Here is a 57364-nt window from a genome sequence, read left to right as displayed (position 1 = left end):
GATCCGCGCGATCGGCTCCGCGAGGACCGCGGGCGCGGTGGGATCGCCCGGGGCGGTGAGGGGCTCGTCCCCGAGTACGGCCTCCGCGACGGCGTCGAAGCCGCGGGCGGGGGTGGGCTTGGGGTCGGGGTCGGCGGCGATCAGGGCGTCTTCGGGGACCGGCGCGGGTCGCGGAGCCGGTGGGGCCTCGGGGACGGGGAGCGGCCTCGCGTCCATGGGCGGGGGCGGGCCGAACTCGCCGGTGGGCGGCGCGACGGTGCCGGGCGGCATCGCCGTACCCGGGCCAGGTGGCGCGTCTTCCGGCGCGGGCTGCGCCGACTCCGGTACGGCTCGCAGCTCGAACGTCGGGACGCGTTCATCGGCCGGCTGCGGCTCGGGCACGGCCCGCAGCGGGAACGTCGGGGCCGCGCCGCGGCCGGACTCCGGGGCGGGACGCAGCACGTGCGTGGCGCTGTCGCCGCGCGGATACTGCGGCTCGGGTGCTGCCACGGCGTCGCTCGGGGCGTGAAGTGGCTCCGGCGGGGTCGTGGCGTTGGCGTTGGAGTTCAGGGCATGCCGCGGCTCAGGCGGGGTCGGGGCACTGGCGTCGCGGGCATGCGGCGGCACAGGCGGGGTCGCGGCACCGGCGTCTCGGACGTGCTGCCGCTCGGGCGGCGTCATGGCGCCGTCGTGTCGGGCATGCTGCCGCTCCGGCGGGGGCATGGCGCCGGCGTCTCGGGCATGCTGCCGCTCCGGCGGGGGCGTGGCGACCGGTTCGGACGTGAAGTGGCTGGAGCCGTCCGGGTCTACCTGGAGCGGGACGACGTAGCCGATGCGCTCGTCGCGGATGGTGGCGAGGACGGGGTGGCCGGTGGCCAGGGCGATGTGGTGGAGGCGGTTCAGGACGGCCCGCTGGATCTCCTCGCCGGGGGCCGCGAAAACCGGGACCCCGCCGACGGAGGCACCGTCGGACACCCCACCGGCTCCCCCTCCGACGTCCGTGCCGGCCCCGGGGACATGGACGTCGATCGGCGCCGCCGGGGTCGCCGCGCGTGCGGCCTGCTTCTGTTCCCGCTTCTTCTCGCGGCTGAGTCGCGACATCGTCCCCTCACTGGGCGTCGTACATCTACTGTCGAGTGTGTCCGCTCGCCCCCGTTTCTCACGTCACCACGGTGTCACAGGCTCGTCCCAAGGGCCGCCGACCCCGGCCCGGTCGTTATCGAGGGCATGAAGACCAGGCGCTCGAGGGAGGAGAGGGGCATGCACACAGGCATGCGACAGGGGCCGGAGATCTGGCTGCGCGGTCCGGTGACCACCCCGGAACCGGGGCCGCCGGAGCCCGCGCACGCCCATGCCGGCGCACGGCGTTTCTCCTGGGTCGGCACGCACGGCGGCGCGGGCGTCTCCACGCTCGCCGCGGTCTACGGCGGCCATGACAGCGGCCGGTCCTGGCCCGGGCCCGGCGATCCCCCGTCGGTGCTGCTGGTCGCCCGGACGCATGCGGCGGGCCTGGACACGGTCGCCGGGGCGGTGGAGATCTTCCGACGTGGCCAGGCTCCGCCCGGGCTCGACCTGGACGCGATCGTCCTCGTGGCGGACGCCCCGGGCCGGCTGCCGCGTCCGCTCGCCCAGCGGGTCAAGTCGCTGGAGTCGGTCATCGACGTGTACCGCGTGCCGTGGATGCCGTCCTGGCGGCTGGGTGAACTGGGCCGTCCGCCGCGCGAGACGGAGCCCCTGGCCCGGCTGACGGGAGCGGCACGCTGACGGCCGTGCCCCTGTCGGCCCGGGAGATCGCGGCGGGCGTACGGGCCCGGGAGCTGCGCGCGACGGACGTCGTCGCGGCGGCCCTGGCCCGGATCGAGCGGGCCGATCCGCAGTTGTGCGCGTTCGTCGAGGTGTGGGGCGAGGAGGCGTTGCGGCGGGCGGGTGAGGTGGACGCGCGGCTCGACGGGCGGGGCGCGGATCCGCCCCTGCCGCTGGCGGGTGTGCCGGTCGCCGTGAAGGGCCGGCACGGGCTGCGCGGGGCGGGTCCGCTGCTCGCGGCCGGTTGTGTGGCCGTGGGGGCGACTTCCGTGCCCGGGCCGGGGACGCCCTGGCAGACGTGGGGGCTCGGGGCCCGGGGGCGGACCGTCAACCCGTGGCGGGCCGACCGTACGCCGGGCGGCTCGTCGGCCGGGGCCGCGGCGGCCGTGGCGGCCGGGCTGGTGCCGCTGGCGACGGGTGGCGACGGGGCCGGTTCGGTGCGGATCCCGGCGGCGTGGTGCGGGGTGGTCGGTCTGAAGACGACGAGTGGACGGCTGCCGTCGGGCGACCGTACGGGACTCGCCGTTCCCGGGGTGCTCGCCCGCTCCGCGGCGGACGCCGGGCTGTGGTGGGCGGTGGTGTCCGAGGAGCCGGCGCCGGCCGGGGCGGCTCTCCCCGTCACCGCGGTCTGGTCTCCCGATCTCGGTTTCGCCGGACCCGACCCGGAGCCCGTCGCGCTGGCCCGGGCGGCCGTGGAGCGGCTCGTGGCGGCGGGGGTCGTACGGCTCGTACGGCCTCGGAGGCCGTTGCGGCTGGCGGACCCCGGGCCGGCCTGGCTCGCCCTGCGTGCTCCCGGTGCCGACCTGGCCGGGGCCGGGCGCGTCCGGGCGGCGAACGACCGGCGGCTCGCCGGGCTGTTCGCCGACGCCGAGCTGCTGCTGACCCCCACGGCACCCACCGCCCCACACGGCCACGAGGGACCCGGGGCCCGCTACTCCACCTCTCTGACCTGGGCGTTCAACCTCAGTGGACACCCTGCGCTGAGCCTGCCCGCGGGCTTCGACGGCGACGGCTGCCCGGCCGGTCTGCAGCTGGTGGCGCCGCCGGGCCGGGAGGCGCTGCTGCTGGCCGTGGCGCGGGAGGCGGAGCAACGCGCGGGGGGCTGACGGCCCCGGCGGAACCACTGATGCGCACCCCCTGAGGAAACCCCTGGCACATTTACTTGCGTACGCATAAGATGCACACGCGTGTAATTGATGTACGCCGAGTTTCTGGAGGGGTATCCATGACCCGTCGTTTCCTTTTCGTCCTGGGCAGCGCTCGCGCCGAGGGCAACTCCGAACTGCTGGCCCGACGGGCCGCCGAGCAACTGCCCCGGGACTTCGAACAGGAGTGGATCGATCTCACCGAGCTCCCCGTACCGGACTTCGAGGACCTGCGGCACGACAGCGACCACGTCCGCCCGACCGAGGGCAACGTGGCCCGGCTGCTCGACGCCACGCTCGCGGCGACGGACATCGTGATCGTCTCGCCCCTGTACTGGTACTCGGTCTCCGCGCAGACCAAGCGCTACCTCGACTACTGGTCGGGCTGGCTGCGCACGCCGGGCCTCGACTTCAAGACGACCCTGGCCGGCCGCACCCTGTGGGGCGTCACCGCCCTCGCGCACACGCAGGAGGTGGTGGCCGACCCGCTCGTCGGGACGCTCCACAACTCGGCCGCGTACATGGGGATGCGCTTCGGCGGGGTGCTGCTCGGCAACGGCAGCAAGCCCGGTGACGTGCTGACCGACGACGCGGCACTGACCCGCGCCAAGACCTTCTTCGAGCAGGAGGCACCGCTCGCCCGGTTCCTGTACGAGGACGGGGCGCGCTAGGCCGTGATGTCCTTCGCCGTGAAGCGCGCCCACGCCGCCGACCCGAACACCGCCGCGTACAGGGCCTGGAGGCCGAGGTTCTTCGCCAGGTCGTCCCAGTACACCGGCTCGCGCATGAGATCGGCGAAGGAGAGCCAGTAGTGGGAGAAGAAGTACAGCTGGAGGGCGTGCAGTTGCGGGATCTGGTCGAGGATCTGGACCGTGATCAGCAGGCCGACGGTCGTCGCCATCGCCGCGATGCCGCTGCCCGTCAGGGTCGAGACGAACAGGCCGAGCGCGGCGACGCCGATCAGTGACGCGGCGACGGCCAGAGCGATCAGCAGGGCTCTGCCCAGGCCCTCGGCGAAGCCGATCCGCGTCCCGGAGATGGTCGTCAGGTCCCCCAGCGGGAAGAGCAGCGCGCCGACCGTCAGCGCCGAGACGGTGACCACGAGCGTGGCGGCCAGGCAGAAGAGGACGACCGTCGCGTACTTGGTGAGCAGCAGGCGGCCGCGGCCGGCCGGGGCGACCAGGAGATAGCGGAGTGTGCCGGAGCCGGCCTCCCCGGCGATCGCGTCGCCCGCGACGACACCGACCGCCATCGGCAGGAAGAACGGGAGCGTGGCGGCCAGGGCGGTGAAGACGAGGAACAGGCCGTTGTTGGTGATCTGCGAGATGAAGGCCGGTCCTCCGCCGCCCCCGCCGCCGGGCGACGAGCCGTCGCCCGTCTCGATCCTGACGGCGATGCCGATGAGGATCGGCACGCCCGCCAGCACGGCCAGCAGCGCGAGCGTGCGCCAGCGCCGGAAGGTGGTGACGAGCTCGTTGCGCAGCAGCCCGAAGGTCCACAGCGGGCTCACCGGCCGTACGGACTCCACGACTTCAGCCCGCGACATCGAAGCCCTCCCCCGTCAGCGCCACGAACGCGTCCTCCAGCGAGGCGCGTTCGACCGTGAAGCCGCGCACCCGGACCCCGGCCGTCACCAGCGCGGCGTTCACCTCGGCGAGGTCGCGGTCCGGTGGTTCGCCGGTCACCCGGCCGTCGGACACGACCAGGTCGCCGACGCCCTGCTCCTTCAGCACCCGGGCCGCCTCGGCCGGGTCCGGCGTGCTCACCACCAGCCGGCCGCGCGCCCCGGCGGACAGCTCGGCGACCGGGCCCTGCGTGATCAGCCGGCCCTGCGCCATCACGGCCGCGTGCGTGCAGACCTGCTCGATCTCGTCGAGGAGGTGGGAGGAGAGGAAGACGGTCGTGCCGTCCGAGGCCAGTTCCCTCACGAGGGTGCGGATCTCGCGCATACCCTGCGGGTCGAGGCCGTTGGTCGGCTCGTCCAGCACGAGCAGCCGGCGCGGCCGGAGCAGGGCGGCCGCGAGGCCGAGGCGCTGTTTCATGCCCAGGGAGTACGCCTTGGCCTTCTTGCCCGCGGCGGCCGTCAGGCCCACCCGGTCCAGGGCCGAGGCGACCCGGGTCCGCCGGGTGCGCGGGTCGGCGGCCGGGTCGGCGCTGTCGTAGCGGATCAGGTTGTCGCGGCCGGAGAGGAAGCCGTAGAGGGCCGGGCCCTCGATGAGGGCGCCGACGTGCGGCAGCACGGCGCGGGTGGCCCGGGGCATGGGCTGCCCGAGCACCCGGGCCGTGCCGGAGGTGGGCTCGATGAGACCCATCAGCATGCGGATGGTGGTGGTCTTGCCGGAGCCGTTGGGGCCGAGGAAGCCGAAGACGCTGCCCGCCGGGACGGTCAGGTCGAGACCGTCGACGGCGAGCTGTCCGCCGCGGTAGCGCTTGGTGAGCGCGCGGGTGGCGATGACCGGTTCCCCGGCTTCGGCCCGCGTGTCCCGCTGCTCCGGTTCCGTGGCGGACACATCGCCCATCGGCTTCCTCGTTCTGTCGACGCCCCGTAGGCCTACGGGACTTACTTCCCGGCGTCGGCCGCCTTCACGAGCGCGTCCTTGGTGACCAGGCCGGCGTAGACCTTGCCGTCGTCCGTGATGAGGGCGTTGACCAGGCGGGTCGAGAAGACCGTGCCCGAGCCGAACGTGCCGTGGACCTTGTCGCCGAGCGAGTCCATGAAGCCGCCGAGGTCGCCGCCGGTCCCGCCGGAGGGCACGCCCTCGCCGCCGGTGTCGAAGGTGGCTATGGCGTTCCAGCCCTCGCCGATGGTCTTCATTCCGTCGAGGCCGGCGAGGCCCTTGCCGAAGTCCTCCCCGTCCTTCGGAGCGTGGCCCGGCGCCTCACCCAGGTCGAAGGCCTTGCCGGGTGCCTTGCGCGGAGTCTCGTCCGAGGCCTTGTGGGCGTCCTTCTCCTCGGTGACCTTCGCGCCCTTGGGCGGGGTGAAGTCGAAGGTCGAGGCGGCCGGCTCGGCGAAGCTCACCTTCGTGAAGCCCGCGTCGACGACGGCCGCGCCGCCGCTCGCCGGGGTCAGCGTGAACTTCAGCGGCATGCCGGTCTTCGCGTCCACGGCCACGGTGATCGCGCCGACCGTCGAGCCGGACTGCTTCGGCTTGACGACCAGCTTGTAGGCGTCCCGGCCGGCGACCTGGGCCGTGCCGTCCACGGTCACGGACGTCGTGCCGTCGACCGCCTTCAGGGCCTCCTCGGCGAAGTCCTTGGGCATGGCCGGCGGCTGCCGGTCCTTCCCGCGCTCCGGGCTTTCGGAGGAGGTGCCGTGGTAGACCTCGTTGGACTTGCTGTCGTAGCCCCAGACGTCCTTGCCGTTGTGGATGACGCTGTACTCGGCCGCGTTCTCCAGCAGCGACAGCTTCTGCCGGTCCGGGCCGTCGGCGGCGACGCGCAGGGTGTGCGTGCCGGAGGCCAGTTCGGCCAGCTTGGCCGTCGGGTCGGCGGAGGAGTCGCCCTCGCCCTGGCCCGCGGCACCGGACAGCAGGCCGGACTCCAGGCCGCCGAGGTTCGGCAGGCCGAGGTCGGTGCTGATCTTCACCGTGCCGGACACCTGCTGCACGTCCGACTTGGCGATCTTCTCGATGAGCTGCTGGGCGGTGATCTTCGGGAGGTCGGGGTCGCCGGAGTCGGCGAGTGCGGGGACCAGCCCGATCGTGGCGGCCGCCACCCCGATCACCGTGACCGGGACGATGTACCGCGCGGCTTTGCGCCGCCCGGAGCGCTGCTCGTCGACCTCCCCGGCGGTCGTGCTGTCGTCGGATCCGTACGGTGCCATGTGTGCCCTACCTCCATGGTCGGCGGCGGCTGCCGTGTCGTCCACGCACTCGTCCCTGAGCCGCCATTCTCACCCGAACAGGTGAGGAGTGGTGTTTTCCGTGGTGTCCATCTGACCAAATCTGCCAGGCAGATACGTCAGACCCCGGGCTCAACTCCGTGTACTGCTGGGGTATGACATGGAAGGGCGGCTTCTCCCCCGACCCGTAGGGGTCGTGCGGGGAAGAGGTGCTAGCCGGCCCGGTGCACCACCGCGTCGCACAGCTCCAGGAGCGCCGTCTTCGCGGTGCACTCCGGCAGGGGCGCCAGCGACGAGCGGGCGTCCTGGGCGTAGCGGACGGTGTCCTGCCGGGCCTGCTCCAGAGCCGGGTGGGCCCGCAGCAGGCGCAGGGCCTCGGCGTGCCGTTCGTCGTCGGCGAGGTCGGAGTCGAGCAGCTCGCACAGGGCGATGTCCTCGGCGCGCCCGAGCCGGGCCGCCCGCTCGCGCAGCCGCAGCACCGGCAGCGTGGGGATGCCCTCGCGCAGGTCGGTGCCGGGGGTCTTGCCGGACTCGTGGGAGTCGGAGGCGATGTCCAGGACGTCGTCCGCGAGCTGGAAGGCGACGCCGAGCCGCTCGCCGTACTGGGTCAGGACGTGCACGACCGTCTCGTCGGCGCCGGACATCATCGCGCCGAACCGGCACGACACGGCGACCAGCGAGCCGGTCTTGCCGCCCAGCACGTCCAGGTAGTGCTCGACGGGGTCCCGGCCGTCCTGCGGTCCGGCCGTCTCCAGGATCTGGCCGGTCACCAGGCGCTCGAACGCCTCGGCCTGCACCCGCACGGCCTCCGGGCCGAGGTCGGCCAGGATGTGCGAGGCGCGGGCGAAGAGGAAGTCGCCGGTGAGGACCGCGACGGAGTTGCCCCAGCGGGTGTTCGCGCTCGCGACGCCGCGGCGCACGGCGGCCTCGTCCATCACGTCGTCGTGGTACAGCGTGGCGAGGTGGGTCAGCTCCACGACGACGGCCGACGGCACGATCCCGGGTGCGTACCGGTCACCGAACTGGGCGGAGAGCATCACGAGCAGCGGGCGGAACCGCTTGCCGCCGGCCCGTACCAGGTGCTGGGCGGCCTCCGTGATGAAGGGCACCTCGCTCTTGGTGGCCTCGAGCAAGCCTTCCTCGACAGCCACCAGTCCGGCCTGGACATCGGCTTCCAGAGCCTGGTCCCGCACGCTCAGCCCGAACGGCCCGACGTCGGTCACGAGGGGTCTCCTGTCTGCTGTGTCTGCCGGTGATTACGCGGATTGTCGATAGGTCGCTGCCCTCACTCGAGTCAGCGTATCCGGTCACGTTTCGATCACCGCCAGCGCCCGTGGTTACAGGCCGGGCGGTATCCGATCACGACCGTTATGTTTTCGATCAACCCATAAGAACAGATATTTATCGACTTACCCAAAGGTAGCGGACTATGCACGATTTGCCGTGATAGGTAGGTGAATTCCCCTTGGCGGAAATTGCCCTATCGATTCGTGATCAGTGAGTTGAATCACTTGTCCCCCTTTTCCGCCTCACCTCCACTCCGGCCCCTACCGCCTTCCCGCTGACGCCAGTTGAGCCTTGGCTGCCGCAAAGGATCAAGCGGCCCAAACACCCCCGACCAAGGTCAACCGCGCGATATGTGACTGAGGTGCTTGTTCCCGACATGTGCTCTCGCATACGTTCCGGGCCTGTCCGGCGGACGCCTAATCCTGCCGCCGCCCGGACTCCCCACCGGAACCGACTCACTCACGCAGGGCAGGAGCGGGGGACCCAGGTAAGTCGCCGGTCCGCACAGCGGCACGGCTCGGGGTGAAGCCGCGCACGGCACACAGCGCCGTACGCGGCCGGGCACCTCCCGGCCCGAACCCGACAGCTCACCTCGTAGGCGCCGGAGAGGAACAAAGCCATGGCCGGACGAGGCAAGCACCGTCGCCCCAGAACCAACCCGCTGACCCGAGGCTTCATCGCCGCCGGAACCGGCGGAGCCGCACTCACCCTTCCGCTCCTCGGCGCCACCCACGCGAGCGCCGCCGAGCCCCAGAGCGCACCCGCCGCCGCACAGTCCGTACCGCAGGCGGCCCAGCCCGCCAAGTCCCTCACGTACACCGTGACCAAGGGCGACTCGCTCTACCGCATCGCGGACAAGTACGACGTCCCGGGCGGCTGGAAGCAGCTCTACAAGGACAACCGCGCCACCGTCGGCGACGACCCGAAGCTGATCCACCCGGGTCTGAAGCTGACGGTGAAGACCACCAAGACGGGTGTCGCGAAGAAGACGGCGACCCAGTCGTCCGCCCCCGCCAAGCCGGCCGCGAAGCCCGCCGGCGGTGTCGCCCAGGCCACCCAGGCCTCCGCGAAGACCTACGCGGACAACCTGGACGGGTGGATCCGCGAGGCGCTGGACATCATGGCGCAGAAGGGGATCCCCGGGTCCTACGACGGCATCTACCGCAACGTCATGCGCGAGTCGTCCGGCAACCCCCAGGCGATCAACAACTGGGACTCCAACGCCGCCAAGGGCACCCCGTCCAAGGGCCTGCTCCAGACCATCGACCCGACCTTCCAGGCCTACCACGTGGACGGCACGTCGTGGGACCCGTACGACCCGGTCGCGAACATCACGGCGGCCTGCAACTACGCGGCCGACCGCTACGGCTCGATCGACAACGTCAACGGCCCGTACTGAGCCGACCCGCCCAGCAGTCGCTCGAGGACGACGGCGATGCCGTCGTCCTCGTTCGACAGGGTGACCTCGTCGGCCACGGCCTTGAGTTCGGGATGGGCGTTGGCCATCGCGACGCCGTGGCCGGCCCAGTCGAACATCGGGATGTCGTTGGGCATGTCGCCGAAGGCGATGGTGTCCGCCGGCCGCAGCCCCAGATGCTCGGCGGCCAGCGCCAGGCCCGTCGCCTTGGTGATCCCGCACGGCTGGAGCTCGACCGTGCCGGGCCCCGACATCGTCACCGTCGCCAGTGAGCCGACCACCGAGCGGGCCGTGGCCGCCAACTCGTCGTCCGACAGATGGGGATGCCGCAGCAGCACCTTGCTGATGGCCTCGCCCCACAGCTCGTCGCGCCGGTCGACCCGTACGGCGGGCAGGGTCGGGTGCGGCATCAGATAGCCCGGCTCGATCAGCGTGAGCCCGTCGACCCCGTCCTGGTCGACCGCCGCGTACACCTGCCCCACCTCGGCCTCGATCTTGCCGAGGGCGGTCTCGGCCAGCTCCCTGTCCAACGTGATGGACCACAGCAGCCGGTCCGCGCCGGCGTCGTACACCTGCGCGCCCTGCCCGCACACCGCGAGCCCCGTGCATCCGAGGTCGTCCAGGAGCGGCCGCACTCTCGGCGCCGGCCGGCCCGTCACCACGAGGTGCTGGGCACCGGCGTCCGCCACCCGCGCGAGCGCGGCGAGAGACCGGTCGGAGAGGGTGTCGTCGCCGCGCAGCAGCGTCCCGTCCAGATCGGTGGCGATGAGTGAATATGCGATGGGTGCGGCCATGATCAGAGAATACGGACAGCGCGCCCCTTCGTTTCATCGCACGACGGATGCCGATTGCCCGGTTGAAGGCCTCTGCACCGGTTGGCAACAACATGCTCCGCTACCTACCCGTGGGGGCGCATCGAGCGGTACCTTCCAAGTGTCCAGGGGGGACTTGATCGGGGGGTCAGGTTGAGCAGTGGGCGCATTCGCGTGGCGGGGCCCGGGGAGCTCGGCGAAGGGGAGAGGGAGTGCTGGCGTGCGCTGCGCGCGGCCTGCGGAGCACCGCGCAATCCCTTCATGGAGCCGGAGTTCACCCAAGCCGTCGGCCGGGTCAGGCCGGGGGCCCGGGTCGCCGTGGTGTACGAGGGGACGGAACCGGCCGGCTTCCTGCCTTATGAGCGGGGCCCGTTGGGGCAGGGCTGGGCGATCGGGCTCGGCGTCTCGGACGCGCAGGGCGCGATCCTGCGGTCGGGCCTGGACCTGGAGACGGGCCGGCTGCTGAGGGCCTGCTCGGTGTCGAGCTTCGCCTTCGACAACCTGGAGGCCGAGCAACGGCTGTTCGTCCGGTACGCGTCCGAGGAGCACGCCACCTACGTCATCGACGTGGAGAAGGGCTACGAGACGTACGAGTCGGTGCTGCGGGCGCAGTCGCCGAAGTTTTTGAAGACCACCCTGGCCAAGGAGCGCAAGCTGGGCCGGCAGGCCGGCGAGCTGCGGTTCGTGTTCGACGAACGCGACCCGGCCGCGCTGCGCACGCTCATGGAGTGGAAGTCCGCGCAGTACCGCAGGACCGGCCGCCGGGACCGGTTCGCCCAGGAGTGGATCACCCGGCTCGTCGGGCAGCTGGCCCGCACCCGGGCGCCGGAGTGCAGCGGCACGCTGTCCGTGCTGTACGCCGGTCAGCGGCCCGTCGCCGCGCACTTCGGGCTGCGTTCGGCCTCCGTGCTGGCCTGCTGGTTTCCTGCCTACGCCCCGGAGTTCGCGAAGTTCTCGCCGGGTCTGGTGCTGCACCTGCGCATGGCCGAGGCGGCGGCCGCAGACGGCATCGGCATGCTCGACCTGGGGCGGGGCGCGGCCGAGTACAAGGACGCGCTGAAGACGGGCGAACTGCCCGTGTACGAGGGCGCGGTGACCCGGCCGGGTGCCGGCGCGGCGCTGCACTGGCTGAGCCGCGAGCCGGCGCGCCGCGCGCACAGCTTCGTCCGCAGCAGGCCTCGGCTCGCGTCGCTGGCCGCGCGGACGCTGAAGGGCGCGGCTCGGCTGCGCCGTACCTGACACACAAGGGGGGTGGGCGCATGGCCCGTTCGGCGCGTGCGCAGGAGGAGATACGGCGGTTCCTGGACATCGGGGCGGTGCAGGTCGCCGAACTGGACCTCGACGGTGACGCGGCGGTGCTCAGACCCGGTCCGGGGAGCCCGCCGGTGACGCACGGAGAGGTGTTCGTGCTGGTCAGGAGGGGTGGCCGACCCGTGGGCACGCTGCTCGGGCGGGTGCCGCGGGGAGCGGATCCCAGAGCCGTGCTGGCGGAGCGGGCGCGGGCGGAGTGCGGGCCGGCCGTCTTCGGCGAACCCTCGGTGGCGCCGTTCACGAGTGTCGTCGTCGCGACCCGGGAGCGGGCCGGGCAGCTGGCCCGGGCGCTGGACTCGCTGCTGGCGCAGGACCATCCGCGGTTCGAGATCGTCGTCGTGGACAACGCGCCCGTCACGAGCGAGACGCGGGAGCTGATCGAGCGGAAGTACGCCGAGCGCGTGCGGTACGTCTGTGAGCCTGTTCCGGGGCTCGCAGGCGCGCACAACGCGGGGCTGGACGCCGTGCGCGGCGAGGTGGTCGCCTTCACCGACGACGACGTGGTCGCCGATCCACGCTGGCTGACCGAGCTGAGCGCGCCCTTCGCCGCCGACGCCGGGCTCGGGTGCAGCACCGGGCTGATCCTGCCCGCGCGGCTGACCACTCCGGCCCAGGTACTGCTGGAGAGCCACGGCGGCTTCGCGAAGGGCTTCACTCCAAGGACGTACGACCCGGCGTGTCCGCCGGGCGACGAGCCGCTGTTCCCGTTCACCGCCGGGCGGTTCGGGTCGGGCGCGAACATGGCGTTCCGGACGGTGGTGCTGCGTTCCGTCGGCGGTTTCGACCCGGCCACCGGCGCCGGGACGGCCGCCCGGGGCGGTGACGACCTCTACGGCTTCGTGCGCGTCCTGGCCCAGGGCCACCGGCTGCGCTACACGCCGTACGCCCTGGTGTGGCACCACCACCGGGAGACCTGGCGGGACCTGGAGACCCAGGCGTACGGCTACGGCGCCGGACTCACCGCCTACCTCACCGCGGTGCTCGTGAACCGGCCCGCGCTGCTGCCGGCGTTCCTCGCGAGGCTGCCCCGCGGTCTCGCCCACGCCCGCACGCTGACGGCCGTACGCGAGACGGAGGGCGGCGGCACGCCGGGCGATCACGACGTGCGGACGCATCCCTGGCCGCGGCGGCTGTCGCGGTTGCAGCGCAGGGGGATGCTGTACGGCCCGGTCGGCTATCTGAAGGCGCGGCGGACGCTGCGCGCGACTGTTCGGGGGGCGAGATGAGGACGTCGACGAGCGCCCGGGGCGAAGGCGAGGGACAGGGCGACGGCAGAGACCGGACGGGCCGGGGCGCGCAGGCGCAGGACGGCGAGGGCCGGATAGTCGCGGGGGGTGGGAGCGGTGCCGCGAGGCCGGGCGGAAGCCCGGACAGGGCGGCCGGGGCCACGACGGGGGGTGGGAGCGGTGCCTCGAGGCCGGGCAGAAGCCCGGACAGGGTGGCCGGGGCCACGACGGGGGTGGCCAGGGTCCCCGCGAGGCCGGACGGTGTGGCCGGGGCCTCCGCTGGGGCGGGTGGGGGGCCGGGGGGTGGCGGTGCTCCCGCCATCCCCGTCTTCCTGTACCACTCCGTCATGGACGATCCGCCGGACTGGATCGCCGAGTTCACGGTCTCGCCGAAGCAGTTCGCCGCGCATCTCGATGCCGTGGTCCGCAGTGGGCGTACGCCCGTCACCATCAGCGCGATCGCCGATCAGCTGGCCGGGCGGGCTCCGTTGCCGCCCCGGCCCGTGCTGCTCACCTTCGACGACGGGTTCGCCGATCTGCCCGGCCCCACCGCCGAGGCCCTGGCCGAACGCGGGCTGCCCGCCACCGCCTACCTCACCACCGGCGCCATCGCCCCGGGCGGCCGCAGTCTGCTGCCGCCCGCTGCGATGATGACCCTGGACCGGGCGGCGGAGCTGGAACGTTCCGGCATGGAGATCGGCAGCCACACCGTCACACACGCACAGCTCGACACCCTGTCCGCCAAGGCTCTGGCGTACGAACTGCGCACCTCCAAGGCCGTACTGGAGGACGCCCTCGGGCACGAGATCCGCCACCTCGCCTACCCGCACGGCTACAACAGCCCCCGGGTGCGGGCCATGTCGGCCCGGGCCGGCTACGAGACGGCGACCGCCGTACGGCACGCACTCAGCTCCGACCGCGACGAGCGGTACCGCATCGCCCGGCTCATCGTCCGGCGCACCCACACCGTCGCCGACATCGAGGGCTGGCTGGCGGGGGCGGGCGCACGGGTGGCGCCGTACCGCGACGGGCCGAAGACGATCGCGTGGCGCTGGTACCGGCGGGCCCGTGCGGTGGTGCACGGGCCCGAGTTCGCGGGCTGACCCCGACTGAGCGGGCTGACCCCGGCCGAGCGGACCGGCCCCTGCCTGAGCTACTTCAGCGGCTGGTTGAGGTACGGGTCGGCGACCGCCTTGCGCAGGCTGTCCCAGGCCGCGTCGTTGGCCAAGGCCAGGTTGCAGTGCGGTCCGGGGTCGCGGTAGTTCCACTGGAGGGCGGCCTTGACGCCCTCCAGGCCCTTCAGCACCCCGGGCACCTGCGCGTACCACTCGGCCTGGCGCTGCGGACGGGCCGTGTCCGCAGCGGTGCCGAACTCGGAGAGCATCAGCGGCTTGTCGTCGGAGATGTTCGCGCGGATCCAGTCGTGCGTGGAGTTCTGGGTCTGCGCGAAGGTCAGCCAGCCCGCGTCGTGACAGCGGTAGTAGTTGTACTGGTTGTAGCCGATCCAGTCGACGTAGTCGTCGCCCGGGTACATCTTCTTGATCTCGTCGGCGTGGTCGAGGTAGCCGGTGGTGATCCACGTCCACACCACGTTGTCCACGCCGAGTTCGCGGAACCGGTCGTGGATGTGCCGGTAGGCCTTCACGAAGTCGGCCGGCGTGCCGTTGGCCGGGGTGCGGGTGTCCATCTCCAGGTCGAAGGAGAGGAACACCTTCTTGCCGTAGTCCTTGATGCGCCGGGCCTGGACGTCGATGACCTTGTCGTCCAGCTCGCCGGCCGCGATCTGCCTCCAGGTCGGCTGCTGCTTCTTCGTGCCGCCCCACCACTTGCTCTCCCAGGAGAGCAGCAGCAGGTGGTCCTCACCGACGCGCTGCTCCTCCGGGGTGAGCAGCGCGCCCTCGCGGCGGGTGCCCTCGGGCAGGGACATGTCGTGGTACGTGTACACGATGTCGAGTTCGCGGCCGACCCGCTTCTCGTAGGCGCGCACCTTCTCCGGCAGGTCGTCCCGCTCGTGCGGCACGAACGCCCCGAACCAGGCGCCACAGGGCGGTTCCAGGAGGGCCGTGGGGCGGCAGTCGGCGTCGGAACCGGCGGCTCCCGAATCCGGCCCGGAGGCGTCCCGGAGGGCGAGTACGGCGACCAGGACCGCGCTGACCACCGTGGCGGACGTGATCAGCAGCCGACGCCGGCTCGACGCGAACGGGCCGCGGGCCGGCTGTCCTCCGGGTGGTTTGCGGTGCTGTCCGGCCGTGTCGGGGTCGCGGCGAAAGGGACGGTGGGGGCGGTTGAACCTCACTGAGCGGAACCCTTCGGTGTCCTCGGCGTCGTCCTCGCCGGCGGGGAGGCGCGCAGCTGCGGACAGAACGCGGCGAGTGTGGTCAGCAGCGTCAGCGTCAGCAGCACCCGCTGCGCGCTGAAGGTGTGCGTGGCGATCAGCACGGTCGCGACGAGCATCACGGCGCCCATGCTCAGGAACAGCGTCAGCATCAGCCGCTCCAGCAGGTCGGAGTGGCGGGCGAAGTCCGGATCCCGGCGCTCCACGGGCCCTTCGGCGGCCCGCACCCCCAGGGCGGGGGCGCAGACTCTGACCACGGCCGCGCCCGGGCCCGCCGCCAGGAAGAGCACGACCGCGGCGCCCCGCAGCGGCGATCCGCCGGGCAGGGCGAGCGCGGCCAGGGCCAGCCAGCCGCCGAACGGGGGCAGCATCCGGACCACGAGTTCCTGCGGTGTCATCGCTCCGCTCCCCCTGACTGCTTCAGTACGTAGAGCCATCCGGCGCCGTTCTCCGCTACGAGTTCGAACCGCGGCGAGGCGGCGACGGACCGCTGGATGCGGTCCAGCTGCGCCCGCGTGAGCTGTCCGTTCATCTCCGAGTTGGCCAGCTGCCCCTGGGTGAGCAGGAAGTAGGCACGGGCCGGTCGCTCCACTCCGGCCATGTCGCTGGCGAGGGTGGCGGCGGGTCTGCTGACGATCCGGTCGACGTGGCTGCGGGCGTCGTCGAGGAACCAGTAGTGGTCGACGCTCCAGTAGGAGGCGTACGCGTCCGGGTAGTTGCGGTTGGCGGCCACGACCAGTGAGCCGTCGGGTGCCTGGTCGAAGAGCTGCCGTACGAGGGCCACTTCCTGCGGCGGGAAGTAGTTGATCCGGTCCTTGCCTGAGTAGGCGGGGACGAACGCCAGGGTTCCGCCGAGCAGCGCGGCCAGCGGCACCCAGGTGCCGAGGCCCCACCGGCGGACCTTGGCGAGACCGGTGGCCTGCCGGTTGCCGGCCGCCTGCGCGGCGGCGTCGGCGGCCAGTGTGCGGACCTTGGGCAGGATCGCGGCGGCGGCGAAGAACGCGGCGCCGGGCAGCATGAACAGCAGCACCCGGAAGATCATCTCGCTGCCGTAGCTGCTCGCCGCGAACATCGGCAGCGGGGCCGCCGCGACCAGCAGCAGCGGCCGAGCACGGTGGCGCAGTACCCGCTGGCGCAGCACGCCGACGGCCGCGAGCAGCAGGACGGACCCGGACAGCAGCCGGGCCGCCCAGGAGGTCGCGATGGCTCCGGTGCCGGTCGGGGTGGCGCCGTAGCCCGTCTCGACGTTGGCGCCGACGTCACCGATGGAGCGGATCATGTCCGGCATCGCCGCGGACAGGAAGGGCAGCGCGGCCGTGAGGCACCAGGCCAGGAAGATCACGACGGTCGTGACCAGCGGGACCCAGTCGCGGTAGCGGCGGCTCAGGCACAGGGCGAGCAGGCAGACGGCCAGCATGCCCGGGGTGAGCTGGTGGGAGATGACGATCGCCACGATCATGACGGTGATCACCACCGTCCACACGGCCTGCCGGGGCCGCCCGCGCCGCACCGCGGACCGGCCGAAGCGGCGCAGGACGACGGCCAGGACGCCGACATGCAGCGCGTACGCCACCGACTGGGGCGAGAAGTAGTCCTGCCCGACCCAGTTGCCGACGTAGAAGAGCCAGACCGCGGACCAGATCAGCCGCCGGTCCTCGGTGAAGGTGCGGTAGATCAGCAGCAGCGGGAGCAGCAGCATCAGGCTGGAGACCAGGGGCCACCAGGCCATGAACATCGCCGCCGAGTCCACGCCCAGCAGCCGTTGCAGGGCCGCCTGCGCGGCGAAGAAGCCGGGCCACTGGTCGTACACCGCCATGTCGCCGACCTGATCGGCCGTCTGCAGACCGCCGGCCGTCAGCAGGTGGTCGATGACCGCCTCGTGCTTCCACGCCCAGGCGTACAGCGGCGTCGGATAGAGCACGGCCTGCGTGGCCCGCTCCATCACCAGCAGACCGAGCACGTACGCCGCCGACCAGGCGCCCGGCCGGCGCGCGTCGCGGACCGTGAACCAGAAGCCGGTGGTGAGCACCACGAGCCCGGCCCAGAAGGTCGGGGGCAGCGTGCTGACCAGCCCGTAGTCGTCGAGCCGCGAGACGTCGGTGTGCCGCATGGCGTACGCCCAGAGCGCGAGCGCGACGAGCAGGGGAACACCGGGCCAGGCGAGCGCGCGGCGCCCGGGCCGGGCGGGGGGCGGGTCGGACCGATCCGTCACGGGCTCATGGGCGGGGCTCGACGACTCCGAGGAGGAGGGGCTGGAGGCCTGGCTGGCCGTCTCGGGGCCGCTGCCGGGGGTGTTGGCGCCGTCCCGTGCGGGTGTGGGTTCTGGCGTGGATCTCTCCTTCGGTGTGACTGGCGGACGCACGGTGGTTCCCCCCTGGCGGTTGCTCTCTTCGGCTCTGGTCGGCTCTGTTCGGCCTCTGTTCGGCCCTGCGCTCGGATCGGTCTCGGCTTCGGGTCTGACTAGTCGCGGGGTGGGCCGCTCGGTGGGCCGTCGGCCGTTGGGTCGGCGGTGGAGGCGGTGGAGGCGGTGGAGGCGGTGGAGGCGGTGGAGGCGGTGGAGGCTATGGAAGCGGTGGAGCGGGAGCGCGTCCACGCCGACGCGGCGCGGTGGAGCAGCAGGAGCAGCGTGAGGGCGACGAGCAGGGGCGGCGCGACCGGTGCGAGCGCATCGCGCCACACCCAGCCGCCGACCGCGACGAGATACAGAACCCCCCAGCGCCCCGGCCACGTCAGCCGGCCGCCCGCGCTCGCGAGCAGCAGCCCCAGCGGTACGAGACACAGCAGCTGGCAGACCGGCGGTGCCCAGCGCAGCAGCGGCTCGGGCCCGTCGAGCCCCACCGCGTCCGCCAGGAAGCCGGCCGTCTTCTCATACAACGCCCCGTCCACCGGCCGCGGTTCCCGTCCGAGGGCGGCCGGTGCGGCGTACAGGGCGAGCAGGGCGGCGCCCAGCGCCGTGCCGGGCAGCCACGGGTCGCGCCGGGTGCTCAGCGTGACGGCGGCGGTGAACACCACGAGCAGCAGGCCGCCCGCGGTGAGCGACGGCAGGGGCAGGCCCTCCAGCAGCCGGCGCCCGGTCAGGTCCGCTGCGGAGGCGCCGTCGAGCCACGGCAGGTCCCGCAGCGGCGCCCAGAAGAACACGACGGCGACCCCGAGCAGGCTCCACAGGGCGCCTCTCAGCCGCCGCTCCTGCGGCTCCCGGTCCGGTGCCCCGGGCTCGTGGGGCGGTGGTTCCCTGGTCGGCCCCTCCGGCCGCACGATCAGCGCCAGCGTGTCCGCCTGCAGTGCCTCGCGCTCGTAGCCGGGACGCCCTATGAAGAGCGTGACCGTGTCCTGGTCGCCGTCCTTGGGCTGGTAGGCGGCCCGGCGGGCCCAGGTCGTGCCGTATCCGGCGGTGGCGTTGAGTTTCGCCCAGCGGGTGCCGTAGGAGGGGGCGGCGGGCGTCCGGGCGGCGGGCGCGCCGTCGTCGTGGCGCAGGGCCGCGCGCAGCCCTGCCATGGAGACGACGGAGATCAGGGTCATGCTCAGCAGCACCGCCCAGCCGGCGCCCGCGATCCCGGACGGGGTGAACAGCACCGCCGCGCTGCCCAGCACCAGGGCGCACATGGCACCTTGGAGCACGGCCAGCACACCTGTGCGCCCCTGGACGCGCAGTACGCCGATGTAGAGCTCCACCACGACTCGCGGCAGTGCGCCGAGGGCGAGCAGCCGCAGCACGGTCGAGCCGTGCTCGGCGTAGTCCGGGCTGAAGGGCGTGAGGATCTGTGGGGCGAAGACGACCAGCACCAGCACGACCGGGACCAGCAGCAGCGTCATGCGCCGCAGGGCGCCCCGGACACCGTCGGCGAGCTGGCGGGGGTCGTGCGAGGCGTGCGCGGTGAGCGACGAGGCCATGTTGATGGCCATGAACTCCATCGTGCCGCCGACGGTGTAGGCCACGTAGAAGTAGCCGTTCTCGGCGGCGCTGAAGCGGACCGCGACCATCACCGGCAGCAGGTTGATCATCGCCAGGCTGAACAGGGCGCCCAGCGAGTCCCCGGCCAGGAAGCGGCCCATGTCCTTGATGTTCGGGGGCTCTTTGTCGCCGTCGGCCTCCGCCTGGCGCGGGATGAGCCGGCGGAAGATCAGCCAGCCCAGCGGCAGGGTGGAGAAGGCGATCGCCACCGCCCAGGAGACGAAGATGCCCAGGACGGGCAGCGTGCCGGCGAAGACGGCCAGGAGGATCAGTTTCCCGCCCGAGAACACCGCGTTCCCGGCGGGCACCCACTCCGCCTTGCGCAGTCCGGTGAGCACCCCGTCCTGGAGGGTGAGCAGCGCCCAGGCCACGCACGCCGCGACGAACACCGCCCCCGCCATGGGTGTGCCCAGCGGGGCGTACGACGCTCCCCACGCGTCGAGCGTGAGCAGGAAGACGGCGGCGGCGAGCGCCACGACCAGCGAACTGGCCACGTACGTGCCCCACACCAGGCGCCCGGTCTCCCGTCCCGCCCGCGGGACGAAGCGGACGACGGCGCCGATCATCGTCGTCGCCGTGATGCTGGCGAGCAGCCGCATCGCGGCGATCGCGGCCGAGCCCTGGCCGACGGCCTCCTCCGTGTAGTAGCGGGCGGCCACCAGCCAGAATCCCAGGCCCAGTACGGCGGAGACGCCGGTGCTGAGCATGAGGAAGTAGGCGTTCTTGAACAGCGAGTCGTGGGTGTGGTCGCTGCCGGCAGGCTTCGGTCCGCCGCCGTCGGTGCGCGCGGCGGCGGGCTCGTGCACCTGGATCTCAGTCACGGGACCGTCCCAGCCCTCCCGGTGTCGGCCTGCTCCCGGGCAGCTCTCCCGGCGCCCGGACCGGGCGCGCCCCGGACCGCTCCAGCACCTCGACGACCGTCCGCGCCCGCAGCGGGTCCACGGGCAGCGCGTGCCGCGCGAACCAGCGGGCCGCCTCGGGGGTCGGCGAGGGGTCGGTGAACTCCGCACCGGCGTAGTCGTCCAGGGGCGGGTCGTAGAGGTAGCCGACGACGATGCCCTGTCGCGCCAGGGCGGCGGCGGCCGCGTCCCGGTCGGCCACGAACAGCGGCACACGGAACAACGGCTGCGTGCCGTAGGCGTCGCGCGGCTTGGCCCAGGGCGTGGACAGCAGCAGCTGAGTGCCCGCCCGGCAGGCGTCCAGGACGTCGTCCAGCCGGTCGAGCTTGTGCCCGATGCGCCGCAGCCGCAGCCGGCCGGGCTCCAGGCGGTAGTCGTGCATGTCGACGCGCAGCCACGGGTGGTGGGCGTCGAGCCCGGGCGTCTCGCGGGCGGCGAGGGCGAGTTCGTCCGGGCGCAGCGGCATCCGGATCTCCTCGCGGTCCGCGAGACCCAGCAGCCGGACCGTGGCCCAGGCGGCGCGCCGCAGCCGCAGCCCGCGCACCGCCGCCTCCGCGTACGGGCGGACCAGGTAGGCGAGTTCGGCGCTCGTCCGGCGCGGCGCGAGCAGCCCGGCGCAGGTCTTCTCCACCGCCTCCCGCAGCCCGGGATCGGCGAGCGAGAGCATGCCTCCGGCCTTGGCCCCGACGTGCTTGGACAGGCTGAACACTGAGGCCTCGCCCCACGCCCCGACCGGCCGGTCCCCCACCCGGCTGCCGATCGCGTGCGCCGCGTCCTCGAACAGCGGGATCCCCAGCGCGTCGCACTTCTGTCTCAGGCGCGGCGCCGGGTCCGGATTGCCGTACAGGTTCGTCGTGAGCACGGCGGACACCGAGCCCCACATCTCGTCCGGCACGGCATCGATGTCGATGGACGCGTCGAGCGGGTTCAACGGCGCCTGCACCGGCCGCAGTCCGGCCGCGAGCACGACGAAGAAGATCACGTCGTCGTTGACCGGCGACATCAGCACCCGTCCGCCGGGCGGGCACCAGTGGCGCAGCGCCACGTACAGCCCGAAACGGCACGACGGCACGTACACGCATTCCCGGCCGAGCCGGACACGCATGGTCTCTTCCAGCCGCTTCGGCTGTGCACCATGCCGCACCGAACCCGGACCGGCCTCCCCTATGGCCATCCGCCCCCCAGATGTGCCGTGGGAAAGCCCCCTCCCCGAGGCCTTCCGGCACCCGCCCAGAGTCGCCCCGTTCGCACCGCTCCGTCAAGATTGCGTCGCGTCCTGTGGATAACTTCCGGCACGTACGAATGTGCCGTCCCGTCCGGTACGCCGGAGCCGCCCCGTCCGGTCCCAACCGGGCCCACCTGCCCCGTTCGCCCCTGTGCGCCTCCTCGGACTCTGCCCAGGACAGGCGCGTCACCCGTAACGTGTGGCACGACCACGAACACGTGGCGACGACATGGCGCACCCGAAAGCGAGGCAGCACCCGATGCCCCCCTTCGATGTCCCCGAGGGCGACCCCTTCGGCCCGCACAACCTGCCGTACGGCGTGTTCTCCCTCCCCGGCTCGTCCCACCGGGCCGTGGGCGTCCGGCTCGGCGATCACGTGCTGGACGCGGGCGCGGCGGCCCACGCGCTCGGTTCGCCGTACGCCTCCCTGCTCGCGCGGCCGAACCTCAACCCGCTGCTGGCCGCGGGCCGCACGGCCTGGTCCGACGTGCGCCGGGCGCTGACCGCCTGGGTGACCGTGCCGTCCCACCGCGAGACCGTCGCACCGCTGTTCCACCCCCTGTCGTCGGTGACCCTGCACCTCCCGTTCGAGGTCGCGGACTACGTCGACTTCTACGCATCCGAGAACCACGCCCGCAACGTCGGCCAGATCTTCCGCCCCGACGCCGAGGACTCCCTCACCCCCAACTGGAAGCACCTGCCGATCGGCTACCACGGCCGTTCCGGCACGGTCGTGGTCTCCGGCACGGAGGTCCCGCGGCCGTCCGGCCAGCGCAAGGCGCCCACGGACGCCGCTCCCGTCTTCGGCCCGTCCGTCCGGCTGGACATCGAGGCCGAGGTCGGTTTCGTCGTCGGCGTGCCCTCCCGGATGGGCGCGCCGGTGGCCCTCGGCGACTTCCGCGAGCACGTGTTCGGGCTGTGCCTCCTCAACGACTGGTCCGCCCGCGACATCCAGGCCTGGGAGTACGTGCCCCTCGGCCCGTTCCTCGGCAAGTCCTTCGCCACGTCCGTGTCGGCCTGGATCACCCCGCTGGACGCCCTGGAGGAGGCCCTCGTGGCGCCCCCGGCCCGGACGCACGAGCTGCTGCCGTACCTCGACGACAGCGACGAGGAACCCGGCGGTTACGACCTGCGGATCAGCGTCGCCGTCAATGGCCACGTCGTCTCCGAGCCCCCCTTCTCCACCATGTACTGGACGGCCGCCCAGCAGCTGGCCCACATGACCGTCAACGGCGCCTCCCTGCGCACCGGCGACCTGTACGGCTCCGGCACGGTCAGCGGCCCGGCGGAACGGGAGCGCGGCTCCCTGCTGGAACTGACCTGGAACGGCCGCGAGCCGCTCGAACTCCCGGACGGCAAGCGGACCTTCCTGGAGGACGGCGACGAGGTCACCCTTTCGGCCTGGGCCCCGGGACCGAACGGCGTACGGGTGGGGCTGGGCCAGGTGACGGGGCGCGTGGTCCAGGGCTGACGCCGGCCGACCGGCCGGCCGACGGTGCCCCTTCCGGCTCTTTCGCCGCCGTTCGGCCCCTGACGCACCGCCCGGCCCGTCATACTGGGCGCGGGGCGGTGCGCCCGCACGTCCGTCACGCTCATCGTGGCCACCGGTGCGCACGGCGGCCGCCCTCCCCCGCACGACCCGTAGCCGCCCCTCTTCCGACGAGGAACCGGAGCCCGTGGCCATGACCGTCTGCCTGCTCCTGCTGAGCGTCGTCGCCGTGACGGCCGCCGTCCCCGTTCCCCGCGCGCTGACCCGGGCCGCGTGGCCCGAACGGGAACCGGTGGTCGCACTGTGGGTCTGGCAGTGCCTGGTGGCCACCGTCCTGCTGGCGTGCGTGACGGCGCTCTCGCTGGGCGCGGCGGCCGTCTTCGGTACCGTCCGCGCCCAGCTCTTCGCCCCGGCACCCCCCGCGGTGACCGCGGCGTACGACCTGTCCACCGCCCCGCCGTGGGCCGCCGCCCTCACCCTGCTGCTGGCCTGCGGTGCCGCCTGGACGACCGCGATGCTCGCGCGGGAACTCGTCGAGGCGCGCCGGCGCCGCGGCCAGGCCCGCGCCCATCTGCGCGAGCGCGCCCCCGACCTGCCGGCCGGCCTGCCCGCGGCGCGCGGTCCGCTGCTGGTCCTGGAGGACGAGTACCCGGACGCCTGGTGGATGCCCGGCAGCCCGCCCCAGTTGATCGTCACCACGGGCGCCCTGCACCGCCTCACCGACCACCAGCTCGACGCCGTCCTCACCCACGAGCGGGGCCATGCCCGGGCCCGCCACGACTGGCTGCTGCACCTGTCCACCGCCCTGGCCACCGGCTTCCCCCGCATCCCGCTGTTCGCCCACTTCTGCGACCAGACCCACCGCCTGGTCGAACTGGCCGCCGACGACACGGCCTCCCGCCGCTGCGGCCACCTGACCACGGCCCTGGCCCTGATCGAGCTCAACCAGCACCGCGGCGTGCTGTCCTGCGCTTCCAGCCACCGCCTGCTGGGCGAGCGGGTCGACCGGCTCCTGGAACCGCCGCCCCGGCTGGGCCGCCGGCACCGGGCCCTGACCACCACGACGGCCGCGCTCGTACCGCTGCTGCCCCTGCTGATCGCCTTCGCCCCGGGCCTGACGGCGCTGTCGTAGCCGAGCCGGCCCGACGGGCGGGGGCTCTCGCAGGCGTACCGACCCCGGCGGGCGGCGGCTGCCGTGGGCGTACCGGCGCGGGCGGCGGGGTCTCTCGTGGGCGTACCGGCCCGGCGGGCGGGGGTCTCGCATGCAGACCGGCCCGGCGGGCGGCGGCTGCCGTGGGCGTACCGGCGCGGGCGGCGGGGTCTCTCGTGGGCGTACCGGCCCGGCCGGCGGGGGTCTCGCATGCAGACCGGCCCGGCGGGCGGCGGCTGCCGTGGGCGTACCGGCGCGGGCGGCGGGGTCTCTCGCAGGCGTACCGGCCCGGCGGGCGGCGGCTGTCGTAGCCGAGCCGGCCCGGCGGGCGGGGGTTCTCGCATGCAGACCGGCCCGGCGGTCGGTGGCGGATCTCCTCGCGGAGCGGCCGAAATGCCAGCTCACCCGTCGAACTGGTCACACTTCCGGTGGCGCAACATTCCCGCAACACCACTTTTCCTATCGGATAGGTATGGTCCGAGCATGCCCAGTGACCGCATCCGAGACCACGCCGGACAGGGAGCCGCGACCACCGTCGCCGCCCACCGTGCGCGGCGACGGCTGCGCGCCGACCGGGCACGGCAACTGGCCGACCTGCTCCGCCGGCTGCTGCTCACCGGCGCCTTCCCCGACGGCGTCCTCCCCCACGAGTCGACCCTCGCCACCGAGTACGGCGCCAGCCGCAACACGGTCCGCGAGGCTCTCGACCTGCTGCGGTCCGAGGGCCTCGTGGAACGCCAGCCGGGCGTCGGCACCGTGGTCGTGGCCCACAAGTACCCCCACGGCCTCGACCGCCTGATGGGCCTCGCGGAAACCCTCCGCGAACACGGGCAGGTCACCAACGAGGTCCGCACCATGGGCCCCGCCCCGGCACCCGCACCGGTCGCCGACCGCCTCCGGCTCGCGCCCGGCACCGACGTCCTCTACATCGAACGCCTGCGCAGGCTGGGCGGTCTTCCCCTGTCCCTCGACCTCACCTACATCCCCCTCGACATCGGCACCGAACTGCTCGGCGCCGACCTGGAGAACACCGACGTCTTCCGCCTCCTGGAAGCCGTCACCGGCCAGCGCCTCGGCCACGCCGAGATCACCCTGGAAGCGGTCAGCGCGGACACCCACTCGGCCGCCGTGCTCGAGGCCCCGCGCGGCACCGCCGTCCTCATGCTGGAACGCCTCACCCACCTCGCGGACGGCCGCCCGGTCGACCTGGAGTTCATCCGATTCCGCGGCGACCGCATCACCATGAGCGGCCTGCTGCACCGGACCCGGTAGCCGACCCGCTCGCGCACATCCCTGGAGACAGCCATGCCCTTGGTGCCCCAGCGGGCCGACGTGCCCGTGACCATCGACGAGTCGAAGTGCATCGACGGCTGCACGCTCTGCGTGGACATGTGCCCGCTGGACTCCCTCGCCATCGACGAGCGCAACGGCAAGGCCTACATGCATGTCGACGAGTGCTGGTACTGCGGCCCGTGCGCGGCCCGCTGCCCCACCGGAGCCGTCACGGTCAACATGCCCTATCTGCTCCGGTGAGAGGCCCGAACCGTCATGTCCCGAACCAGCATGAAACGCGCAGCAGTCGCGACATCCGCCGTCGTTCTCCTGCTCCCGCTCAGCGCCTGCGGCGGTGACGCCGAGGCGGGCAGCGGCTCCACGGTCACCGTCACCGTCGGCTACCAGTCCAGGACGATCAACACCGTCACGGCCGGCACTCTGCTCCGCTCCCTCGGCGCCTTCGAGAAGCAGCTGAACTCCCTGCACGACGGCATCCACTACAAGGTGAACTGGCAGGACTACGCCACCGGCGCCCCCATCACCGCCCAGATGACAGCCGGGAAGATCGACATCGGCTCGATGGGCGACTTCCCCCTGCTCATCAACGCGGCCCGCGGCAAGCAGCTGAACAGCCCCACACGCCTGGTGTCGGTCACCGGCTACAACCTGCGCGGCGGCCTCAACACCATCGTCACCGCCCCCGGTTCCAAGCTGACCTCCCTGAAGGACCTGAAGGGCAAGAAAGTCTCCACGAGCGTCGGCTCGGCCGCCGACGGCACCCTCGTAAGGGCCCTGCAGCGGGCCGGCATCAACCCGGACAGCGGCATCGAGAAGCTCAACCAGCAGCCCTCCGTCGGCGCCTCCGCCCTCGCGGCGGGCAGCACGGACGCGCTGTCCCAGTTCGTCGCCTGGCCGGGCCTGCTCGCCTTCCAGGGCAAGGCGAAGGCGATCTACGACGGTGCCCGGCTGAACCTGCCCACCTTTCACGGCGTCACCGCCCGCGAGGACTTCGCGAAGCAGCGCCCGGCCGTGCTGGAGGCGTTCCTGAAGGCCCAGGCGGAGGCCACCGACTACCTGAACGACCACCCGGTGGACGCCGCCGAGAAGGTCGCGAAGGCGACCGGCCTGCCCGCCGAGGTCGTCTACCTCTACAACGGCGCTCACGGCATCGCCACCTTCGACCCGGCCATCAGGCCCCGGCTCGTCTCCGCGCTGAAGCAGGACGTGTCGATCCTGAAGTCGGCGAAGCTCACCGGCGACGTGGACGTCGACTCCTTCGTCGACGACCAGTACGTGAAGAAGGCCCTCGGACCGGCGGCGTACGCCAGGCATTCCGCCACGAAGCCCGCACCGGCCGCGAGTGAGGCCTGGCCCAAGGGCGCCTCGAAGACCGTCACTTTCAACTCCCCCTCCGCACTGCTGCGTTACGTGGCCGGGCACCGGAACTCCCTGCGCGCCGCCTACGTCCCCGACACCACCACCGGCACCCTCTGGTTCGCCGACCAGGCCGTGTGGGTGGCCGACGGCGCCAAACTGCTGTCCTTCGTCGCCCCCGACACCGCGCAGGCGTACATCGCCGGCCACGGCGGAGCGCGGGTCGTCCCGTACGCCGACGCTCTGGAGCGGGCCTCGTGAAGCGGTATGCGCTCCGCGTGGTGTCGCTGGCCGCCGCGCTGGGCCTGTGGCAGGCGCTGACCAGCCTGAACATCGACCTGTGGCTGCGCTTCTCCCAGTTCCCGACGGTCACCGACGTGGCCCGGGCCTTCGCCGCCCGGGTGTCCGGGCCGGACTACTGGACGGACCTCACCGACAGCCTCACCCGGATTCTCACCGGCTTCCTGCTGGCCGCCGTCCTCGGTGTGGCCACGGGCGTGCTCGTGGCGCGCTCGCGACTGGCCGAGGACCTGCTCGGCCCGGTGCTGGAGGTGATCCGCCCGATCCCGGCCATCGCCCTGGTCCCCGTCGCGATCCTGCTGTTCCCCTCCAACGAGCAGGGCATCGTCTTCATCACCTGCACCGCCGCCTTCTTCCCGGTCCTGGTCTCCACCCGGCACGCGGTGCGCGCGCTGTCTCCCGTGTGGGAGGAGGCGGTGCGCACGATGGGCGGCGGCCGGTGGCGGATCCTCGGCTCGGTCGTCCTGCCGGGCGCGCTGCCCGGTGTGTTCGGCGGGCTGTCCGTCGGCATCGGCGTCTCGTGGATCTGTGTGATCTCCGCCGAGATGATCTCCGGCCAGTACGGCGTCGGTTACCGCACCTGGCAGGACTACACCGTCGTCGACTACCCCGGTGTGTTCGTCGGCATGGTCACCATCGGTGTCCTCGGCTGGCTCACCTCCACGGCCGTGGAACTGCTGGGCCGCCGCCTCACCCGCTGGCTGCCCCGCACCGCGTACGTGCCAGGCGCCCGGCCGCCCCGGCCCCACCGGTCCGTGAAGCCGGCACCGGCCGCCCCCGCCGCCGTCCCCGGCGGGGCCCGATCCGAGGAGGCACGCGATGAGCACCTCGTCTGAGACCGTCTCGAACACCCCGCCCGGGGCCGCCCCGAACACCTCGTCGGAGTCCGTCCGGAACACCTCGCCCGAGGCGGTCCGGAACACCCCGTCCGAGGCCGCCCCCGCCGCCCCGGGGCGCGGGACCCGGCTCACCCTCGCCGCAGCCTCCCTCGGCCGCCCCGGCGCGCCGGCCCTGGACGCGGTCGACCTGGACATCGCCCCCGGCGAGATCCTCAGCGTCGTCGGCCCCTCGGGCTGCGGGAAGTCCACCCTGCTGCGCACCCTGGCCGGCCTGCTGTCGCCGCTCACCGGCGAGATCACCCAGGACGGGCACCCGCTGACCGGCCCCTCGGCCGACCGCGCCCTGGTCTTCCAGGAGGACGCCCTGCTCCCCTGGCGCACCCTGCGCGCCAACGTCGAACTCCCCCTCGCCATCCGCGGTGTGCCCCGCGCCGAGCGCCGGACGCAGGCCCAGGCGTGGCTGGAGCGGGTCGGACTCGGTTCGCAGGCACGGCAGTTGCCGCACCGGGTCTCGGGCGGGCAGCGCCAGCGCGTCCAGCTGGCCCGCGCCCTGGCCGGACGCCCGCGCGCCGTCCTGATGGACGAGCCGTTCGGGGCGCTCGACGCGCAGACCCGCGCAGGCATGCAGGACCTGCTGGTGGAGGTGCTCCAGGGAACGGGCGCCACCGTCGTCTTCGTCACCCACGACGTGGACGAGGCCCTGTTCCTCGGCGACCGCGTGGCCCTGCTCGGCGCGGGCGGCCTCCTCGCCGTCCGGTGCATCCCCCGCCCGCGCGAGCGCGGCGCACACGACGACCCGGCGCGCGTGGCCCTGCGGCGCGACGTCCTCACCTCGCTCGGTACGTGAAAGGCACCCCGGTGACCACCTCCGTGAACCCCCCTGCGGACGCCCCCCTGGCCGTCCCGTCGCTCGCCGACGCCGAGGAACTGACCTGCGACGTCCTCGTCATCGGCGGCGGCACCGCCGGCACCATGGCCGCCCTGACCGCCGCCGAGCACGGCGCGAACGTGCTGCTGCTGGAGAAGGCCCACGTCCGCCACTCCGGCGCGCTCGCCATGGGCATGGACGGCGTCAACAACGCGGTCATACCGGGCCGGGCCGAGCCCGACGACTACGTCGCCGAGATCACCCGCGCCAACGACGGCATCGTCGACCAGTCCACCGTCCGCCAGACAGCCACCCGCGGCTTCGACATGGTGCAGCGGCTGGAGTCCTACGGCGTGAAGTTCGAGAAGGACGAGCACGGCGACTACTCCGTCCGCCAGGTGCACCGCTCCGGCTCCTACGTACTGCCGATGCCGGAGGGCAAGGACGTCAAGAAGGTCCTCTACCGGCAGCTGCGGCGGCGCGAGATGCGGGAGAGGATCCGCATCGAGAACCGGGTCATGCCGGTGCGCGTCCTCACGGCGGAGGGGCGCGCTGTCGGGGCAGCCGGATTCAACACCCGCACCGGGCAGTTCGTCCAGGTCCGCGCGGGCGCGGTCATCCTCGCCACCGGCGCCTGCGGCCGCCTCGGCCTGCCCGCCTCCGGTTACCTCTACGGCACCTACGAGAACCCCACCAACGCGGGCGACGGCTACGCCATGGCCTACCACGCGGGCGCCGAGCTCACCGGCATCGAGTGCTTCCAGATCAACCCGCTGATCAAGGACTACAACGGCCCGGCCTGCGCCTACGTCGCCAACCCCTTCGGCGGCTACCAGGTCAACCGGCACGGCGAACGCTTCGTGGACTCCGACTACTGGTCGGGCCAGATGATGGCCGAGTTCGCGGCCGAGGTCGCCTCCGACCGGGGCCCCGTCTACCTGAAGCTGAGCCATCTCCCCGAGGAGTCGGTCTCGGCCCTGGAGACGATCCTGCACTCCACCGAGCGCCCCACCCGCGGCACCTTCCACTCCGGCCGCGGCCACGACTACCGCACCCACGACGTCGAGATGCACATCTCCGAGATCGGCCTGTGCGGCGGCCACTCCGCCTCCGGCGTCCGCGTCGACGACCACGCCCGTACGACCGTGCCCCGGCTGTACGCGGCCGGTGACCTGGCCTGCGTGCCGCACAACTACATGATCGGAGCGTTCGTCTTCGGCGACCTCGCGGGAGCGGACGCGTCCCGGTACCAGGCCTACGCGGGCGAGTTGCCCGCGGAGCAGCTCCGGGAGGCGCACGAGCTGATCTACCGCCCGCTGCGCAACCCCGACGGCCCGCCGCAGCCCCAGGTCGAGTACAAGCTGCGCCGCTTCGTGAACGACTACGTGGCCCCGCCCAAGTCCGGCGCCCGGCTGTCGCTGGCGTTGGAGGCGTTCGAGCGGATGCACACCGACATCGCGGCGATGGGGGCCCGCACCGCGCACGAGCTGATGCGCTGCGCCGAGGTCACCTTCATCCGCGACTGCGCGGAGATGGCCGCGCGGTCCTCCCTGGCCCGCACGGAGTCCCGCTGGGGCCTCTACCACGACCGCCTCGATCACCCCCGGCGCGATGACGCGTCCTGGTTCCACCACCTAGATCTGCACAAGTCCCCCTCTGGTGCGATGGAGTTCACGGCCCGGCCCGTGGCTCCCTATCTCGTTCCCGTCGACGGTTTCGATCCCGTCGGCGGCCCGTCTCGTGCCCTCGGCGAGGTCCACGCCGAGGATGTGGCCATGGCGGGCTCGCGGGACGTGGCGCCGGTCGCGGCCCCGGTGGGGGCGACAGCGGGGGCGGCGGATCCGGAGCGGACTCCGGCACCGCGGGCCTCGGCCCCTGTGCCTTCCGGCGAGCGGTCCTCCGCCCGACTGCTCGAACTCGTCGCCCTCGCCGAGGAGGAGCCCGAACTCGACGCCCTTCAGCCGTACTTGACCGACTCCGCGCCCGCTGTTCGCCGCGAGGCCGTCGCCGTGCTCACCGAGACCCTCCCGCCGGGGACGGGCAGCGCCCTCGCCTCCGCCCTGCGCGACACCGCCGCGGAGGTGCGTGCCGCCGCGGCCGCGTCACTGCGCGAGCTCGTCGAGACGCTCCCGGCCGAGCCCGACCTGCGCGACGGCCTCGCCGCCGCGCTGGCAGAGCCGGACCCGGTGGTCCGCGCCGCGGCCCTGGACGTCCTGCGCGCCCTGCGCCTCGGAGACGCCGCCCTGTTCGCGGGCTCCCTCGCCGACTCCGACATCGCCGTCCGCATCGAGGCCGTACGCGCCCTGGTGTCCGTCGACGCCGCCGGTGAACTGGCCCGTGCGGCGGGCGCCGACCCTTCCCGCGAGGTCCGGGTCGCGCTCGCCAAGGGCCTGGCCACGGTGGGTGCCGAGCGGCCGGCGGATGACGCCCGGGCCGGCGCCGATCCCACCGCCGGTGCGATCGAGGCGGCCCTCACCGGCCTCCTCGACGACCCCGATGCTCTGGTGCGGGCAGCGGCCTACGGAGCGCTCGGGACCACCGGCTGCCCGGCACCAATCACCGCACGCGCCGTGACCGCCCTGTCCGAGCCGGCCTGGCAGGTCCGGGCCGGAGCCGCCACGGCCCTGTCCGTCGCCGACCCCGACATGGCCGTCCCGGCCCTCGCCAAGGCTCTGGCGGACCCCAACGCCGACGTCCGCAAAGCCGCCGTCCTGGCCCTGACCCGGCACCGCACCACCGAGGAGGCCCGGGCGGCCCTCGCCACGGCGACGACGGACTCCGACGCGGATGTCAGGGCGTACGCGGGACGGGCGTTGTGACCGGTCCGGCCCCCCTGCCCGTCTGACCCGGCCGGGGTCCGGCTCTATATCCAGTCGTCGGGCTCCGGCTCCGCGTCCATCTCCGGCCAGTCGTCCGGCTCGCCCGCGTCCTGACCGGGTGCGTGAGCCGGAGCCCGGCCGGAGTCCTGGGCCGGGGCCGAGCCCCCTGCCGGAACCGGCTCGCCCAGGGCCGCGAGAACCTCCAGCACACCTTCCCCGTATGTTGCGAGCTTCTTCTCACCGACCCCGTTGATCCCGCCGAGCTGCCCGACCGACGTCGGCCACGCCATGGCGATCTCCCGCAGTGTGGCGTCGTGGAAGATCACATACGCCGGGACGCCCTGCTCACGAGCCTGCTCCGCGCGCCATGCGCGCAACGCCTCGAAAGCCGGCAGCAGTTCCTCGGGCAGCTCGGCGGCGACCGCCTTGCCCTTGCGCTCGCCCCGCCCGGAGCCCGCGGACGAGGACCCCGACCGGGAGGTCACCGGCTTCTTCGGCTCCTTGCGCAGCGGCACGTCCCGCTCCCGCCGCAGCACCGCCCCGCTGGCCTCGGTCAGCACCAGCGTGCCGTACTCGCCCTCCACCGCGAGCAGCCCCTGGGCGAGCAACTGCCGGACGACGCCACGCCATTCGCCTTCGGTGAGCTCCTCACCGATGCCGAACACGGACAGCTGGTCGTGGTCGAACTGGATGACCTTGGCGGTCCGCTTGCCCAGCAGGATGTCGACGATCTGCACCGCGCCGAACTTCTGCCCGCGCTCCCTCTGCAGTCTGACCACCGTCGACAGCGCCTTCTGCGCAGCGATCGTGCCGTCCCAGGTCTCCGGCGGGGTCAGGCAGGTGTCGCAGTTGCCGCAGCCGGAGGCGTCCGGGTCCTGGCCGAAGTAGGCGAGGAGCTGGCCCCGGCGGCACTGGGCCGTCTCGCACAGCGCCAGCATCGAGTCCAGGTGGGCCTGGGCCCGGCGCCGGAAGGCCTCGTCGCCTTCGCCGGACTGGATCAGCTTGCGCTGCTGGATGACGTCGTTCAGGCCGTAGGCCATCCAGGCCGTCGAGGGCAGACCGTCGCGGCCGGCCCGGCCCGTCTCCTGGTAGTAGCCCTCGACCGACTTGGGCAGGTCGAGGTGGGCGACGAAGCGGACGTCCGGCTTGTCGATGCCCATGCCGAAGGCGATGGTCGCCACCACGACCAGGCCGTCCTCCCGCAGGAAGCGGGACTGGTGGGCCGCGCGCGTGCCCGCGTCCAGGCCCGCGTGGTAGGGCACCGCCTCGACGCCGTTGCGGCTGAGGAACTCTGCGGTCGACTCCACCGACTTGCGTGAGAGGCAGTAGACGATGCCCGCGTCTTCCGCGTGCTCCTCGCGCAGGAAGCTCAGCAGCTGCTTCTTCGGGTCGGCCTTGGGCACGATCCGGTACTGGATGTTGGGCCGGTCGAAGCTCGCCACGAAGTGGCGGGCCGTCGGCATGTTCAGCCGCTGGGTGATCTCCTGGTGCGTCGCATGCGTGGCCGTCGCCGTGAGGGCGATCCGCGGCACGTCCGGCCAGCGCTCGCCGAGCAGGGACAGCGCCAGGTAGTCGGGCCGGAAGTCGTGGCCCCACTGGGAGACGCAGTGCGCCTCGTCGATCGCGAAGACGGAGATCTTCCCGCGGGAGAGCAGATCGAGCGTGCCCTCCAGCCGCAGCCGCTCCGGCGCCAGGTACAGCAAATCCAGCTCCCCGGCGAGGAACTCGGCCTCCATCAGGCGCCGCTCGTCGAAGTCCTGCGTGGAGTTCATGAACCCGGCCCGCACGCCCAGCGCCCGCAGCGCGTCCACCTGGTCCTGCATCAGGGCGATGAGCGGGGAGACGACCACACCCGTACCCGGCCTGACCAGGGACGGGATCTGGTAGCACAGCGACTTGCCGCCGCCGGTCGGCATGAGCACGACGGCGTCGCCGCCCGCCACCACATGGTCGATGACGGCTTCCTGCTCGCCGCGGAAGGCGTCGAAGCCGAAGACCCGGTGCAGCGCGGCCAGCGCCTCGCTCGCGTCGGCGCCGAGGGGCCCGGCGGGGTTGCCGCCCGCGCCGGTCACGGCCCCGGTCCCGGTCACCGCGTCCAGTTCCGTCATCACATCTGTCCCGCCCGTAGCGCCCATCGTTGCGTCCCCCGTGCGTCGCTCCTCGACCACTGCGTCCACCATAGGCGCCCGCACCGACAGCCCCGGAGTTATCCACAGGTCCCGCCCGGTCGAGGCGACGTGCCCATACTCGCGTTCGACTCAGCCCAATGGACGGCCCGCCTGGCAGGAGAAGGCGGCATGGGCTACCACTACGTCAAGGGAGGCTCATCAACTCCACCGATCCGGTGAAACCCGCCGCAGTCGTCCACCACAGGGACAAGCACGGCAGGCTGCGCGCCGGAGCCCGTGGAGTGGATCGTCCGGGACGCCGACCAGAAGGTGGAGACGGGCCGGGACCGCCCGGTCATGTTCGGCGACCGGCACTTCGACGGGCCGGAGGAGATCCCCGGTCTGGGTGTCGTCTACACGCTGCGGGCCTGGATCTTCAAGGACAACCCCAGAGGCGTCTTCCACCCCTGGAACCCCAGGGTGACCTGTCCCTGATCCGAAACGCCGCGGGACCCGGCTCCCGTAGGAGGCCGGGTCCCACCGAGGCGTACGGGGACGTCAGCGGACGAACACGCCCGCCTGCCCCGCCAGATCCAGGAAGTACTGCGGCGCCACACCGAGCACCAGCGTGACCGCCACGCCCACCCCGATCGCCGTCATCGTCAGCGGCGACGGCACGGCCACCGTCGGGCCCTCCGGCCGCGGCTCGCTGAAGAACATCAGCACGATGACGCGGATGTAGAAGAACGCCGCGATCGCCGACGAGATCACACCGATGACGACGAGCGGGGCGGCCCCGCCCTCCGCCGCCGCCTTGAACACGGCGAACTTCCCGGTGAAGCCGGACGTCAGCGGAATGCCCGCGAAGGCCAGCAGGAACACCGCGAACACGGCCGCCACCAGCGGCGAGCGTCGGCCGAGCCCCGCCCACTTGGACAGGTGCGTCGCCTCACCGCCCGCGTCGCGGACCAGGGTGACCACCGCGAAGGCGCCGATCGTCACGAACGAGTACGCCGCCAGGTAGAACAGCACCGACGAGACACCGTCGGGCGTGGTCGCGATGACACCCGCGAGGATGAACCCGGCGTGCGCGATCGACGAGTACGCCAGCAGCCGCTTGATGTCGGTCTGCGTGATCGCGACGATCGCACCGCCCAGCATGGTGACGATGGCCACGGCCCACATGACCGGCCGCCAGTCCCAGCGCAGGCCCGGCAGCACGACGTACAGCAGCCGCAGCAGCGCGCCGAACGCCGCCACCTTCGTCGCCGCCGCCATGAACCCGGTCACCGGCGTCGGCGCGCCCTGGTACACGTCCGGCGTCCACATGTGGAAGGGCACCGCGCCCACCTTGAACAGCAGGCCCATCACCAGCAGCGCGGCGCCGATCAGCAGCAGCGCGTCGTTGCCCATGGTGTCGGCGAGCGCCGGGTTGACGTCCTGCACGGTGCCCTCGACGACCTGCGCGATCGTCGCGTACGACATCGAGCCCGCGTAGCCGTAGAGCAGGGCGATGCCGAACAGGGTGAACGCGGAGGCGAAGGCGCCGAGCAGGAAGTACTTGACCGCCGCCTCCTGCGACATGAGCCGCTTGCGGCGGGCCAGCGCGCACAGCAGGTACAGCGGCAGGGAGAGGACCTCCAGCGCGACGAACAGCGTCAGCAGGTCGTTGGCCGCCGGGAAGATCAGCATGCCGGCGACGGCGAACAGCAGCAGCGGGAACACCTCGGTGGTGGTGAACCCGGCCTTGACCGCGGCCTTCTCGCTCTCGCTGCCCGGCACGGACGCGGCCTGCGCGGCGAAGGAGTCGACGCGGTTGCCGTGCACCACCGGGTCGAGGCGCCGCTCGGCGAAGGTGAACAGGCCCACCAGCGCCACCAGCAGGATCGTGCCCTGCAGGAACAGGGCCGGCCCGTCGACGGCGATCGCGCCCATCGCCGCGATGCGCGCCTTGGTCGTGCCGTACCCGTCGGCCGCGAGCGCCACGACCGCGGCGAAGGCGGCGGCGAGCGCGACGACGGACACGAACATCTGGGCGTAGTAACGCGACTTTCGCGGGACGAACGCCTCGATCAGGATCCCGACGATCGCCGCACCGACGACGATCAGGGTCGGCGACAACTGTCCGTACTCGAACTTCGGCGCGTCGATCTTGGTGATCGGCTCGGCCGCGGTTGTCCACAGGCTGTGGACGGCTGTTGCGCTCACTTGGCCGCCTCCACCTCGGGCTGGGGGTCCTTCTTCTGTACGTCGGACATGGTCTGCTTTACCGCCGGATCGATGATCTGCGTGACGGGCTTCGGGTAGACGCCCAGGAAGATCAGCAGGACGACCAGCGGGGCGACGACCACGAGCTCCCGCATCCTGAGGTCCGGCATCGCGGAGACCTCCGGTTTCACCGGGCCCGTCATCGTCCGCTGGTAGAGGACGAGGGTGTAGAGCGCGGCGAGGACGATGCCGAAGGTGGCGATGATGCCGATCACCGGGTAGCGCGTGAACGTGCCGACCAGGACCAGGAACTCACTGACGAACGGTGCCAGCCCCGGCAGTGACAGCGTCGCCAGGCTGCCGATCAGGAACGTGCCGGCGAGCACCGGGGCGACCTTCTGCACTCCGCCGTAGTCGGCGATGAGCCGCGATCCGCGCCGGGAGATCAGGAAGCCCGCCACCAGCATCAGCGCGGCCGTCGAGATGCCGTGGTTGATCATGTAGAGCGTCGCGCCGGACTGGCCCTGGCTGGTCATCGCGAAGATGCCCATGATGATGAAGCCGAAGTGGGAGATGGACGCGTAGGCGATCAGGCGCTTGATGTCCCGCTGGCCGACCGCGAGCAGCGCCCCGTAGATGATGCTGATCAGGGCGAGGACGAGGATCACGGGTGTGGCCCACTTGCTGGCCTCCGGGAAGAGCTGGAGGCAGAAGCGGAGCATCGCGAAGGTGCCGACCTTGTCGACGACCGCCGTGATGAGCACGGCGACCGGGGCGGTGGACTCCTGCATGGCGTTGGGCAGCCAGGTGTGCAGCGGCCACAGCGGCGCCTTCACCGCGAAGGCGAAGAAGAAGCCGAGGAACAGCCACCGTTCGGTGCTGGTCGACATGTCGAGCGTGCCGTTGGCGCGGGCCTCGGCGATCTCCTGGAGCGAGAAGTTCCCGGCGACCACGTACAGGCCGATCACCGCGGCCAGCATGATCAGACCGCCGGCCAGGTTGTAAAGGAGGAACTTCACCGCCGCGTACGACCGTTGCGTCGCCGCCGCCTTCTCACCGTGCTCGTGGGCACGGTCCCCGAAGCCGCCGATGAGGAAGTACATCGGGATCAGCATGGCTTCGAAGAAGATGTAGAAGAGGAAGACGTCGGTGGCCTCGAAGGAGAGGATCACCATCGCCTCGACGCCGAGGATCAGGGCGAAGAAGCCCTGCGTCGGCCGCCAGCGGCTGCTGCCGGTCTCCAGCGGGTCGGCGTCGTGCCAGCCCGCGAGGATGATGAACGGGATGAGCAGGGCGGTCAGGGCGATCAGCGCCACCCCGATGCCGTCCACACCCAGTTCGTAGCGGACGCCGAAGTCGGCGATCCAGGCGTGGGACTCGGTGAGCTGGTAGCGGTCGCCGTCCGGGTCGAAACGGACCAGGACGGTGACCGCCAGGACGAACGTGGCGAGCGAGAAGAGCAGCGCCAGCCACTTGGCGGCGGTGCGCTTCGCGGCCGGTACGGCGGCCGTGGCGATCGCTCCGATGGCCGGGAGCGCCGCTGTCGCTGTCAGCAGAGGAAAGGACATCGGTATCAGACCGCCCTCATCAGCAGGGTCGCGGCGACGATGACCGCCGCACCCCCGAACATCGAGACCGCGTAGGAGCGGGCGAAGCCGTTCTGCAGCCTGCGCATCCGCCCGGAGAGGCCGCCGACCGAGGCCGCCGTGCCGTTGACGACGCCGTCGACCAGGGTGTGGTCGACGTAGACCAGGGACCGCGTCAGGTGCTCGCCGCCGCGGACGAGGACGACGTGGTTGAAGTCGTCCTGGAGCAGGTCGCGCCGGGCGGCCCGGGTGAGCAGCGAGCCGCGCGGGGCGACGGCCGGGACCGGACGGCGGCCGTACTGGGCCCAGGCGAGGGCGACGCCGATGATCATGCACGCGACGGTCGCGCCGGTGACCACACCCGCGCTGATCGGCGGGTTGCCGTGACTGTGCCCGGTGATCGGCTCCAGCCAGTGCATGAACCGGTCGCCGATGCTGAAGAACGCGCCGCCGGCCACCGACCCGACAGCCAACACGATCATCGGGATCGTCATGACCTTGGGCGACTCGTGCGGATGCGGCGGGGTGTACTCGCCGCGTGTCTCGGCGGCGGGCTCCACGTCCGGCCGGTCCGGGGACGGCGTCGGTGCGTTGCGCCAGCGCTCCTCGCCGAAGAACGTCATCAGCATCACGCGCGTCATGTAGTACGCCGTGATGGCCGCGCCGAGCAGGGCGCAGGCGCCGAGGATCCAGCCTTCGGTGCCGCCCTTGGCGAACGCCGCCTCGATGATCTTGTCCTTGGAGAAGAAGCCGGACAGGCCCGGGAAGCCGATGATGGCCAGGTAGCCGAGGCCGAAGGTGACGAAGGTGACCGGCATGTACTTGCGCAGTCCGCCGTAGCGGCGCATGTCGACCTCGTCGTTCATGCCGTGCATGACCGAGCCGGCGCCGAGGAACAGGCCGGCCTTGAAGAAGCCGTGCGTCACCAGGTGCATGATCGCGAAGACGTAGCCGATGGGGCCGAGGCCGGCGGCGAGGATCATGTAGCCGATCTGCGACATGGTCGAGCCGGCCAGCGCCTTCTTGATGTCGTCCTTCGCGCAACCGACGATCGCACCGAACAGGAGCGTGACCGCGCCGACGATGGTGACGACCAGCTGCGCGTCCGGGGCGCCGTTGAAGACGGCCGCGGAGCGGACGATCAGGTAGACGCCCGCGGTCACCATGGTCGCGGCGTGGATGAGGGCCGAGACCGGGGTCGGGCCCTCCATGGCGTCCCCGAGCCAGGACTGCAGCGGCACCTGGGCGGACTTGCCGCAGGCGGCGAGCAGCAGCATCAGGGCGATCGCGGTCAGCTTGTCCTCACCGGCGGCACCGGCGAGCCCCGCCTCCCCGTGGCTGCCGAGCACCGGGCCGAAGGCGAAGGTGCCGAACCACAGGAACATCAGCATGATCGCGATGGACAGGCCCATGTCGCCGACGCGGTTGACCAGGAAGGCCTTCTTCGCGGCCGTGGCGGCGCTGGGCTTGTGCTGCCAGAAGCCGATCAACAGGTAGGAGGCGAGACCGACGCCCTCCCAGCCGACGTACAGCAGCAGGTAGTTGTCGGCGAGGACGAGGATCAGCATCGCCGCGAGGAACAGGTTCAGATAGCCGAAGAAGCGGCGGCGCCGCTCGTCGTGCTCCATGTACCCGATCGAGTACAGGTGGATCAGCGATCCGACGCCCGTGATCAGCAGCACGAACGTCATGGACAACTGGTCGAGCTGGAAGGCGACGTCCGCCTGGAAGCCCTCGACCGGGACCCAGCTGAACAGGTGCTGGCCCATGACGCGGTGTTCGGCGTCCTGGCCGAGCATGTCGGTGAACAGCACCAGGCCGAGCACGAAGGAGACGGCCGCGAGCAGGGTGCCGATCCAGTGGCCGACGGCGTCCAGCCGCCGCCCGCCGCACAGCAGGACCGCCGCTCCGAGCAGGGGCGCCGCCACCAGCAGCGCAATGAGGTTCTCCACGATTCTTCCGACCCCTTACAGCTTCATCAGGCTGGCGTCGTCGACCGAGGCCGAGTGGCGGGCACGGAACAGGGACACGATGATCGCGAGCCCGACGACGACCTCGGCGGCGGCGACGACCATCGTGAAGAAGGCGATGACCTGGCCGTCGAGGTTGCCGTGCATCCGGGAGAAGGCGACGAACGCGAGGTTGCAGGCGTTGAGCATGAGCTCGATGCACATGAACACGACGATCGCGTTGCGCCTGATCAGCACGCCGCTGGCGCCGATCGTGAACAACAGGGCCGCGAGATAGAGGTAGTTGACGGGGTTCACTTCGGCGCCTCCTCGGACCGCTGGAACTTCGCCGGCCCGACCGCCCGGCGCTCCAGCCTCTCCTCGGACCGCTGCTCCAGGGCCTTGAGGTCGTTGATCGCCTCCTGCGAGACGTCACGGATCTGGCCGCGCTCGCGCAGGGTCTTGCTGACGGTGAGGTCGGACGGTGTGCCGTCGGGCAGCAGGCCCGCGATGTCGACCGCGTTGTGCCGGGCGTACACACCGGGCGCCGGCAGGGGCGGCAGCTGCTTGCCCTCGCGGACGCGCTCCTCGGAGAGCTCCCGCTGCGTCTTGGCGCGCTCGGTGCGCTCGCGGTGGGTGAGCACCATGGCGCCGACGGCGGCCGTGATGAGCAGGGCGCCGGTGATCTCGAACGCGAAGACGTACTTGGTGAAGAGGAGAGCGGCCAGGCCCTCCACGTTGCCCCCGGCGTTCGCCTGACCGATGCCGTTGAAATCCTTCAGGGACGCGTTGCCGATCCCGGCGATCAGCAGAACGCCGAAGCCGAGTCCGCACAGCAGGGCCAGCCAGCGCTGGCCCTTGATGGTCTCCTTCAGGGAGTCCGCCGCGGTGACGCCGACGAGCATCACCACGAACAGGAACAGCATCATGATCGCGCCGGTGTAGACGACGATCTGCACGACGCCCAGGAAGTAGGCGCCGTTGGCGAGGTAGAACACCGCCAGGACGATCATGGTGCCGGCGAGGCAGAGGGCGCTGTGCACGGCCCTCTTCATGAGGATGGTGCCCAGGGCGCCGATCACCGCGACGGTGCCGAGGATCCAGAACTGGACGGCCTCTCCGGTGGAGGTGGAGTAGGCGGCGAGCTGGGTGGTCATCGGCCGGTCACCTTCCCCGACGCCGGTTCCGTCCCGCCGAAGGTCGAGTCGGCCTCCTGCACGACCTCGCCCTCGGAGTGGGCGACCTGCTGCTCGGTGCCGGGCGCCGCCTCCGTCACCAGGCCCCGGTAGTAGTCCTGTTCGTCCGTCCCGGGGTAGATGGCATGGGGCGAGTCGACCATGCCCTCCTCGAGACCGGCGAGCAGCTGCTCCTTGGTGTAGATGAGGTTGGCACGGCTGGAGTCGGCCAGCTCGAACTCGTTGGTCATCGTGAGCGCGCGGGTGGGGCAGGCCTCGATGCACAGGCCGCACAGGATGCAGCGGGCGTAGTTGATCTGGTAGACGCGGCCGTACCGCTCGCCCGGCGAGTAGCGCTCCTCGTCGGTGTTGTCCGCGCCCTCCACGTAGATCGCGTCGGCGGGGCAGGCCCAGGCGCACAGTTCGCAGCCGACGCACTTCTCCAGGCCGTCGGGATGGCGGTTGAGCTGGTGCCGTCCGTGGAAGCGCGGGGCCGTGGTCTTCTGCTGCTCCGGGTACTGCTCGGTCAGCCGCTTCTTGAACATGGCCTTGAAGGTCACGCCGAAGCCGGCCACGGGGTTCTGGAAACCGGGCTTGGTGTCCTTGGGTTCCTCAGTCATCGGACGCCTCCTTTCCATCCGTAGTTCCGCCCAGAGATCCGTCACTCTGAGTATCGGGCCCGCCACTGACAATCAGCTCCCGCTCACGGTGCGAGCGGCGGCGCGGGACCGGTGGGAGTTCCTGTCCGGGCAGGGGCGGTACGGGGAATCCGCCCGCCATCGGGTCGAAGGCGGCCGGGGTCTCGGCCGGTTGTTCGGCCTTCTTGGCCTTCTCGCGGAACACGTCGGCGACGAAGGAGAGCAGGAGCAGGGCGAGGACGCCGCCGCCCACGTAGAGGGCGATGTCGGCGAAGTCGTAGCCCTCGTTCCTGAAGGCCCTCACGCTCGCGACGAGCATCAGCCACACCAGCGAGACCGGGATGAGGACCTTCCAGCCGAGCTTCATCAGCTGGTCGTAGCGGACACGCGGGAGGGTGCCGCGGATCCAGATGAACATGAACAGCAGCAGCTGGACCTTGACCGTGAACCACAGCAGTGGCCACCAGCCGTGGTTGGCGCCCTCCCAGAAGGTGCTGATCGGCCAGGGGGCCCGCCAGCCGCCGAGGAACAGCGTGGTGGCGACGGCCGAGACGGTCACCATGTTGACGTACTCGGCGAGCATGAACATCGCGAACTTGATCGACGAGTACTCGGTGTTGAAGCCGCCGACCAGGTCGCCCTCGGACTCCGGCATGTCGAAGGGGGCGCGGTTGGTCTCACCGACCATCGTCACGATGTAGATGATGAAGGAGACCGGCAGCAGCACGATGTACCAGCGGTCGGCCTGCTGCTCGACGATCGTCGACGTCGACATCGACCCCGAGTAGAGGAACACGGAGGCGAAGGCGGCGCCCATCGCGATCTCGTAGGAGATCATCTGCGCGCAGGAGCGCAGGCCCCCCAGCAGCGGGTACGTCGAGCCGGAGCTCCAGCCCGCCAGCACGATGCCGTAGATGCCGACCGAGGCGACCGCGAGGATGTAGAGCATCGCGATCGGCAGGTCGGTGAGCTGCATCGTGGTGCGCTGGCCGAAGATCGAGATCTCGTTGCCGGCCGGGCCGAAGGGGATCACCGCGATCGCCATGAAGGCCGGGATCGCCGCGATGACCGGCGCGAGGACGTACACCGCCTTGTCCGCGCGCTTGACGATCACGTCCTCCTTCAGCATCAGCTTGATGCCGTCGGCGAGCGACTGGAGCATGCCCCAGGGACCGTGCCGGTTCGGGCCGATGCGCAGCTGCATCCAGGCGACGACCTTGCGCTCCATGACGATGGAGACCAGCACGGTCACCATCAGGAAGGCGAAGCAGAACACCGCCTTGATGGCGACCAGCCACCAGGGGTCGGTGCCGAACATCGAGAGGTCTTCTGCGGCGAGGTACGGGCTCATGCCTCCACCTCCTTGGGGGCCTCGCCGGCGAGTGTCGCCGGGCCGATGCGGACGAGGGAGCCGGGCCGCGCCCCGGTGTCGGAGGCGACGCCGCCGCCGGTGGAGTTCAGCGGGAGCCACACCACCCGGTCGGGCATGTCGCTGATCTGGATCGGGAGTTCCACGACCCCCTGGGGGCCGGTGACCGCGAGCAGGTCGCCGTCCTTGACGCCCGCCTCGGCGGCCGTCGCGGACGACACCCGCGCGCGGGCGGCGTGCCGGGTGCCGGCGAGTGCCTCGTCGCCCTGCTGGAGGAGGCCCTGGTCGAGCAGCAGCCGGTGCCCGGCGAGTACGGCTTCCCCGGCGGCCGGCCGCGGCAGCGCGGCCGCGGTCTCCAGGGGTTCCGTGGCCCGCGGGCCGTCCCAGGTGCCGAGCCGGTCGATCTCGCCGCGTACGGTGCGCAGATCCGGCAGTCCGAGGTGGACGTCCATGGCGTCGGCCAGCATCTGCAGCACGCGCGCGTCGGTCGGCGCGGAGCGGCGGGTCATCTGGTCGGGCTTGAGCGCGGCCTCGAAGAAGCGGATCCGGCCTTCCCAGTTGAGGAAGGTGCCGGCCTTCTCGGCGACCGCGGCGACGGGCAGGACGACATCGGCCTTGCGGCTGACCTCGCTCGGCCGCAGTTCCAGCGAGACCAGGAAGCCCACCTCGTCGAGCGCCGCACGCGCGCGTGCCGGGTCGGACAGGTCGGCGATCTCCACGCCCGCCACCAGCAGGGCCTGGAGTTCCCCGGTCGCGGCGGCCTCCACGATCTGGCCGGTGTCACGGCCGTAGCGGTGCGGGAGATCCGCCACGCCCCAGACGCCGGCGACCTCGTCACGCGCGCGCGGATCGGTGGCCGGGCGCCCGCCCGGCAGCAGCGACGGCAGCGCGCCCACCTCGATCGCGCCGCGTTCCCCGGCCCGGCGCGGCATCCACACCAGCCGGGCGCCGGTGGCGGAGGAGGTACGCGCGGCGGCGGTGAGCCCGCCGGCCACGGCGGCCAGCCGCTCTCCGACGACGATCACCGCGCCCTCGGTGCGCAGCGCCTCGGCGGCGAGCGCACCGTCGTCCTCCAGGCCGGCGCCGTTCGCGAGCGCGTCCAGCCACTCGGTCTCGGTGCCGGGAGCGGCCGGCAGCAGCGTGCCGCCGGCCTTCTCCAGACCCCGGGTGGCGTGTGTGGCGAGCGAGAAGGTCCGCTGCCCGTGCTTGCGCCAAGCCTTACGCAGTCGCAGGAAGACGCCGGGTGCCTCCTCCTCCGCCTCGAACCCGACCAGCAGGACGGCCGGTGCCTTCTCCAGCGCGGTGTAGGTGACGCCCGTGCCGTCGAGGTCCCGGCCGCGTCCGGCGATCCGGGCGGCGAGGAAGTCGGCCTCCTCTCCGCTGTGCACGCGCGCGCGGAAGTCGATGTCGTTGGTGTCGAGCGCCACGCGCGCGAACTTGCTGTAGGCGTAGGCGTCCTCGATGGTGAGGCGGCCGCCGGTCAGGACTCCGGTGCGGCCCCGGGAGGCCAGCAGGCCCTGGGCGGCGATCTGCAGCGCCTCCGGCCAGGAGGCCGGTTCCAGCTCGCCCTCGGCGTTGCGCACCAGCGGCGTCTGAAGCCGGTCGCGCTGCTGCGCGTACCGGAACCCGAACCGCCCCTTGTCGCAGATCCACTCCTCGTTGACCTCGGGGTCCTCGGCCGCGAGACGCCGCATGACCTTGCCGCGCCGGTGGTCGGTGCGCGTGGCGCAGCCGCCGGAGCAGTGCTCGCACACCGACGGTGAGGAGACCAGGTCGAAGGGGCGGGAGCGGAATCGGTACGCCGCCGAGGTCAGCGCGCCGACCGGGCAGATCTGGATGGTGTTGCCGGAGAAGTACGACTCGAACGGGTCGCCCTCGCCGGTGCCGACCTGCTGGAGCGCGCCCCGCTCGATCAGCTCGATCATCGGGTCGCCCGCGACCTGGTTGGAGAACCGGGTGCAGCGGGCGCACAGCACGCACCGCTCGCGGTCGAGCAGCACCTGCGTGGAGATCGGGACGGGCTTCTCGTAGGTCCGCTTGCGGCCCTCGAAGCGGGAGTCGGCGTCGCCGTGCGACATGGCCTGGTTCTGCAGCGGGCACTCGCCGCCCTTGTCGCAGACCGGGCAGTCCAGCGGGTGGTTGATGAGCAGGAGCTCCATCACACCCTTCTGGGCCTTCTCCGCGACCGGGGAGGTGAGATGGGTCTTGACCACCATGCCGTCGGTGCAGGTGATGGTGCAGGACGCCATGGGCTTGCGCTGGCCCTCGACCTCGACGATGCACTGGCGGCAGGCGCCGGCCGGGTCGAGCAGGGGGTGGTCGCAGAACCGGGGGATCTCGATGCCGAGCTGCTCGGCGGCCCGGATGACCAGGGTGCCCTTGGGCACGCTGATCTCCGCGCCGTCGATCGTCAGCGACACGAGGTCCTCCGGCGGGACCGCCGCCTCTCCCCCGCCGGAGGGAGAGCTGGTGGTCACGGTCATGCGTTCACCTCCGTGCGGTCGGCCCAAGCCGTCGACTTGGCCGGGTCGAAGGGACAGCCCCGGCCCGTGATGTGCTGCTCGTACTCCTCGCGGAAGTACTTGAGCGAGGAAAAGATCGGCGAGGCGGCGCCGTCGCCGAGGGCGCAGAAGGACTTGCCGTTGATGTTGTCGGCGATGTCGTTCAGCTTGTCGAGGTCGGACATCTGTCCCTTGCCGGCCTCGATGTCGCGCAGCAACTGCACGAGCCAGTAGGTGCCTTCGCGGCAGGGTGTGCACTTGCCGCAGGACTCGTGGGCGTAGAACTCGGTCCAGCGGGTGACGGCACGGACCACACAGGTCGTCTCGTCGAAGCACTGGAGAGCCTTTGTGCCGAGCATGGAACCCGCGGCGCCCACTCCTTCGTAATCAAGAGGGACGTCGAGATGCTCGTCGGTGAACATCGGGGTCGAGGAGCCGCCCGGCGTCCAGAACTTGAGGCGGTGCCCGGGGCGCATCCCGCCGCTCATGTCGAGGAGCTGGCGGAGCGTGATCCCGAGCGGCGCCTCGTACTGGCCGGGGCCGGCGACGTGACCGCTGAGGGAGTAGAGCGTGAAGCCGGGCGACTTCTCACTGCCCATCGACCGGAACCACTCCTTGCCCCGCTGCAGGATCGCGGGAACCGAGGCGATCGATTCGACGTTGTTCACCACAGTCGGGCACGCGTAGAGGCCCGCGACGGCAGGGAAGGGGGGACGAAGCCGCGGCTGGCCCCGGCGGCCTTCGAGCGAGTCCAGCAGTGCGGTCTCCTCACCGCAGATGTACGCGCCCGCGCCCGCGTGCACGGTGATGTCGAGGTCGAGTCCGCTGTCCAGGATGTTCTCGCCGAGGAAGCCGGCCTCGTACGCCTCGCGCACGGCCGAGTGCAACCGCCGCAGCACCGGGACGACTTCACCACGCAGATAGATGAAGGCATGCGAAGACCTGATGGCGTAGCACGCGATGATCATGCCCTCGATGAGGCTGTGCGGGTTCGCGAAGAGGAGCGGGATGTCCTTGCACGTCCCGGGCTCCGACTCGTCGGCGTTGACAACCAGATAGTGCGGCTTTCCGTCTCCCTGGGGAATGAACTGCCACTTCATCCCCGTCGGGAACCCGGCGCCGCCGCGCCCGCGCAGACCGGAGTCCTTGACGTACGCGATCAGGTCGTCCGGCGACATGGCGAGCGCCTTGCGCAGCCCTTCGTACCCGTCGTGCCGTCGGTAGACGTCCAGCGTCCAGGACCTGTCCTCGTCCCAGAAGGCCGACAGCACCGGTGCGAGCAGCTTCTCGGGGCTCGTGTCTTTCAGCTCGGGTGCCAAGGTCATCACTCCCCCTCCTCGGCGGTGGGCCCGGCCGGGTGGGCCGGGTCGGAGGCCGATGTGTCCTGCGGCGCGTCGTGCGAGCTCAGGTGCTCCGTCGGTGACGGCTCGTGCGGTGCCCCGGTCCGGGCCGCCTCACCGCGCGGGTGCACCACGCGCGCGGGGGAGGTCTCCCCCTTGGCGAGCTTCAGGCCGACCAGGGAGGCGGGTCCCGCGCTTCCCCCGGACTCCACGACCCCGTCCCGCTCGTCGGGGAACCCGGCCAGGACCCGGGCGGTCTCCTTGAAGGTGCACATGCGAGCCCCGCGGGTGGGCGTGACCGGCCGTCCCGCGCGCAGGTCGTCGACGAGGCTCTTGGCGCTGGCCGGGGTCTGGTTGTCGAAGAACTCCCAGTTGACCATCACGACCGGCGCGAAGTCGCAGGCCGCGTTGCACTCGATGTGCTCCAGGGTGACCTTGCCGTCGCCGGTGGTCTCGCCGTTGCCGACGCCGAGGTGCTCCTGGAGCTCCTCGAAGATCGCGTCGCCGCCCATCACGGCGCACAGGGTGTTGGTGCACACCCCCACCTGGTAGTCACCGCTCGGCCGGCGGCGGTACATGGTGTAGAAGGTGGCGACCGCGGTGACCTCGGCCGTGGTCAGGCCGAGCACGTCCGCGCAGAACCGCATGCCGGTGCGGGTCACGTGCCCTTCTTCGGCCTGCACGAGGTGCAGCAGCGGCAGGAGGGCGGACCGGGAGTCCGGGTAGCGGGCGATGATCTCGCGCGCGTCCGTCTCCAGACGGGCCCGGACGTCGTCCGGGTAGGCGGGTGCGGGCAGTTCGGGCATGCCCAGGCTGACGCCCCGCTCGGAAGACGATGTGGTCACCGGTCGACGCCTCCCATCACGGGGTCGATGGACGCGACGGCGACGATGACGTCGGCGACCTGGCCGCCCTCGCACATCGCCGCCATGGCCTGCAGGTTGGTGAAGGACGGGTCGCGGAAGTGGACCCGGTAGGGGCGGGTGCCGCCGTCGGACACGACGTGCACCCCGAGCTCGCCCTTGGGCGACTCGACCGCCGCGTACGTCTGTCCCGGCGGGACGCGGAAGCCCTCGGTGACCAGCTTGAAGTGGTGGATCAGGGCCTCCATGGACGTGCCCATGATCTTCTTGATGTGGTCGAGGGAGTTGCCGAGTCCGTCGGGGCCCAGGGCGAGCTGGGCCGGCCAGGCGATCTTCTTGTCGGCGACCATGACCGGGCCGGGCTGGAGCCGGTCCAGGCACTGCTCGACGATCCGGAGGGACTGGCGCATCTCCTCCAGCCGGATCAGGAAGCGGCCGTAGGAGTCGCAGGTGTCGGCGGTCGGGATCTCGAAGTCGTACGTCTCGTAGCCGCAGTACGGCTGGGACTTGCGCAGGTCGTGCGGCAGGCCGGTGGAGCGCAGGACCGGGCCCGTCGCGCCGAGGGCCATGCAGCCGGCCAGGTCGAGGTAGCCGACGTCCTGCATACGGGCCTTGAAGATGGGGTTCCCGGTGGCGAGCTTGTCGTACTCCGGGAGGTTCTTCTTCATCTTCTTCACGAACTCGCGGATCTGGTCCACCGCGCCGGGCGGCAGGTCCTGGGCGAGTCCGCCGGGGCGGATGTACGCGTGGTTCATCCGCAGGCCGGTGATCAGCTCGTAGATATCGAGAATGAGTTCACGATCACGGAATCCGTAGATCATGATCGTGGTGGCGCCGAGCTCCATGCCGCCGGTGGCGATGCACACCAGGTGCGAGGAGAGCCGGTTCAGCTCCATCAGGAGCACGCGGATGATCGAGGCGCGGTCCGGGATCTGGTCCTCGATGCCGAGGAGCTTCTCGACGCCGAGGCAGTACGCCGTCTCGTTGAAGAACGGCGTCAGGTAGTCCATGCGCGTCACGAACGTGGTGCCCTGCGTCCACGGCCGGTACTCGAGGTTCTTCTCGATGCCGGTGTGCAGATAACCGATTCCGCAGCGGGCCTCGGTGACGGTCTCGCCCTCGATCTCCAGGATCAGGCGGAGCACGCCGTGCGTGGAGGGGTGCTGCGGGCCCATGTTGACGACGATGCGCTCGTCGTCGGCCCGGGCCGCGGACTGGACGACCTCGTCCCAGTCGCCGCCGGTGACGGTGTAGACGGTGCCCTCGGTGGTCTCGCGAGGGGAGGCGTGCGAAGTGCTCATGAGTACGACCTCCGCTGGTCCGGAGCCGGGATCTGGGCGCCCTTGTACTCGACGGGGATGCCGCCGAGGGGGTAGTCCTTGCGCTGCGGAAAGCCCTGCCAGTCGTCCGGCATCATGATCCGCGTCAGGGCCGGGTGGCCGTCGAAGACGATTCCGAAGAAGTCGTACGTCTCGCGCTCGTGCCAGTCGTTCGTCGGATAGACCGAGAACAGCGACGGGATGTGCGGGTCGCTGTCGGGGGCGCTGACCTCCAGGCGGATCACCCGGTTGTGGGTGATCGAGCGCAGGTGGTAGACGGCGTGCAGCTCGCGGCCCTTGTCGTTCGGGTAGTGCACACCGCTGACGCCGGTGCACAGCTCGAAGCGCAGTGCCGGGTCGTCGCGCAGTGTGCGGGCGACGCGGACCAGGTGCTCGCGTTCGATGTGGAAGGTCAGCTCGTCGCGGTCGACGACCGTCCTCTCGATGGCGTTGCCGGGGACCAGGCCCTGCTCCTCCAGCGCGCCCTCCAGCTCGTCGGCGACCTCGTCGAACCAGCCGCCGTAGGGGCGGGTCGCCGGTCCTGGGAGCCGGACCGATCGGACCAGGCCGCCGTAGCCGGTGGTGTCGCCGCCGTTCCCGGCGCCGAACATGCCGCGCTGGACGCGGATCTCCTCGCCGCCCTGGCCGCGCTGCCCGGGGAGGTTGGACGCGCTGAGGTCCTTCTCCGGGTTCGCACCGCCGGTGTTGCCGTTCGCGTCGCTCACCGCAGCAGCCCCTTCATCTCGATGGTGGGCAGCGCCTTGAGCGCCGCTTCCTCCGCCTCGCGGGCCGCCTCCTCGGCGTTCACGCCGAGCTTGGAGCTCTGGATCTTCTGGTGGAGCTTGAGGATCGCGTCCAGCAGCATCTCCGGCCGGGGCGGGCAGCCGGGGAGGTAGATGTCGACCGGCACGATGTGGTCGACGCCCTGGACGATGGCGTAGTTGTTGAACATGCCGCCGGAGGAGGCGCAGACCCCCATGGAGATCACCCACTTGGGGTTCGGCATCTGGTCGTAGACCTGCCGCAGCACCGGCGCCATCTTCTGGCTGACCCGGCCGGCGACGATCATCAGGTCCGCCTGGCGCGGCGAGCCCCGGAAGACCTCCATGCCGAAGCGCGCCAGGTCGTAGCGCCCGGCGCCGGTGGTCATCATCTCGATGGCGCAGCAGGCGAGGCCGAACGTGGCCGGGAAGACCGACGACTTGCGCACCCAGCCCGCGGCCTGCTCGACGGTGGTCAGCAGGAAGCCGCTCGGCAGCTTTTCTTCGAGTCCCATGACTTGTGGCCCCTCAGTCCCATTCCAGGCCGCCGCGCCGCCATACGTACGCGTACGCGACGAAGACGGTGAGCACGAAGAGCAGCATCTCCACGAGCCCGAAGATCCCCAGGGCGTCGAAGGTGACGGCCCAGGGGTAGAGGAAGACGATCTCGATATCGAAGATGATGAAGAGCATCGCCGTCAGGTAGTACTTGATCGGGAAGCGCCCGCCGCCGGCCGGCGTGGGGGTCGGCTCGATGCCGCACTCGTAGGCCTCGAGCTTGGCGCGGTTGTACCGCTTCGGCCCGATCAACGTGGCCATGACCACGGAGAAGATCGCAAAGCCTGCCCCGAGGGCTCCCAGTACGAGGATGGGCGCATAAGCGTTCACCGCTCCTCGCTCCTCTCAGTCGGCACTGACTGCTGGCGGATTACGTCGGGCTCACATCCGCCCCACCTGTCCCTCGAACCCCGCCCGCCCCGGCGAAGATCGGGAACATGTGAAGCAGGTCACAAGCCCAACCGCGTGCATCTTATGCCCGACGCTCTGTGATCTGCGACACGGGGTATTGCACAAGCTTTGTGATCTCCACCACCTGACGATCGATCATGAAGTCGGATGAGCGGTGATCTTCACACGCGAAGCGTCCGAGTGATCACGAGAGGTGACATTTTGGCTCGTCACCGCAGGCCGGAGGGGTCGTCTCAATATCAAGAGGGTTCTCGTGCATGCAAATTGGCGATGGACTTGATCTCTTGATAGAGGCGCGTTCACACATCAGAGGGCGTGTGGGGCGAGGTGTGGACGCGTGCAAGCGTTCACGATCTTCGCGTGCTCGTGACCCGGTCGTGATCTACGCGCCGGGACGCGACCGGCGGGGCGGCCGTTGCGTGACCTCCGTCACATGGATGAGAGCTCCATGAGAACGGGGCTTGGCCAATCAACCCAACCGGTGGTAGGCGCGGGGCAATTCGGGCGTATTGATCAAAGACCGTGATCACAGGCCGGTCACGAGGCGCCCGCAATGTCCGTTACGGCGTCAATAAAGAGCCTCGTTCGGGGGTTTTGAGGGCCCGATTGAGTAACTGTGGCGCAGCACACGTTTCTTGAAGATATGAAGGAGCCCCTGGTACCGGTTATTCCCATGTCCCACACCGCTCACATACGCAGCCACCGGAAACCCCGCCGCAGCGCGACCTCCTCGATCGCCATGCGTGCCGGAGTTGCCGGTGGCGTTCTCAGCATGGCAGCGGCGGGTGCGTCGGCTTCGGCGAACGCCGCCGAGCCGGTGACGCAGACCATCGAACTGCCCACCTTGACGGCCGATATGTCCGCTCAGGTCGCCCAGTCCGCGGCCGCCACCCAGCAGGCCGCCGCGAACTACGAGCTGCGCGCCGAGCGTGACGCCGCCGCCACCAAGGCCGCCGCGGAGGCCAAGAAGGACCTCGCCGAGGCGAAGAAGAAGGCGGAGGCCAAGAAGAAGGCCGCCGAGGCCGCCCGCAAGGCCGCCGCCGAGCGCGCCACGCGCAGCGCCGAGCGCGCCACCCTCTCCGCCTCCACCTCCGCGTCCGCCTCGACCTCCGTGTCGGCCCCTGCCAGCGGCAGCGTCGCGACGGTCATCGCGTTCCTCAAGGCCCAGGTGGGCGACGCCTACGTCATGGGCGCCACCGGTCCCAACGCCTGGGACTGCTCCTCCCTCGTGCAGGCCGCGTACAAGCAGGTGGGTGTGGACCTGCCGCGCGTCTCGCAGGACCAGTCGATGGCTGGCACGGACGTGCCGCTGTCCAGCGTCCAGGTCGGCGACATCCTGTACTGGGGCGGCAAGGGCTCCGCGTACCACGTGGGTGTCTACATTGGGGACGGCCAGTACCTGGACGCGGCCAACCCGTCCAAGGGCGTCGTCATCCAGGACCTGTCGGGCTACCCGGCGTCGGGCGCGGTACGCGTCCTCTGACGTCACGCGTCGTCCGACGCATCCCTGCATTCGGGGCAGAGGGTCGCTGCCGCTGTGAGGCAACGGCCCTCCCGGCCTGTCCGGGGTCGTCCAGGCCCCCGTCACCCCTCGGCCCGGTTCCGGGCCGCTCCAGGGGCCGTCAGGGCCCTTCTGGGGGCCACCCGGCACCGCGGCCCGCCCGTGCGCTCCCGTCACTCCAGCGTCTTGCGCCCGAATTGTCCGGGCCTGGCAGGGGCGTTGACGCCGCCGGCTCCGTGTGGCCGGACTGCCCCTGGGACCGGCCCGGCCGGTCTGTTGTGATGAGCCCCGAAGGGCGGGGAGGGCTTCCGATGCCGGAAGCCCGCTCTCCCGCCACCACGGCACCATCACAGGGAGACAAACCGATGCCAAGCGTCTTCGTGCAGGTCCGCCAACGTCGCGGCGTTGAACACCTGACCGGACCACCGGCGTCACGGGCCGGCTCCCCGCACAGGCCTCCGGCTCACAGACCGCCGACCCGCTCAAGCCGCTGCCGCGCAAGCAGGCCACCGCCTCAAGCCATCGGCCTCGTAAGCCCGCCACCCGCTCAAGCCATCGGCACCGCAAGCCGACAAACCCGCTCAAGGCACCGGCATCCACACCGGCAGGCCGGTCGCTGCCGTCCGCTCAGGCCTTCGGCGCCACCTTGCTGAGGCCGTTGATGATGCGGTCCATCGCGTCGCCGCCCGTCGGGTCGGTGAGGTTCGCGAGGAGCTTCAGCGTGAACTTCATCAGCAGGGGGTGCGTGAGGCCGCGCTGGGCCGCGATCTGCATGACCTTCGGATTGCCGATGAGCTTCACGAAGGCGCGGCCGAGCGTGTAGTAGCCGCCGTAGGTGTCCTTCAGGACGCGCGGGTAGCGCTGGAGGGCCAGTTCGCGGCTCGCGGGGGTCGGCCGGGCGTGGGCCTGGACGATGACGTCGGCGGCGATCTGGCCGGACTCCATGGCGTAGGCGATGCCCTCGCCGTTGAAGGGGTTCACCAGGCCGCCGGCGTCGCCGACGAGCAGCAGGCCCTTGGTGTAGTGCGGTTGGCGGTTGAAGGCCATCGGCAGGGCGGCGCCGCGGATCGGGCCGGTCATGTTGTCGGGGGTGTAGCCCCAGTCCTCCGGCATGGACGCGCACCAGGCCTTCAGGACCTCGCGCCAGTCCAGCTCCTTGAAGGAGTCGGAGGTGTTGAGGACGCCCAGGCCGACGTTCGACGTGCCGTCGCCCATGCCGAAGATCCAGCCGTAGCCGGGCAGGAGGCGGTCCTCGGCGCCGCGGCGGTCCCACAGTTCCAGCCAGGACTCCAGGTAGTCGTCCTCGTGGCGCGGGCTGGTGAAGTACGTGCGCACCGCCACGCCCATCGGGCGGTCCTCGCGGCGGTGCAGGCCCATCGCCAGGGACAGCCGGGTGGAGTTGCCGTCGGCGGCCACGACGAGCGGCGCGCGGAAGGTGACCTCGCGCTTCTCCTCACCGAGCTTGGCGTGCACACCGGTGATGCGGCCCGTGCGCTCGTCCAGGATCGGCGCGCCCACGTTGCACCGCTCGAAGAGCCGGGCGCCGGCCTTCTGGGCCTGCCGGGCGAGCTGCTCGTCGAAGTCGTCGCGCTTGCGGACGAGTCCGTAGTCGGGGAAGGAGGCGAGATCCGGCCAGTCGAGCTGGAGCCGCACCCCGCCGCCGATGATGCGCAGGCCCTTGTTGCGCAGCCAGCCCGCTTCCTCGGAGATGTCGATGCCCATCGCGACGAGCTGCTTGACGGCACGCGGGGTGAGGCCGTCGCCGCAGACCTTCTCGCGCGGGAACTCGGTCTTCTCCAGCAGGAGGACGTCGAGTCCGGCCTTGGCGAGGTGGTAGGCGGTGGTGGAGCCGGCCGGCCCCGCGCCCACGACGATCACATCGGCGGTGTTCTCGGAGAGGGGCTCGGTCACGACGGTCACGGCGGGATCTCCCCAAGTTCTTAAATCTCGTGTGCCGACCGGCACTGGACATGGGCAGTCTATGCAGCAGCATTCATCACCCGGCTGAAGGGCTGCCTCCGTGAACCGAGCTCTGCCCGCTGTGCGGCTTCGCGTCCCCACCCACGAGGACGCGTTCGTCTGGCACCGGATCTTCGACGACCCGGACGTCATGGAGTTCCAGGGCGGCAGGGCCGCGGAGCTCTCGGTCTACGAGGAGCTCACCGCCCGCCAGCGCCGGCACGACGCCGAACTCGGCTTCTGCCTGTGGAGTGTGCTCGACGAGTCGGGGCAGGTCATCGGCTTCACCGGCGCCCAGCCGTGGGAGCGGGCCTGGGGCCCGGCCGGCCAGATCGAGATCGGCTGGCGGCTGGGCCGGGAGCACTGGGGCAAGGGCTATGTCACCGCGGCCGCGCGGCAGACGCTGGAGCGGATGCGGGCGACCGGCGTAACGGGCGTCGTCGCGATGGTCGACGCCCGCAACAGCCGGTCCATCGCGGTGGCGCAGCGCCTGGGGATGCGCCTCGCCGAGACGTTCACGACGCCGGCCTCGCAGCGGGCGGGGCACTGCTACCGGCTCGATCTCCGGGCTCCTGACCGAGAGTAGTCGACTGTCACAGAAAGACACCTGTCGCTTCCGGCCGGTGCGGGGCGGGAGTTACCCTTCCCGTACCGCTGGGGGTGACATCTGTGCACATATCCCGCAAGACACCCGACGTGCGCGTGCCGCGCCTGGTCGGTCTGATGGCCGTGGACGCGCGGGAGACGGCCCGGGCGCGGGGTCTCCTCCTGAACGCGCCGGACCGGCCCGATTTCCACCTGGCCGTCGTCGACTACGTCGTACGCCAGTACCCGCAGGCCGGGGCCGAGGTGCCGCGGGACTCGATGGTCTACGTGTGGTTCGACTTCGGTCCCGGTGAGGGCGGCGGGGGCGTGCACGAACCGCGGATCCCGCGCCCGCCCAGGGGCGGTCTCCAGCGCGAGCTGGACGAGCCGGGCGACCCCTACATGGTCCTCAGCTCGCCCTAGGGTCAGCTCGCCTTGAACCCACGGTGCAGGGCCACGATCCCGCCGCTCAGGTTGCGCCAGGCCACCCGGGACCAGCCGGCCTTGCCCAGCCGCCCGGCCAGGGCGGGCTGGTCGGGCCAGGCGCGGATGGACTCGGCGAGGTAGACGTAGGCGTCGGGGCTGGAGGACACCGTCCGGGCGACCGGCGGCAGGGCGCGCATCAGGTACTCGGTGTAGACGGTGCGCAACGGCGCCCATGTCGGGTGCGAGAACTCGCAGATCACGATCCGCCCGCCGGGCCGGGTCACCCGGTGCATCTCGCGCAGGGCGGCGTCCGTGTCCTGCACGTTGCGCAGCCCGAAGGAGATGGAGACGGCGTCGAAGGTGTCGTCCTTGAAGGGGAGCCTCGTCGCGTCGCCGGCGGTGTACGGCAGCCAGGGCTGCCGCTGCTTGCCGACCTGGAGCATGCCCTGGGAGAAGTCGCACGGGACGACGTAGGCACCGGTGCGGGCGAAGGGCAGCGAGGAGGTGCCCGTGCCCGCCGCCAGGTCGAGGATCTTCTGCGCGGGGCGCGCGTCGACCGCCTTGGCGACCTCCTTGCGCCATCGCCGGTCCTGGCCGAGGGACAGCACGTCGTTGGTCAGGTCGTACCGTTCCGCCACGTCGTCGAACATCGAGGCGACTTCGTGCGGCTGCTTGTCCAGGGATGCGCGGGTCACGGGCCCATTCTTGCAGCACCACCTCCGGGCACGAGCCGCGGCTGCTTCCGTGCCGCCACGTCCTCCACCCAGCCGCACGAACACCACGATGCCAGGAGGGGTACCGGCCAGGCACATCGTGAGACGTTTGCTGCCGGGAAACGTACTTCCTGTCCGACCCCCAGACCTCACGAGCACGGGAGCGCACGTCATGAGGAGTTACCGCACACCGGTGGCGGCCGGGCTGGGCTGTCTGGTCGCCCTCGCCGCCGCGGGATGCTCCGGGCAGGGCGACGCGTCCCCTTCGACCCCCACAACCCCCTCGGCGACAGCCGGACCCGGCACGTCGTACGCCCCGTACGTGAGCGCCACCGAGGCCGCCGGCACGGACTCCGCCGGCTCCCCCACGACGTACAACCTGGCGTTCGTCATCGCCGAGGGCGACGACTGCACCCCGCGCTGGGACGGCACGCACGCCATCGGCGACTCTGCCGTCACGTCCCGTATCGCCAAGCTCAAGGAGGACGGCGTCCGGGTCCGGGTCTCCTTCGGCGGCGCCTCCGGCAAGGAACTCGCGGTGAACTGCGACAGCGCCTCGGAGCTGGCGACGGCCTACGGCAAGGCCCTCGACGCGGCCGGCGCGACCCTGGCCGACTTCGACATCGAGGGCGACGAACTCTCCGACTCCGCCTCCATCGCCCTGCGTTCGAAGGCGATCGCCCGGTTGCAGGAGGAACGGGCCGGACTGGAGGTCTCGTTCACCCTGCCGGTCATGCCCGAGGGCCTGGACGAGGACGGCCTCGCTCTGCTCGCCTCCGCCAACGACAACGGCGTACAGGTCTCCACCGTCAACCTCATGACGATGAACTACGGCTCGTCGTACGACGGGGACATGGGCGGCTACGCCCGCGCGGCCGCCCAGGCCGCGCACACTCAGCTGAAGAAGACCTTCGGCACCTCGGACGCGGCCGCCTGGCGGGGCATGGCGCTCACCTCGATGATCGGCGTCAACGACGTGGCCGGGGAGACGTTCACGCTCGCGGACGCCGCCGAGGTCCGCGCGTTCGCCGAGGAGAAGGGCATCGCCTGGGTGTCGATGTGGTCGACGGCCCGGGACCGGCAGTGCGCGGACGGCTCCGACTCGGCCAAGGCGGCGACCGATTGCAGCGGCGTGACGCAGGAGCCGGGGGCGTTCGGGAAGGCGTTCGCGGGCTGAAACCCGGCGTCAGCGGGCCCGGTACACCAGCCGGCCGGCCAGCACGGTCGCCACACAGGTCGCCGCGCCGCGCTCCCGCAGGGCCGCCTCGTCGGGTACGTCGAACACGGCCAGGTCGGCCCGGCCGCCGATGGTCAGCGGGCCGTGGACCGTGCCCGGGAGGTCGTACCCCTCCGCGAACGGGTCGAGGTCGGGCCGCTCGCCGAGCAGCGAGCCGGGAGCCTGTGTGGTCCCCACGACGGTCAGCCCGGACCGGGCGACGGCCGTGGCCACCAGCGGATCGCGGAAGCGGGCGCCGGGCGAGGCGACCGCCGTCGTGCCGTACCGCAGCATCCGCTGCACACCGCGGCGTATGCTGCCCGACCAGCGTGTCTCGGTGAGGTCGCCCAGGGCGGCCAGCCGCTCGCCCCACAGGGGCTGTTCGCCCAGTTCGTCGGCTTCTCGCGGGTCGGGGTGGTAGCAGTGGCGCAGCAGCCACAGCGGGTGCCACTGGCGCAGCCCCGGCGTGAGCACACCCGGCCAGCGTCGCACCCGCGCGCCCGGCGCGCTGTCGACGGCGTCCTCGTACGGCCCGACGGCCGTGATCCGGTCGCCGTCCACCACGACGGCCCCGTCCACGACGGCCCCGTCCACGACGGCCCCGTCCACGACGGGTCCGTCCACGACGGGTCCGTCCACGACGGATGCCGCGCCCGCCGGCAGGACCAGCGGAGCGGCATGGATCGTCAGCACGGCCGGGTCAGTTGGGCGCCAGCAGCTTCAGCTCGGGGTGAGCCGTGCCGCCCTCGATCGCCGTCGAGGAGATGTGCGAGACCACACGGTCGTCGACCGGGTCGTTCGCCGGGTCGTCGTGGACGACGAGGTGCTCGTA

General features: G+C 71.6%; 50 protein-coding genes and 1 riboswitch (2 of these 51 only partly in view). Of the genes, 20 read left to right on the top strand and 30 right to left on the bottom strand.

What is annotated here, in order from left to right:
- Window positions 1-1080: the 5' portion of a tetratricopeptide repeat protein gene (locus tag CEB94_RS23890; protein ID WP_175434163.1), read on the bottom strand. It extends 426 nt beyond the left edge of the window; the window shows 1080 of its 1506 coding nt (coding positions 1-1080); it begins with the start codon at window positions 1078-1080; the stop codon falls past the left edge of the window.
- Window positions 1081-1239: 159 nt separating this feature from the next.
- Here CEB94_RS23890 and CEB94_RS23885 point away from each other — a divergent pair, with 159 nt between their 5' ends.
- The 3 genes from CEB94_RS23885 (at window position 1240) to CEB94_RS23875 (ending at window position 3598) form a co-directional block, all read left to right on the top strand.
- Entirely contained in the window at window positions 1240-1743 is a 504-nt protein-coding gene (locus tag CEB94_RS23885; protein WP_175434162.1) for a DUF6668 family protein, read from the top strand.
- A gap of 5 nt (window positions 1744-1748) precedes the next feature.
- Window positions 1749-2888: an amidase gene (locus CEB94_RS23880; protein ID WP_175434161.1), complete on the top strand. Its 1140-nt coding sequence runs from the start codon at window positions 1749-1751 to the stop codon at window positions 2886-2888.
- A 119-nt stretch (window positions 2889-3007) separates the two neighbouring features.
- On the top strand, window positions 3008-3598 hold the full coding sequence (locus CEB94_RS23875; RefSeq protein ID WP_175434160.1) for a flavodoxin family protein: 591 nt from the start codon (window positions 3008-3010) through the stop codon (window positions 3596-3598).
- Here CEB94_RS23875 and CEB94_RS23870 read toward each other — a convergent pair.
- The 4 genes from CEB94_RS23870 to CEB94_RS23855 all read right to left on the bottom strand — a co-directional run bounded on the left by CEB94_RS23870 (window position 3595) and on the right by CEB94_RS23855 (window position 7991).
- The gene (locus CEB94_RS23870) at window positions 3595-4473 is read right to left on the bottom strand and encodes an ABC transporter permease (RefSeq protein WP_175434159.1); all 879 of its coding nucleotides are present in this window, start codon (window positions 4471-4473) and stop codon (window positions 3595-3597) included. The two genes, CEB94_RS23875 and CEB94_RS23870, sit on opposite strands and share 4 nt — an antisense overlap.
- Window positions 4460-5446 carry an ABC transporter ATP-binding protein gene (locus CEB94_RS23865; RefSeq protein ID WP_175434158.1) on the bottom strand — a complete coding sequence of 329 codons (987 nt, stop codon included), beginning with the start codon at window positions 5444-5446 and terminating at the stop codon, window positions 4460-4462. Before CEB94_RS23865 ends, CEB94_RS23870 begins: the two co-directional genes overlap by 14 nt.
- A 41-nt stretch (window positions 5447-5487) precedes the next feature.
- A complete protein-coding gene (locus CEB94_RS23860) occupies window positions 5488-6750 on the bottom strand; it encodes a LolA family protein (RefSeq protein WP_175434157.1) in 1263 nt (420 codons plus the stop codon).
- Between the two features lie 230 nt (window positions 6751-6980).
- On the bottom strand, window positions 6981-7991 hold the full coding sequence (locus tag CEB94_RS23855; protein ID WP_175434156.1) for a polyprenyl synthetase family protein: 1011 nt from the start codon (window positions 7989-7991) through the stop codon (window positions 6981-6983).
- Between the two features lie 510 nt (window positions 7992-8501).
- Window positions 8502-8671: riboswitch (cyclic di-AMP (ydaO/yuaA leader) on the top strand.
- A 3-nt stretch (window positions 8672-8674) separates the two neighbouring features.
- On the opposite strand from CEB94_RS23855, the gene CEB94_RS23850 reads away from it, so the two are divergent.
- Window positions 8675-9454, top strand: coding sequence for a transglycosylase SLT domain-containing protein (locus CEB94_RS23850; RefSeq protein ID WP_175434155.1), 780 nt, complete (start codon window positions 8675-8677; stop codon window positions 9452-9454).
- On the opposite strand, the gene CEB94_RS23845 is transcribed toward CEB94_RS23850, so the two are convergent.
- The gene (locus CEB94_RS23845; RefSeq protein ID WP_175434154.1) at window positions 9418-10266 is read right to left on the bottom strand and encodes an HAD family hydrolase; all 849 of its coding nucleotides are present in this window, start codon (window positions 10264-10266) and stop codon (window positions 9418-9420) included. The two genes, CEB94_RS23850 and CEB94_RS23845, sit on opposite strands and share 37 nt — an antisense overlap.
- Before the next feature lie 171 nt (window positions 10267-10437).
- On the opposite strand from CEB94_RS23845, the gene CEB94_RS23840 reads away from it, so the two are divergent.
- The 3 genes from CEB94_RS23840 (at window position 10438) to CEB94_RS23830 (ending at window position 13924) form a co-directional block, all read left to right on the top strand.
- Window positions 10438-11523 (top strand): GNAT family N-acetyltransferase, encoded by a 1086-nt coding sequence (locus tag CEB94_RS23840; protein WP_175434153.1) that lies wholly within the window; start codon window positions 10438-10440, stop codon window positions 11521-11523.
- A gap of 20 nt (window positions 11524-11543) precedes the next feature.
- Window positions 11544-12821: a glycosyltransferase family 2 protein gene (locus CEB94_RS23835; protein WP_175434152.1), complete on the top strand. Its 1278-nt coding sequence runs from the start codon at window positions 11544-11546 to the stop codon at window positions 12819-12821.
- Window positions 12822-13168: 347 nt separating this feature from the next.
- Complete coding sequence (locus CEB94_RS23830) at window positions 13169-13924, top strand: polysaccharide deacetylase family protein (protein ID WP_175434151.1); 756 nt, start codon at window positions 13169-13171, stop codon at window positions 13922-13924.
- A gap of 50 nt (window positions 13925-13974) precedes the next feature.
- On the opposite strand, the gene CEB94_RS23825 is transcribed toward CEB94_RS23830, so the two are convergent.
- The 5 genes from CEB94_RS23825 to CEB94_RS23805 all read right to left on the bottom strand — a co-directional run bounded on the left by CEB94_RS23825 (window position 13975) and on the right by CEB94_RS23805 (window position 21181).
- Window positions 13975-15117 carry a glycosyl hydrolase gene (locus CEB94_RS23825; RefSeq protein WP_246111897.1) on the bottom strand — a complete coding sequence of 381 codons (1143 nt, stop codon included), beginning with the start codon at window positions 15115-15117 and terminating at the stop codon, window positions 13975-13977.
- Window positions 15114-15554: a hypothetical protein gene (locus CEB94_RS23820; protein WP_175434150.1), complete on the bottom strand. Its 441-nt coding sequence runs from the start codon at window positions 15552-15554 to the stop codon at window positions 15114-15116. The genes CEB94_RS23825 and CEB94_RS23820 overlap by 4 nt, the downstream gene beginning before the upstream one ends.
- On the bottom strand, window positions 15551-17368 hold the full coding sequence (locus tag CEB94_RS23815; protein ID WP_175437133.1) for a glycosyltransferase: 1818 nt from the start codon (window positions 17366-17368) through the stop codon (window positions 15551-15553). The genes CEB94_RS23820 and CEB94_RS23815 overlap by 4 nt, the downstream gene beginning before the upstream one ends.
- 248 nt (window positions 17369-17616) lie before the next feature.
- A complete protein-coding gene (locus CEB94_RS23810) occupies window positions 17617-19929 on the bottom strand; it encodes a lipopolysaccharide biosynthesis protein (protein WP_246111896.1) in 2313 nt (770 codons plus the stop codon).
- On the bottom strand, window positions 19922-21181 hold the full coding sequence (locus CEB94_RS23805) for a DegT/DnrJ/EryC1/StrS family aminotransferase (protein WP_175434149.1): 1260 nt from the start codon (window positions 21179-21181) through the stop codon (window positions 19922-19924). The genes CEB94_RS23810 and CEB94_RS23805 overlap by 8 nt, the downstream gene beginning before the upstream one ends.
- 310 nt (window positions 21182-21491) lie before the next feature.
- Here CEB94_RS23805 and fahA point away from each other — a divergent pair, with 310 nt between their 5' ends.
- From fahA to CEB94_RS23765, 8 genes are all read left to right on the top strand, one after another.
- Window positions 21492-22703 carry a fumarylacetoacetase gene (gene fahA, locus CEB94_RS23800; protein WP_175434148.1) on the top strand — a complete coding sequence of 404 codons (1212 nt, stop codon included), beginning with the start codon at window positions 21492-21494 and terminating at the stop codon, window positions 22701-22703.
- Between the two features lie 211 nt (window positions 22704-22914).
- Window positions 22915-23853: a M56 family metallopeptidase gene (locus tag CEB94_RS23795; protein ID WP_175437132.1), complete on the top strand. Its 939-nt coding sequence runs from the start codon at window positions 22915-22917 to the stop codon at window positions 23851-23853.
- Between the two features lie 501 nt (window positions 23854-24354).
- A complete protein-coding gene (locus CEB94_RS23790; RefSeq protein WP_175434147.1) occupies window positions 24355-25143 on the top strand; it encodes a GntR family transcriptional regulator in 789 nt (262 codons plus the stop codon).
- Window positions 25144-25176: 33 nt separating this feature from the next.
- Window positions 25177-25404 (top strand): 4Fe-4S dicluster domain-containing protein, encoded by a 228-nt coding sequence (locus tag CEB94_RS23785; RefSeq protein ID WP_043497678.1) that lies wholly within the window; start codon window positions 25177-25179, stop codon window positions 25402-25404.
- A gap of 30 nt (window positions 25405-25434) precedes the next feature.
- Window positions 25435-26781: an ABC transporter substrate-binding protein gene (locus CEB94_RS23780; protein ID WP_175434146.1), complete on the top strand. Its 1347-nt coding sequence runs from the start codon at window positions 25435-25437 to the stop codon at window positions 26779-26781.
- On the top strand, window positions 26778-27656 hold the full coding sequence (locus CEB94_RS23775; RefSeq protein ID WP_175434145.1) for an ABC transporter permease: 879 nt from the start codon (window positions 26778-26780) through the stop codon (window positions 27654-27656). The genes CEB94_RS23780 and CEB94_RS23775 overlap by 4 nt, the downstream gene beginning before the upstream one ends.
- Window positions 27640-28506 (top strand): ABC transporter ATP-binding protein, encoded by an 867-nt coding sequence (locus tag CEB94_RS23770; RefSeq protein ID WP_175434144.1) that lies wholly within the window; start codon window positions 27640-27642, stop codon window positions 28504-28506. Before CEB94_RS23775 ends, CEB94_RS23770 begins: the two co-directional genes overlap by 17 nt.
- Window positions 28507-28517: 11 nt before the next feature.
- Complete coding sequence (locus CEB94_RS23765; RefSeq protein WP_175434143.1) at window positions 28518-31346, top strand: fumarate reductase/succinate dehydrogenase flavoprotein subunit; 2829 nt, start codon at window positions 28518-28520, stop codon at window positions 31344-31346.
- A gap of 44 nt (window positions 31347-31390) precedes the next feature.
- Here the strand turns inward: CEB94_RS23765 and recQ are convergent, their stop codons facing one another.
- Window positions 31391-33454, bottom strand: a complete 2064-nt coding sequence (recQ, locus tag CEB94_RS23760; protein ID WP_425472486.1) for a DNA helicase RecQ — start codon at window positions 33452-33454, stop codon at window positions 31391-31393.
- Between the two features lie 297 nt (window positions 33455-33751).
- On the opposite strand from recQ, the gene CEB94_RS23755 reads away from it, so the two are divergent.
- Window positions 33752-33949: a hypothetical protein gene (locus CEB94_RS23755; protein WP_175434141.1), complete on the top strand. Its 198-nt coding sequence runs from the start codon at window positions 33752-33754 to the stop codon at window positions 33947-33949.
- Window positions 33950-34012: 63 nt separating this feature from the next.
- Here CEB94_RS23755 and nuoN read toward each other — a convergent pair whose 3' ends face one another.
- From nuoN to CEB94_RS23685, 14 genes are read right to left on the bottom strand one after another with little or no spacing between them, the layout of a single operon-like run.
- On the bottom strand, window positions 34013-35662 hold the full coding sequence (gene nuoN, locus CEB94_RS23750) for an NADH-quinone oxidoreductase subunit NuoN (RefSeq protein WP_175434140.1): 1650 nt from the start codon (window positions 35660-35662) through the stop codon (window positions 34013-34015).
- Entirely contained in the window at window positions 35659-37230 is a 1572-nt protein-coding gene (locus CEB94_RS23745; RefSeq protein WP_175434139.1) for an NADH-quinone oxidoreductase subunit M, read from the bottom strand. Before CEB94_RS23745 ends, nuoN begins: the two co-directional genes overlap by 4 nt.
- Before the next feature lie 5 nt (window positions 37231-37235).
- Entirely contained in the window at window positions 37236-39200 is a 1965-nt protein-coding gene (gene nuoL / locus CEB94_RS23740) for an NADH-quinone oxidoreductase subunit L (protein ID WP_175434138.1), read from the bottom strand.
- A 15-nt stretch (window positions 39201-39215) separates the two neighbouring features.
- Window positions 39216-39515, bottom strand: a complete 300-nt coding sequence (gene nuoK / locus CEB94_RS23735) for an NADH-quinone oxidoreductase subunit NuoK (protein WP_175434137.1) — start codon at window positions 39513-39515, stop codon at window positions 39216-39218.
- Window positions 39512-40354, bottom strand: coding sequence for an NADH-quinone oxidoreductase subunit J (locus CEB94_RS23730; RefSeq protein WP_175434136.1), 843 nt, complete (start codon window positions 40352-40354; stop codon window positions 39512-39514). The genes nuoK and CEB94_RS23730 overlap by 4 nt, the downstream gene beginning before the upstream one ends.
- On the bottom strand, window positions 40351-40992 hold the full coding sequence (gene nuoI / locus CEB94_RS23725) for an NADH-quinone oxidoreductase subunit NuoI (protein WP_175434135.1): 642 nt from the start codon (window positions 40990-40992) through the stop codon (window positions 40351-40353). Before nuoI ends, CEB94_RS23730 begins: the two co-directional genes overlap by 4 nt.
- The gene (nuoH, locus tag CEB94_RS23720; RefSeq protein ID WP_175434134.1) at window positions 40985-42361 is read right to left on the bottom strand and encodes an NADH-quinone oxidoreductase subunit NuoH; all 1377 of its coding nucleotides are present in this window, start codon (window positions 42359-42361) and stop codon (window positions 40985-40987) included. The genes nuoI and nuoH overlap by 8 nt, the downstream gene beginning before the upstream one ends.
- Window positions 42358-44862 carry an NADH-quinone oxidoreductase subunit G gene (locus CEB94_RS23715; RefSeq protein WP_175434133.1) on the bottom strand — a complete coding sequence of 835 codons (2505 nt, stop codon included), beginning with the start codon at window positions 44860-44862 and terminating at the stop codon, window positions 42358-42360. Before CEB94_RS23715 ends, nuoH begins: the two co-directional genes overlap by 4 nt.
- A complete protein-coding gene (nuoF, locus tag CEB94_RS23710) occupies window positions 44859-46205 on the bottom strand; it encodes an NADH-quinone oxidoreductase subunit NuoF (protein WP_381102711.1) in 1347 nt (448 codons plus the stop codon). The genes CEB94_RS23715 and nuoF overlap by 4 nt, the downstream gene beginning before the upstream one ends.
- Window positions 46205-47065, bottom strand: a complete 861-nt coding sequence (nuoE, locus tag CEB94_RS23705; protein WP_175434131.1) for an NADH-quinone oxidoreductase subunit NuoE — start codon at window positions 47063-47065, stop codon at window positions 46205-46207. Before nuoE ends, nuoF begins: the two co-directional genes overlap by 1 nt.
- Window positions 47062-48384 (bottom strand): NADH-quinone oxidoreductase subunit D, encoded by a 1323-nt coding sequence (locus tag CEB94_RS23700; protein WP_175434130.1) that lies wholly within the window; start codon window positions 48382-48384, stop codon window positions 47062-47064. Before CEB94_RS23700 ends, nuoE begins: the two co-directional genes overlap by 4 nt.
- Window positions 48381-49127: an NADH-quinone oxidoreductase subunit C gene (locus CEB94_RS23695; RefSeq protein WP_175434129.1), complete on the bottom strand. Its 747-nt coding sequence runs from the start codon at window positions 49125-49127 to the stop codon at window positions 48381-48383. Before CEB94_RS23695 ends, CEB94_RS23700 begins: the two co-directional genes overlap by 4 nt.
- Window positions 49124-49678, bottom strand: a complete 555-nt coding sequence (locus CEB94_RS23690) for a NuoB/complex I 20 kDa subunit family protein (protein ID WP_031141109.1) — start codon at window positions 49676-49678, stop codon at window positions 49124-49126. Before CEB94_RS23690 ends, CEB94_RS23695 begins: the two co-directional genes overlap by 4 nt.
- A 13-nt stretch (window positions 49679-49691) precedes the next feature.
- The gene (locus CEB94_RS23685) at window positions 49692-50051 is read right to left on the bottom strand and encodes an NADH-quinone oxidoreductase subunit A (protein WP_003974383.1); all 360 of its coding nucleotides are present in this window, start codon (window positions 50049-50051) and stop codon (window positions 49692-49694) included.
- 724 nt (window positions 50052-50775) lie between these two features.
- Here CEB94_RS23685 and CEB94_RS23680 point away from each other — a divergent pair.
- Entirely contained in the window at window positions 50776-51615 is an 840-nt protein-coding gene (locus CEB94_RS23680) for a C40 family peptidase (protein ID WP_175437131.1), read from the top strand.
- A 645-nt stretch (window positions 51616-52260) separates the two neighbouring features.
- Here CEB94_RS23680 and CEB94_RS23675 read toward each other — a convergent pair.
- Window positions 52261-53553, bottom strand: a complete 1293-nt coding sequence (locus CEB94_RS23675) for a geranylgeranyl reductase family protein (protein ID WP_175434128.1) — start codon at window positions 53551-53553, stop codon at window positions 52261-52263.
- Between the two features lie 100 nt (window positions 53554-53653).
- On the opposite strand from CEB94_RS23675, the gene CEB94_RS23670 reads away from it, so the two are divergent.
- A complete protein-coding gene (locus CEB94_RS23670) occupies window positions 53654-54178 on the top strand; it encodes a GNAT family N-acetyltransferase (protein WP_175434127.1) in 525 nt (174 codons plus the stop codon).
- Between the two features lie 110 nt (window positions 54179-54288).
- Entirely contained in the window at window positions 54289-54600 is a 312-nt protein-coding gene (locus CEB94_RS23665) for a PASTA domain-containing protein (RefSeq protein WP_175437130.1), read from the top strand.
- A 2-nt stretch (window positions 54601-54602) separates the two neighbouring features.
- Here CEB94_RS23665 and CEB94_RS23660 read toward each other — a convergent pair whose 3' ends face one another.
- Window positions 54603-55298: a demethylmenaquinone methyltransferase gene (locus tag CEB94_RS23660; RefSeq protein ID WP_175434126.1), complete on the bottom strand. Its 696-nt coding sequence runs from the start codon at window positions 55296-55298 to the stop codon at window positions 54603-54605.
- 190 nt (window positions 55299-55488) lie between these two features.
- Between CEB94_RS23660 and CEB94_RS23655 the strand changes: the two genes are divergently transcribed.
- Entirely contained in the window at window positions 55489-56493 is a 1005-nt protein-coding gene (locus CEB94_RS23655) for a chitinase (RefSeq protein WP_175434125.1), read from the top strand.
- Window positions 56494-56502: 9 nt separating this feature from the next.
- Here the strand turns inward: CEB94_RS23655 and CEB94_RS23650 are convergent, their stop codons facing one another.
- Window positions 56503-57225, bottom strand: a complete 723-nt coding sequence (locus tag CEB94_RS23650; protein ID WP_175434124.1) for an imidazolonepropionase-like domain-containing protein — start codon at window positions 57223-57225, stop codon at window positions 56503-56505.
- A 7-nt stretch (window positions 57226-57232) separates the two neighbouring features.
- Window positions 57233-57364, bottom strand: the final stretch of a protein-coding gene (mqnC, locus tag CEB94_RS23645) for a cyclic dehypoxanthinyl futalosine synthase (RefSeq protein ID WP_175434123.1). It continues 1068 nt past the right edge of the window; 132 of the gene's 1200 nt are visible here — the last part of the coding sequence; its start codon lies beyond the right edge, outside the window — the gene reads right to left on this strand; its stop codon occupies window positions 57233-57235.

This window comes from Streptomyces hawaiiensis (assembly GCF_004803895.1).
GTDB classification, from domain to species: Bacteria; Actinomycetota; Actinomycetes; order Streptomycetales; family Streptomycetaceae; genus Streptomyces; species Streptomyces hawaiiensis.
The sequence above is the reverse complement of the archived record's forward strand: the minus strand, read 5'-3'. Positions and strand labels throughout refer to the sequence as shown.

What these genes read in the sequence shown, in the direction of transcription:
- CEB94_RS23885 (WP_175434162.1), top strand. Translation starts at nt 1,240, where the DNA reads ATGCACACAGGCATGCGACAGGGGCCGGAGATCTGGCTGCGCGGTCCG.
- CEB94_RS23875 (WP_175434160.1), top strand. Translation starts at nt 3,008, where the DNA reads ATGACCCGTCGTTTCCTTTTCGTCCTGGGCAGCGCTCGCGCCGAGGGC.
- CEB94_RS23870 (WP_175434159.1), bottom strand. Translation starts at nt 4,473, where the DNA reads ATGTCGCGGGCTGAAGTCGTGGAGTCCGTACGGCCGGTGAGCCCGCTG.
- CEB94_RS23865 (WP_175434158.1), bottom strand. Translation starts at nt 5,446, where the DNA reads ATGGGCGATGTGTCCGCCACGGAACCGGAGCAGCGGGACACGCGGGCC.
- CEB94_RS23860 (WP_175434157.1), bottom strand. Translation starts at nt 6,750, where the DNA reads ATGGCACCGTACGGATCCGACGACAGCACGACCGCCGGGGAGGTCGAC.
- CEB94_RS23850 (WP_175434155.1), top strand. Translation starts at nt 8,675, where the DNA reads ATGGCCGGACGAGGCAAGCACCGTCGCCCCAGAACCAACCCGCTGACC.
- CEB94_RS23845 (WP_175434154.1), bottom strand. Translation starts at nt 10,266, where the DNA reads ATGGCCGCACCCATCGCATATTCACTCATCGCCACCGATCTGGACGGG.
- CEB94_RS23835 (WP_175434152.1), top strand. Translation starts at nt 11,544, where the DNA reads ATGGCCCGTTCGGCGCGTGCGCAGGAGGAGATACGGCGGTTCCTGGAC.
- CEB94_RS23830 (WP_175434151.1), top strand. Translation starts at nt 13,169, where the DNA reads ATGGACGATCCGCCGGACTGGATCGCCGAGTTCACGGTCTCGCCGAAG.
- CEB94_RS23820 (WP_175434150.1), bottom strand. Translation starts at nt 15,554, where the DNA reads ATGACACCGCAGGAACTCGTGGTCCGGATGCTGCCCCCGTTCGGCGGC.
- CEB94_RS23805 (WP_175434149.1), bottom strand. Translation starts at nt 21,181, where the DNA reads ATGGCCATAGGGGAGGCCGGTCCGGGTTCGGTGCGGCATGGTGCACAG.
- fahA (WP_175434148.1), top strand. Translation starts at nt 21,492, where the DNA reads ATGCCCCCCTTCGATGTCCCCGAGGGCGACCCCTTCGGCCCGCACAAC.
- CEB94_RS23795 (WP_175437132.1), top strand. Translation starts at nt 22,915, where the DNA reads ATGACCGTCTGCCTGCTCCTGCTGAGCGTCGTCGCCGTGACGGCCGCC.
- CEB94_RS23790 (WP_175434147.1), top strand. Translation starts at nt 24,355, where the DNA reads ATGCCCAGTGACCGCATCCGAGACCACGCCGGACAGGGAGCCGCGACC.
- CEB94_RS23785 (WP_043497678.1), top strand. Translation starts at nt 25,177, where the DNA reads ATGCCCTTGGTGCCCCAGCGGGCCGACGTGCCCGTGACCATCGACGAG.
- CEB94_RS23780 (WP_175434146.1), top strand. Translation starts at nt 25,435, where the DNA reads ATGAAACGCGCAGCAGTCGCGACATCCGCCGTCGTTCTCCTGCTCCCG.
- CEB94_RS23770 (WP_175434144.1), top strand. Translation starts at nt 27,640, where the DNA reads ATGAGCACCTCGTCTGAGACCGTCTCGAACACCCCGCCCGGGGCCGCC.
- recQ (WP_425472486.1), bottom strand. Translation starts at nt 33,454, where the DNA reads ATGACGGAACTGGACGCGGTGACCGGGACCGGGGCCGTGACCGGCGCG.
- CEB94_RS23745 (WP_175434139.1), bottom strand. Translation starts at nt 37,230, where the DNA reads ATGTCCTTTCCTCTGCTGACAGCGACAGCGGCGCTCCCGGCCATCGGA.
- CEB94_RS23730 (WP_175434136.1), bottom strand. Translation starts at nt 40,354, where the DNA reads ATGACCACCCAGCTCGCCGCCTACTCCACCTCCACCGGAGAGGCCGTC.
- nuoI (WP_175434135.1), bottom strand. Translation starts at nt 40,992, where the DNA reads ATGACTGAGGAACCCAAGGACACCAAGCCCGGTTTCCAGAACCCCGTG.
- nuoH (WP_175434134.1), bottom strand. Translation starts at nt 42,361, where the DNA reads ATGAGCCCGTACCTCGCCGCAGAAGACCTCTCGATGTTCGGCACCGAC.
- CEB94_RS23715 (WP_175434133.1), bottom strand. Translation starts at nt 44,862, where the DNA reads ATGACCGTGACCACCAGCTCTCCCTCCGGCGGGGGAGAGGCGGCGGTC.
- nuoF (WP_381102711.1), bottom strand. Translation starts at nt 46,205, where the DNA reads ATGACCTTGGCACCCGAGCTGAAAGACACGAGCCCCGAGAAGCTGCTC.
- CEB94_RS23700 (WP_175434130.1), bottom strand. Translation starts at nt 48,384, where the DNA reads ATGAGCACTTCGCACGCCTCCCCTCGCGAGACCACCGAGGGCACCGTC.
- CEB94_RS23690 (WP_031141109.1), bottom strand. Translation starts at nt 49,678, where the DNA reads ATGGGACTCGAAGAAAAGCTGCCGAGCGGCTTCCTGCTGACCACCGTC.
- CEB94_RS23680 (WP_175437131.1), top strand. Translation starts at nt 50,776, where the DNA reads ATGAAGGAGCCCCTGGTACCGGTTATTCCCATGTCCCACACCGCTCAC.
- CEB94_RS23655 (WP_175434125.1), top strand. Translation starts at nt 55,489, where the DNA reads ATGAGGAGTTACCGCACACCGGTGGCGGCCGGGCTGGGCTGTCTGGTC.